Source organism: Streptomyces sp. NPDC048506 (genome assembly GCF_040651315.1).
Lineage (GTDB): Bacteria > Actinomycetota > Actinomycetes > Streptomycetales > Streptomycetaceae > Streptomyces.
On the sequence record NZ_JBEZIX010000028.1, the window covers coordinates 1 to 54,962 of the forward strand.

53 protein-coding genes, 2 tRNA genes and 1 riboswitch (1 of these 56 running past the window's edge) are annotated in these 54,962 nt (G+C 71.2%); of the genes, 19 read left to right on the plus strand and 36 right to left on the minus strand.

What is annotated here, in order from left to right; genetic code table 11:
- Positions 1–299: 299 nt before the first annotated feature.
- A complete protein-coding gene (locus AB0C96_RS22800; RefSeq protein ID WP_362919627.1) occupies positions 300–1,595 on the minus strand; it encodes a DUF445 domain-containing protein in 1,296 nt (431 codons plus the stop codon).
- 342 nt (positions 1,596–1,937) lie between these two features.
- Between AB0C96_RS22800 and AB0C96_RS22805 the strand changes: the two genes are divergently transcribed.
- Positions 1,938–3,248 (plus strand): SGNH/GDSL hydrolase family protein, encoded by a 1,311-nt coding sequence (locus AB0C96_RS22805; RefSeq protein WP_362919536.1) that lies wholly within the window; start codon positions 1,938–1,940, stop codon positions 3,246–3,248.
- 242 nt (positions 3,249–3,490) lie between these two features.
- Here the strand turns inward: AB0C96_RS22805 and AB0C96_RS22810 are convergent, their stop codons facing one another.
- The 4 genes from AB0C96_RS22810 to AB0C96_RS22825 form a co-directional block, all read right to left on the minus strand.
- Positions 3,491–4,180 carry a DUF1707 domain-containing protein gene (locus AB0C96_RS22810; RefSeq protein WP_362919537.1) on the minus strand — a complete coding sequence of 230 codons (690 nt, stop codon included), beginning with the start codon at positions 4,178–4,180 and terminating at the stop codon, positions 3,491–3,493.
- A gap of 20 nt (positions 4,181–4,200) precedes the next feature.
- A complete protein-coding gene (locus AB0C96_RS22815; RefSeq protein WP_362919538.1) occupies positions 4,201–5,229 on the minus strand; it encodes an ATP-binding cassette domain-containing protein in 1,029 nt (342 codons plus the stop codon).
- A 66-nt stretch (positions 5,230–5,295) separates the two neighbouring features.
- The gene (locus tag AB0C96_RS22820) at positions 5,296–6,060 is read right to left on the minus strand and encodes an ABC transporter permease (protein ID WP_362919628.1); all 765 of its coding nucleotides are present in this window, start codon (positions 6,058–6,060) and stop codon (positions 5,296–5,298) included.
- 61 nt (positions 6,061–6,121) lie between these two features.
- Complete coding sequence (locus tag AB0C96_RS22825) at positions 6,122–6,919, minus strand: ABC-2 family transporter protein (protein WP_362919539.1); 798 nt, start codon at positions 6,917–6,919, stop codon at positions 6,122–6,124.
- A 291-nt stretch (positions 6,920–7,210) separates the two neighbouring features.
- On the opposite strand from AB0C96_RS22825, the gene AB0C96_RS22830 reads away from it, so the two are divergent.
- Positions 7,211–9,421, plus strand: coding sequence for a transglycosylase domain-containing protein (locus AB0C96_RS22830; protein WP_362919540.1), 2,211 nt, complete (start codon positions 7,211–7,213; stop codon positions 9,419–9,421).
- Positions 9,422–9,460: 39 nt separating this feature from the next.
- On the opposite strand, the gene AB0C96_RS22835 is transcribed toward AB0C96_RS22830, so the two are convergent.
- The 3 genes from AB0C96_RS22835 to AB0C96_RS22845 all read right to left on the minus strand — a co-directional run bounded on the left by AB0C96_RS22835 (position 9,461) and on the right by AB0C96_RS22845 (position 10,701).
- Positions 9,461–9,781: an SMR family transporter gene (locus AB0C96_RS22835; RefSeq protein ID WP_362919541.1), complete on the minus strand. Its 321-nt coding sequence runs from the start codon at positions 9,779–9,781 to the stop codon at positions 9,461–9,463.
- A gap of 40 nt (positions 9,782–9,821) precedes the next feature.
- Positions 9,822–9,887: riboswitch (guanidine-III (ykkC-III) riboswitch) on the minus strand.
- 51 nt (positions 9,888–9,938) lie between these two features.
- Positions 9,939–10,241 (minus strand): co-chaperone GroES, encoded by a 303-nt coding sequence (locus AB0C96_RS22840; protein ID WP_052287519.1) that lies wholly within the window; start codon positions 10,239–10,241, stop codon positions 9,939–9,941.
- A gap of 142 nt (positions 10,242–10,383) precedes the next feature.
- Positions 10,384–10,701, minus strand: coding sequence for a DUF3618 domain-containing protein (locus AB0C96_RS22845; protein ID WP_362919542.1), 318 nt, complete (start codon positions 10,699–10,701; stop codon positions 10,384–10,386).
- 172 nt (positions 10,702–10,873) lie between these two features.
- On the opposite strand from AB0C96_RS22845, the gene bcp reads away from it, so the two are divergent.
- Positions 10,874–11,341, plus strand: a complete 468-nt coding sequence (gene bcp, locus AB0C96_RS22850; RefSeq protein ID WP_362919543.1) for a thioredoxin-dependent thiol peroxidase — start codon at positions 10,874–10,876, stop codon at positions 11,339–11,341.
- On the opposite strand, the gene AB0C96_RS22855 is transcribed toward bcp, so the two are convergent.
- The gene (locus tag AB0C96_RS22855) at positions 11,322–12,596 is read right to left on the minus strand and encodes a HAMP domain-containing sensor histidine kinase (protein ID WP_362919544.1); all 1,275 of its coding nucleotides are present in this window, start codon (positions 12,594–12,596) and stop codon (positions 11,322–11,324) included. The genes bcp and AB0C96_RS22855 overlap by 20 nt on opposite strands.
- Complete coding sequence (locus AB0C96_RS22860) at positions 12,596–13,102, minus strand: hypothetical protein (RefSeq protein WP_362919546.1); 507 nt, start codon at positions 13,100–13,102, stop codon at positions 12,596–12,598. Before AB0C96_RS22860 ends, AB0C96_RS22855 begins: the two co-directional genes overlap by 1 nt.
- Positions 13,103–13,573: 471 nt before the next feature.
- Between AB0C96_RS22860 and AB0C96_RS22865 the strand changes: the two genes are divergently transcribed.
- The 3 genes from AB0C96_RS22865 to AB0C96_RS22875 all read left to right on the plus strand — a co-directional run bounded on the left by AB0C96_RS22865 (position 13,574) and on the right by AB0C96_RS22875 (position 15,000).
- On the plus strand, positions 13,574–14,236 hold the full coding sequence (locus AB0C96_RS22865; RefSeq protein WP_362919547.1) for an HNH endonuclease signature motif containing protein: 663 nt from the start codon (positions 13,574–13,576) through the stop codon (positions 14,234–14,236).
- Positions 14,233–14,910, plus strand: coding sequence for an HNH endonuclease (locus AB0C96_RS22870; protein WP_362919548.1), 678 nt, complete (start codon positions 14,233–14,235; stop codon positions 14,908–14,910). The genes AB0C96_RS22865 and AB0C96_RS22870 overlap by 4 nt, the downstream gene beginning before the upstream one ends.
- Before the next feature lie 15 nt (positions 14,911–14,925).
- Positions 14,926–15,000, plus strand: a tRNA-Leu gene (locus tag AB0C96_RS22875).
- Between the two features lie 56 nt (positions 15,001–15,056).
- Here the strand turns inward: AB0C96_RS22875 and rdgB are convergent.
- The 5 genes from rdgB to AB0C96_RS22900 all read right to left on the minus strand — a co-directional run bounded on the left by rdgB (position 15,057) and on the right by AB0C96_RS22900 (position 17,789).
- A complete protein-coding gene (gene rdgB, locus AB0C96_RS22880; RefSeq protein WP_362919549.1) occupies positions 15,057–15,692 on the minus strand; it encodes an RdgB/HAM1 family non-canonical purine NTP pyrophosphatase in 636 nt (211 codons plus the stop codon).
- 122 nt (positions 15,693–15,814) lie between these two features.
- Complete coding sequence (locus tag AB0C96_RS22885) at positions 15,815–16,237, minus strand: hypothetical protein (RefSeq protein WP_362919550.1); 423 nt, start codon at positions 16,235–16,237, stop codon at positions 15,815–15,817.
- Positions 16,238–16,381: 144 nt separating this feature from the next.
- The gene (locus AB0C96_RS22890) at positions 16,382–16,525 is read right to left on the minus strand and encodes an SCO1431 family membrane protein (RefSeq protein WP_362919551.1); all 144 of its coding nucleotides are present in this window, start codon (positions 16,523–16,525) and stop codon (positions 16,382–16,384) included.
- Between the two features lie 183 nt (positions 16,526–16,708).
- Positions 16,709–17,440: a ribonuclease PH gene (rph, locus tag AB0C96_RS22895; RefSeq protein ID WP_362919552.1), complete on the minus strand. Its 732-nt coding sequence runs from the start codon at positions 17,438–17,440 to the stop codon at positions 16,709–16,711.
- Between the two features lie 115 nt (positions 17,441–17,555).
- The gene (locus AB0C96_RS22900) at positions 17,556–17,789 is read right to left on the minus strand and encodes a PTS glucose/sucrose transporter subunit IIB (protein WP_018542266.1); all 234 of its coding nucleotides are present in this window, start codon (positions 17,787–17,789) and stop codon (positions 17,556–17,558) included.
- A gap of 267 nt (positions 17,790–18,056) precedes the next feature.
- Between AB0C96_RS22900 and AB0C96_RS22905 the strand changes: the two genes are divergently transcribed.
- Together AB0C96_RS22905 and AB0C96_RS22910 are read left to right on the plus strand one after the other, a co-directional pair.
- On the plus strand, positions 18,057–19,367 hold the full coding sequence (locus AB0C96_RS22905) for a PTS transporter subunit EIIC (protein ID WP_362919553.1): 1,311 nt from the start codon (positions 18,057–18,059) through the stop codon (positions 19,365–19,367).
- Between the two features lie 261 nt (positions 19,368–19,628).
- A complete protein-coding gene (locus AB0C96_RS22910; protein ID WP_362919554.1) occupies positions 19,629–20,882 on the plus strand; it encodes a PTS transporter subunit EIIC in 1,254 nt (417 codons plus the stop codon).
- Positions 20,883–20,955: 73 nt separating this feature from the next.
- On the opposite strand, the gene AB0C96_RS22915 is transcribed toward AB0C96_RS22910, so the two are convergent.
- The 8 genes from AB0C96_RS22915 to clpS all read right to left on the minus strand — a co-directional run bounded on the left by AB0C96_RS22915 (position 20,956) and on the right by clpS (position 27,027).
- On the minus strand, positions 20,956–21,708 hold the full coding sequence (locus tag AB0C96_RS22915) for an MBL fold metallo-hydrolase (RefSeq protein ID WP_362919555.1): 753 nt from the start codon (positions 21,706–21,708) through the stop codon (positions 20,956–20,958).
- A 360-nt stretch (positions 21,709–22,068) separates the two neighbouring features.
- Positions 22,069–23,019, minus strand: a complete 951-nt coding sequence (locus AB0C96_RS22920; RefSeq protein WP_362919556.1) for a cysteine synthase — start codon at positions 23,017–23,019, stop codon at positions 22,069–22,071.
- Position 23,020: 1 nt separating this feature from the next.
- Positions 23,021–23,302 (minus strand): MoaD/ThiS family protein, encoded by a 282-nt coding sequence (locus AB0C96_RS22925; protein WP_362919557.1) that lies wholly within the window; start codon positions 23,300–23,302, stop codon positions 23,021–23,023.
- Between the two features lie 148 nt (positions 23,303–23,450).
- Positions 23,451–23,624 (minus strand): putative leader peptide, encoded by a 174-nt coding sequence (locus AB0C96_RS22930; RefSeq protein ID WP_362919558.1) that lies wholly within the window; start codon positions 23,622–23,624, stop codon positions 23,451–23,453.
- A 130-nt stretch (positions 23,625–23,754) separates the two neighbouring features.
- The gene (locus AB0C96_RS22935) at positions 23,755–24,180 is read right to left on the minus strand and encodes a M67 family metallopeptidase (protein WP_362919559.1); all 426 of its coding nucleotides are present in this window, start codon (positions 24,178–24,180) and stop codon (positions 23,755–23,757) included.
- 132 nt (positions 24,181–24,312) lie between these two features.
- Entirely contained in the window at positions 24,313–25,743 is a 1,431-nt protein-coding gene (locus tag AB0C96_RS22940; protein ID WP_362919560.1) for an amino acid permease, read from the minus strand.
- A gap of 352 nt (positions 25,744–26,095) precedes the next feature.
- On the minus strand, positions 26,096–26,701 hold the full coding sequence (locus AB0C96_RS22945) for a DUF2017 domain-containing protein (protein WP_362919561.1): 606 nt from the start codon (positions 26,699–26,701) through the stop codon (positions 26,096–26,098).
- Positions 26,698–27,027 (minus strand): ATP-dependent Clp protease adapter ClpS, encoded by a 330-nt coding sequence (gene clpS, locus AB0C96_RS22950; RefSeq protein ID WP_362919629.1) that lies wholly within the window; start codon positions 27,025–27,027, stop codon positions 26,698–26,700. Before clpS ends, AB0C96_RS22945 begins: the two co-directional genes overlap by 4 nt.
- 177 nt (positions 27,028–27,204) lie before the next feature.
- Between clpS and AB0C96_RS22955 the strand changes: the two genes are divergently transcribed.
- Together AB0C96_RS22955 and AB0C96_RS22960 are read left to right on the plus strand one after the other, a co-directional pair.
- The gene (locus tag AB0C96_RS22955) at positions 27,205–28,533 is read left to right on the plus strand and encodes a nicotinate phosphoribosyltransferase (protein ID WP_362919562.1); all 1,329 of its coding nucleotides are present in this window, start codon (positions 27,205–27,207) and stop codon (positions 28,531–28,533) included.
- A gap of 171 nt (positions 28,534–28,704) precedes the next feature.
- Positions 28,705–29,301: an isochorismatase family protein gene (locus AB0C96_RS22960; RefSeq protein WP_362919563.1), complete on the plus strand. Its 597-nt coding sequence runs from the start codon at positions 28,705–28,707 to the stop codon at positions 29,299–29,301.
- Between the two features lie 8 nt (positions 29,302–29,309).
- On the opposite strand, the gene AB0C96_RS22965 is transcribed toward AB0C96_RS22960, so the two are convergent.
- Both AB0C96_RS22965 and AB0C96_RS22970 read right to left on the minus strand, forming a co-directional pair.
- Complete coding sequence (locus tag AB0C96_RS22965) at positions 29,310–29,708, minus strand: hypothetical protein (RefSeq protein ID WP_362919564.1); 399 nt, start codon at positions 29,706–29,708, stop codon at positions 29,310–29,312.
- A 123-nt stretch (positions 29,709–29,831) separates the two neighbouring features.
- Positions 29,832–32,222 carry an immune inhibitor A domain-containing protein gene (locus tag AB0C96_RS22970; RefSeq protein ID WP_362919565.1) on the minus strand — a complete coding sequence of 797 codons (2,391 nt, stop codon included), beginning with the start codon at positions 32,220–32,222 and terminating at the stop codon, positions 29,832–29,834.
- A gap of 409 nt (positions 32,223–32,631) precedes the next feature.
- Between AB0C96_RS22970 and AB0C96_RS22975 the strand changes: the two genes are divergently transcribed.
- Positions 32,632–32,961 (plus strand): hypothetical protein, encoded by a 330-nt coding sequence (locus AB0C96_RS22975; protein ID WP_362919566.1) that lies wholly within the window; start codon positions 32,632–32,634, stop codon positions 32,959–32,961.
- A 17-nt stretch (positions 32,962–32,978) separates the two neighbouring features.
- Here the strand turns inward: AB0C96_RS22975 and AB0C96_RS22980 are convergent, their stop codons facing one another.
- Together AB0C96_RS22980 and AB0C96_RS22985 are read right to left on the minus strand one after the other, a co-directional pair.
- The gene (locus AB0C96_RS22980; protein WP_362919567.1) at positions 32,979–33,713 is read right to left on the minus strand and encodes an RDD family protein; all 735 of its coding nucleotides are present in this window, start codon (positions 33,711–33,713) and stop codon (positions 32,979–32,981) included.
- 76 nt (positions 33,714–33,789) lie between these two features.
- Complete coding sequence (locus tag AB0C96_RS22985; protein WP_362919568.1) at positions 33,790–35,313, minus strand: RDD family protein; 1,524 nt, start codon at positions 35,311–35,313, stop codon at positions 33,790–33,792.
- A gap of 237 nt (positions 35,314–35,550) precedes the next feature.
- On the opposite strand from AB0C96_RS22985, the gene AB0C96_RS22990 reads away from it, so the two are divergent.
- A complete protein-coding gene (locus AB0C96_RS22990) occupies positions 35,551–36,027 on the plus strand; it encodes an SsgA family sporulation/cell division regulator (RefSeq protein WP_362919569.1) in 477 nt (158 codons plus the stop codon).
- A gap of 130 nt (positions 36,028–36,157) precedes the next feature.
- Here the strand turns inward: AB0C96_RS22990 and AB0C96_RS22995 are convergent, their stop codons facing one another.
- The 4 genes from AB0C96_RS22995 to hppD all read right to left on the minus strand — a co-directional run bounded on the left by AB0C96_RS22995 (position 36,158) and on the right by hppD (position 40,712).
- Positions 36,158–37,603, minus strand: a complete 1,446-nt coding sequence (locus AB0C96_RS22995; RefSeq protein WP_362919570.1) for an NAD(P)/FAD-dependent oxidoreductase — start codon at positions 37,601–37,603, stop codon at positions 36,158–36,160.
- Positions 37,604–37,703: 100 nt separating this feature from the next.
- On the minus strand, positions 37,704–37,994 hold the full coding sequence (locus AB0C96_RS23000; RefSeq protein WP_362919571.1) for a ribosomal protein L7/L12: 291 nt from the start codon (positions 37,992–37,994) through the stop codon (positions 37,704–37,706).
- Between the two features lie 83 nt (positions 37,995–38,077).
- A complete protein-coding gene (locus AB0C96_RS23005) occupies positions 38,078–39,442 on the minus strand; it encodes an FAD-linked oxidase C-terminal domain-containing protein (RefSeq protein WP_362919572.1) in 1,365 nt (454 codons plus the stop codon).
- 112 nt (positions 39,443–39,554) lie between these two features.
- Positions 39,555–40,712: a 4-hydroxyphenylpyruvate dioxygenase gene (gene hppD / locus AB0C96_RS23010; RefSeq protein WP_362919573.1), complete on the minus strand. Its 1,158-nt coding sequence runs from the start codon at positions 40,710–40,712 to the stop codon at positions 39,555–39,557.
- A 129-nt stretch (positions 40,713–40,841) separates the two neighbouring features.
- On the opposite strand from hppD, the gene AB0C96_RS23015 reads away from it, so the two are divergent.
- The 5 genes from AB0C96_RS23015 to AB0C96_RS23035 all read left to right on the plus strand — a co-directional run bounded on the left by AB0C96_RS23015 (position 40,842) and on the right by AB0C96_RS23035 (position 45,178).
- Positions 40,842–41,309: an Lrp/AsnC family transcriptional regulator gene (locus AB0C96_RS23015; RefSeq protein ID WP_362919574.1), complete on the plus strand. Its 468-nt coding sequence runs from the start codon at positions 40,842–40,844 to the stop codon at positions 41,307–41,309.
- A gap of 19 nt (positions 41,310–41,328) precedes the next feature.
- Positions 41,329–41,976, plus strand: coding sequence for an ABC transporter permease (locus tag AB0C96_RS23020; protein WP_362919575.1), 648 nt, complete (start codon positions 41,329–41,331; stop codon positions 41,974–41,976).
- Positions 41,969–43,222, plus strand: a complete 1,254-nt coding sequence (locus AB0C96_RS23025; protein WP_362919576.1) for a betaine/proline/choline family ABC transporter ATP-binding protein — start codon at positions 41,969–41,971, stop codon at positions 43,220–43,222. Before AB0C96_RS23020 ends, AB0C96_RS23025 begins: the two co-directional genes overlap by 8 nt.
- A gap of 115 nt (positions 43,223–43,337) precedes the next feature.
- Positions 43,338–44,135: an ABC transporter permease gene (locus AB0C96_RS23030; protein ID WP_362919630.1), complete on the plus strand. Its 798-nt coding sequence runs from the start codon at positions 43,338–43,340 to the stop codon at positions 44,133–44,135.
- Between the two features lie 59 nt (positions 44,136–44,194).
- Positions 44,195–45,178: a glycine betaine ABC transporter substrate-binding protein gene (locus AB0C96_RS23035; RefSeq protein WP_362919631.1), complete on the plus strand. Its 984-nt coding sequence runs from the start codon at positions 44,195–44,197 to the stop codon at positions 45,176–45,178.
- A gap of 45 nt (positions 45,179–45,223) precedes the next feature.
- Here AB0C96_RS23035 and AB0C96_RS23040 read toward each other — a convergent pair whose 3' ends face one another.
- The 4 genes from AB0C96_RS23040 to AB0C96_RS23055 form a co-directional block, all read right to left on the minus strand.
- Positions 45,224–46,012, minus strand: a complete 789-nt coding sequence (locus AB0C96_RS23040) for a S16 family serine protease (protein WP_362919577.1) — start codon at positions 46,010–46,012, stop codon at positions 45,224–45,226.
- A gap of 108 nt (positions 46,013–46,120) precedes the next feature.
- Positions 46,121–46,762, minus strand: a complete 642-nt coding sequence (locus tag AB0C96_RS23045) for a helix-turn-helix domain-containing protein (protein ID WP_362919578.1) — start codon at positions 46,760–46,762, stop codon at positions 46,121–46,123.
- Between the two features lie 328 nt (positions 46,763–47,090).
- Positions 47,091–48,887, minus strand: a complete 1,797-nt coding sequence (locus tag AB0C96_RS23050; RefSeq protein WP_362919579.1) for a DEAD/DEAH box helicase — start codon at positions 48,885–48,887, stop codon at positions 47,091–47,093.
- A 441-nt stretch (positions 48,888–49,328) separates the two neighbouring features.
- The gene (locus tag AB0C96_RS23055) at positions 49,329–50,741 is read right to left on the minus strand and encodes an MFS transporter (RefSeq protein ID WP_362919580.1); all 1,413 of its coding nucleotides are present in this window, start codon (positions 50,739–50,741) and stop codon (positions 49,329–49,331) included.
- Between the two features lie 200 nt (positions 50,742–50,941).
- Here AB0C96_RS23055 and AB0C96_RS23060 point away from each other — a divergent pair, with 200 nt between their 5' ends.
- Positions 50,942–52,495 (plus strand): hypothetical protein, encoded by a 1,554-nt coding sequence (locus AB0C96_RS23060; RefSeq protein ID WP_362919581.1) that lies wholly within the window; start codon positions 50,942–50,944, stop codon positions 52,493–52,495.
- 108 nt (positions 52,496–52,603) lie between these two features.
- Positions 52,604–52,675: transfer RNA gene (locus AB0C96_RS23065), tRNA-Cys, on the plus strand.
- Positions 52,676–52,798: 123 nt separating this feature from the next.
- Here AB0C96_RS23065 and AB0C96_RS23070 read toward each other — a convergent pair.
- On the minus strand, positions 52,799–54,962 hold the 3' portion of the coding sequence (locus AB0C96_RS23070; RefSeq protein WP_362919582.1) for a xanthine dehydrogenase family protein molybdopterin-binding subunit. 170 nt of this gene lie beyond the right edge of the window; the window shows 2,164 of its 2,334 coding nt (coding positions 171–2,334); its start codon lies off the right edge, out of view — the gene reads right to left on this strand; the stop codon is at positions 52,799–52,801.

The window sequence follows — 54,962 nt, forward strand, 5'->3', positions numbered from 1 at the left end:
TGCCCCTCCGGCCCGTCCCCTCCCGTGAGTGGGAGGAAAGACGGTCGTGGGGGCGGGTGTGAGTGGGCTGGTGCGCGCAGATGACGGTCTACGGGGACCCCCACCGGTCTTCTTCCACCCATCCACGGGAGGGGGCGGACCGCAGGACGAAGTCCGGAGGGGCGCACCCGCAGCTGACAGCCCCGCGCAGCGGCAACAGCCCGCCGCAGGCGAAACGGAGAGAAAGCCAAACACGTGGGGAGAACGCCGGCCGCCAGGCCACGGCGGGAAAGCCAGCAACGTGGGGAGAACGCCGGCTGCTAAGTCACGGTCTGGGAGACGGCGTAGATCACCAAGCCCGCCAGTGCGCCGACGACCGTGCCGTTGATGCGGATGAACTGAAGGTCGCGGCCGATGTGGGCCTCGATCTTCTTCGAGGTGTGCTCGGCGTCCCAGCCGGCGACGGTGTCGGTGATCAGGGCGGTGATCTCGCCCTGATACGTCGTCACCACATAGACGGCCGCGCCCTCCAGCCAGCCGTCCACCTTGCCCTGAAGCCGCTGCTCGGCGGAGAGCCGACGGCCCAGGGACAGCAGCGCCGCCCGCACCCGCAGTCGCAGTTCGCTGCGCTCGTCCTCGGCGGCGGCCACGATCATCGCGCGGACCGAGCCCCAGGCCGAGGCGATCAGGTCCTGTACCTCGCCGCGGCCCAGCACCTCGGACTTCAGCCGCTCGACCCTGGCCCGGGTGTCCGGGTCGGTCTGTAGGTCGTCGGCGAAGTCCCGCAGGAAGCGGTCCACGGCACCGCGCGCCGGGTGCTCGGGCATGTCCCGCATCTCGGTGACGAAGCGCAGCAGCTCCTTGTAGACCCGGTCGCCCACCTTGCGGTCGACGAACCGGGGCGTCCATCCGGGGGCGCCGCCGGAGACCGCCGCCATCACGGAGTCGCCGTGCTCGACCAGCCAGTCGTGGGCACGGGCGACGACCAGGTCCACCACCCGCTTGTGGCCGCCCTCGGCGACGACCTTCTCCAGCATCGTGCCGATGCCCGGCGCGATCTCCTGGGCGTCCGCGCGGCGGGTGATCGCCTCACCGACCACGGCCTGGACGTCGGAGTCGCGCAGCACGGTCAGCGCGCCGCGCAGCGCGGTGGACAGTTCGGCGGTGACCCGGTCGGCGTTCTTCGGCTCGGCGAGCCAGCCGCCGAGCCGTCGGCCGATGCCCACCGAGCGCAGCCGGCTCCGTACCACCTCGCCGGACAGGAAGTTCTCCCCGACGAAGTCCCCCAGGCTCTGCCCCAGTTGATCCTTCTTTGTCGGAATGATGGCGGTGTGCGGGATCGGCAGCCCCATGGGGCGCTTGAACAGCGCGGTGACCGCGAACCAGTCGGCCAGCGCACCGACCATGCCGGCCTCCGCGGCCGCCGCGACGAACCCGGCCCAGCCGCCCGCCCCGGCGTGCCGGGCCCACGTCGCCAGCACGTAGACCAGCGCGACCGCCAGCAGCAGGCTGGTGGCCAGCGTCTTCATCCGACGCACCGCACGCCGGCGCTCCTCGTCGGCCGCGCCGTACGCGAAGCCGCCGGGCCCCGCCGGGCCCGTCCGGGTGACCGCCATCCGGGTCGTCTTCCCCTGCGGCCCCGTGTCCGCCTGTGTGCGTTCCATCCGCTCCACCGCTCCCACCGTGCCCCCCGTCATCCGCACGACCCGTCCTGCGCCGTACGCCCGGCCACCGGTCCGGCCGTATCTCCCAATGTCCCACTGTGACCTACTCCTGGAACGCACCACGAGTTCCCCGCGTCCCCTGCCGTGGCCGCACCCGAGTGGGGCGCCAGGCGGCCCCCGGGAGGTCCGTGGGATCATGAAGGACCGATCGGACCGCAATGGTGCCGCTGATCATCCGCTGCCCTTGCCCGCCCGGAGCGTGCCGCTCCGCTTTGCCCAGGAGACCTCTACGGCATGACGAAAAGTGTGGGTTACACCCTGCTCGCCGGTCTGGCGGCGGTGGTGCTGCTGATCTCGACCGCCATATTCGTCGGCTTCGGCGGCGATGACGGCGGCCTGGACAGCTCCCCGCACAAGCCGCGCGATCCTGCGGCGCCCGCGGTCTCCGGGCAGTGGGTCGGCACCTGGTCGGCGGCCGCGGCGGCGGCCGAGCCCGGCACCCTGGACGGCTACGCGGGCATGTCGATACGCAACGTCGTGCACACCAGCGTCGGCGGCTCCGCCGCCCGTATCCAGCTCTCCAACCTCTACGGCACCCGCCCGCTGGAGGTCAGCCACGCCTCGCTGGCCCTGGCCGCGGCGCCCAGCGACCCCACCGCCGCGACCGGCACCATGCGCCGGCTGAGCTTCGGCGGCAAGCCCGCGGTGACGATTCCCGCGGGCGGCGCGGTCACCAGCGACCCGACCCGGCTGAAGGTGCCCGGCGACGCGGACCTGCTCGTCACCACGTACTCCCCCTCCCCCTCGGGCCCCGCCACGTACCACCCCTACGCCCGGCAGACTTCCTACCTGGCGCGCGGCGACCGCGCCGAGGACGCCACCGGCGCCGCGTACACCGAGCAGAGCCCGTACTGGCGCTATCTGACCGGCGTGGACGTCTGGAGCGCCGAGGCGCACGGCACGGTCGTCGCGATCGGCGACTCGATCACCGACGGCATCACCTCCACCGCCGGCGCCAACCACCGCTGGACCGACTTCCTCGCCGCCCGACTGCGCAACGAGCCCGGCGCGCCGCACTACGGCGTCCTCAACCAGGGCATCAGCGGCAACCGCCTGCTGGTCAACGGCAGCCGTTTCTCGCCGAACAACGGCCCCAGCGTGCTCTCCCGCCTGGACCGCGACGCGCTCTCCCGCACCGGCGTGAAGGCCGTGATCGTCGAGATCGGCCTCAACGACCTCTTCAAGGCCCCCCGCCAGCTCGACCCGGAGAAGATCGTCGCGGGCATGCGGCAGGTCGTCCGCGAGGCGCACGCCCGCGGCCTGCGCGTGACCGGCTCCACCCTTACGCCGTTCGGTGGACACCGCGGCTACTCCACCCAGCTGAATTCGGTCCGCGAACGGGTCAACCGCACCATCCGCTCCGGCTCCGTCTACGACGAGGTCGTCGACTTCGACAAGACCCTCCGCGACCCGGCCTCCCCGGTCCGCCTCCGCCCCGTCTACGACTCCGGCGACCACCTCCACCCCAGCGACGAGGGCTACCTCGCCATGGCCAACACGGTCGATCTGGACCACTTGCGGCAGTCCGCGCCTGCGTCTTTGTAGCCCCCACGCTCTACGCGCACCCCCACCGGTCTTTTCCCACCCATCCACGGGAGGGGGCGGACCGCAGGACGAAGTCCGGAGGGGCGCACCCGCAGCCAACAGCCCCGCGCAGCGGCAACCAGCTCGCCGCAGGCGCAACGGAGAGAAAGCCGACAACGGCCGGGCCGCCAGGCCCAACGGCGAGCAACACCCACGGCGGGCCAGCCGACAACGTGGGAAGCCAAGCCAAGCGCAGCGGAACGTCAGTCCAGTTCCTTGCGCTGCTCCCGTTCCTCGGCCTTGAGGCGACGGCGTTCCTCCTTCAGGCGTCGCCTCTCCGCTTTGAGGAGTTTGCGTTCGACGCCGACGCCGCCCATCAACGCCAGGCCGTTGACGATCACCCTGGGGGCGCCCCGTTCGCCGGGGACGCCGTCCTCGTGGGCGTCGAAGCCGCCCATGATGCCCAGGCCGCGCACGTCGACCTCGACGCCCGGCGGGACCACGATGTTCACCCCGCCCATGACCGCCCAGCAGCTGATGGTGATCTCCGGGCCGGCGAAGTCCGCCTCGCGCAGGTCGATCTCGCCGCCGCCCATGATGCAGACGGCCGTGAAGCGGCGGCCGATCGTCCAGCGTCCCTTGCGCTGGAAGCCGCCCAGGATGCCGACGCCCGCCGAGGAGCCGGCCGCGCCGCTGACGATCCGTTCGGACCAGGCCGTCACCGCGCCGGTGTCCTTGCGCAGCGACAGCGGCGCGGGCGCGGCGGCGGCGGTCGGCAGATCGGCGGTGAGGGGCTCCAACTCCCCGTACGTACGCGCCGTGTAGGCGGCTTCGAGGCGCTCGTCGAACTCCGCCATCTCCAGCCGCCCCTCCGCCAGGGCGTCCCGCAGAATCTCCGCGACCCGCTCGCGGTCGGCGTCGGAGGCGCGCAACTCAGGGAGGTCTCCAGTCATACGAACAGAGTAGGGCCTGCCTACACCGCGCCGGCCCCGTTGCGGCCGCTCGGCTCCGGGCGCCGCGAGCCGGCCGCGTACAGCCGGGCGATGACGTCCTCGATGTCCGGCTCCCGTACCGAGAGGTCCACCAGCGGATAGCGTTCGGCGACGGCGGTGACCAGCGGTGCCGCGCTCTGCGCGGCCGGGAAGGCCAGCCACTGGCGGGGGCCTTCGACCCTGACCGTACGGGCGCCGGGGACGCCCTCGATGGGCGGCAGTTCGCGTTCCAGGTCCACCACCAGCGTCCGCTCGCCGTCACCGGCCGCCCGCAGGCCGTCCAGGCCGCCGTCGTAGACCAGGTGCCCGTGGTCGATCACCATCACCCGGCGGCACAGCTGCTCGATGTCGGTCAGGTCGTGGGTGGTCAGCAGGACCGTGGTGCCGTGCTCGGCGTTCACCTCGCGCAGGAACCCGCGGACCTTGGCCTTGCTGATGACGTCGAGCCCGATGGTCGGCTCGTCCAGGTAGAGCACCTCGGGGTCGTGCAGCAGCGCCGCCGCGATGTCACCGCGCATCCGCTGCCCGAGCGACAGTTGGCGCACGGGGACGGCCAGCAGCGGGGCCAGGTCCAGCAGGTCCACGCAGCGGTCCAGGTTGGCGCGGTAGGTGGAGTCGGGGATCCGGTACATCCGGCGCACCAGCTCGTAGGAGTCCTTCAGCGGCAGGTCCCACCACAGCGTGGTGCGCTGGCCGAAGACCACGCCGATCCGGCGGGCGAGCCGGGTGCGTTCGCGCGAGGGGTCGATGCCGGCGACCCGCAGCCGGCCGCCGCTGGGGGTGAGGATGCCGGTGAGCATCTTGATGGTGGTGGACTTCCCCGCGCCGTTCGGCCCGATGTAGCCGACCATCTCCCCGCGCGGCACCTGGAAGGTGATGCCGTCCACGGCCCGCACCTCCTGGCGGACCCGGCGCAGCCGACCCGCCTTGCGCCGCACCGAGAAGACCTTCTCGACGCCGTCCACCTCGATCAGCTGCTCCGCGGCGGCACCGCTGCTGCTCGCGCCCATCGTGCGTCTCCGTTCTCGTGCCGTACGCGGTCGTCGTGTCGGTATGCGGTGGATTTTGACGGGGTGTCAGTTGCCGGTGCTCCGGTACGCCCGCAGGCCGGCGCGCCAGGCCAGCGCGGCTCCCGCGCACATCAGGGTCGCCACCGCCGGTCCCAGGAAGTCCACCCACCCCGGCAGCCCCAACGGGTCGTCGCGGCCCAACAGGCGCAGCGCGGGAAGCCAGTTGACGAAGGCCAGCGGGACGAGGAAGGTGACGCCGCGCACCAGGTCCTTGGCGAACACCGTCGGCGGGTACTGCAACAGCGCATTGCCGCCGTAGGTGAAGGAGTTCTGCACCTCGGCGGCGTCCTGCGCCCAGAACTGGAACGCGGCGCCCGTGGTGAAAACCGCCCCGAAGATGGCCGTTCCGCACAGCACCATCAGCGGCACCAGCAACACCCGCCCCACCGTCCAGTCCACGTCGAGCCGCGTCACCGACCAGCCGAGGACCAGCAGCGCCTGGGTGATCCGGCCCAGCCGGCGCAGCGCGAAGCGGTCCGCTGCGACCTGGGCGAAGACCGGGACGGGACGCAGCAGCAGGGTGTCCAGGGTGCCGTCGCGGATCCGCCGGCCCAGCCGGTCCATGCTGCCCAGCAGCAGGTCCGCCAGGCCCAGCGCGGCGCCGGACGTGCCGTACAGGAAGGCCACCTCGGGCAGCGAGAAGCCGCCCAGCGCGTCGATCTGCGAGAACATCAGCATGATCGCGACGAAGTCCAGCCCGCAGGCCGCGAAGTTGCCGATCGTCATCATCACGAACGACGCCCGGTAGGCGAGCGTGGAACGCACCCACATCCGCACGATCAGCCCGTACGCGGTGAGCCCTGGGGCGAGCCGGCCGCCGCCGGGACGGGCCTCAGCCACCGTGCACCACCACCTTCCGGGTCGCCGCCGACTGCACCAGCCGGCCCACCGCCAGCAGCAGCGCGCCCCACCCGGCCTGGAACAGCAGCCCCCGCACCAGCCCGCCCCCGGTGCGCGCGCCCAGCAGCACATCGGCCGGCACCTGGAGGACCGCCGCCCACGGCAGCAGCTGGGCGACCTCGCCGAAACCGCCGGGGAAGACCCGCAGCGGCAGCACCATCCCCGAGAAGAAGATGCAGGCCAGCCCGGCGATCAGGGCCAGACCCGAGCCGTCCAGCAGCCAGAACGAGGCCAGCGCGACCAGATAGCGCAGCGCGAAGCTCACCACCACGCCGAGCAGCACCGACACCAGGAACCAGCCCCAGGTCGCCGCGTCCCCGGGCAGCGCCAGCGGGAAGCACAGCGCACCCACCGCCAACGGCACCACCCCGCGCCCGATCAGCTGCAACCCGGCCCGCCCCAGGTCCGCCGCGAGCCACCACACCTGGAGGTCCGCGGGCCGGTAGAGGTCCACCGCGACGTCGCCGCTGCGGATCCGCTCCTGGAGTTCGTCCAGGCCCCCGCCGGACATCAGCGCGGCGGTCGCCAGCAGCGCCTGCGCGACCCAGACGAACGTCAGCGCCTGTGCCTGGTCGTAGCCGCCCAGGTGCGGTCGCGCGTCCCACAGGGCGAGGTAGGTGTAGGCGACGATGAAGCCGAAGACGGTGTTGGTGAACACCCCCGCCACCGTGGCGACCCGATAGGTGGCGTACCTCCGGAAGCTGCCGGCCGCCACCGCCACGTACCACACGACGCGTTCCCCCAGCCCCGATTCTCGTCCGACGGCGAAGCTCCGGAGCCTAAGTCGTGGGCGCGGCGGGCACCATCGATTTATCACCGCTTCGAGTGAGTCATGGGCGCCATTCGGCCGGTCAGGTGGCGGTCCCAGGTGCGTGCCACCCCCGCTGACCGGGACGCATGATGCGAAGGTTTCCCAACGGGCGAGAGTTGCTTTCCCGGCGTACGGCGCGAAAACCCCGAACCGACACCAATCCTCCGCCGCAGTACAACCTTCGGCGGCGGCCGAGGAGTCCATACCGACATGAGCGGACAACGCACAGGCTGGCGCCGCGTCCTCCCCACCTGGCGCACGATGCTCGGCACCGTGCTGCTGTTCCTGCTGCTCCTCATCGGCGCCCTGATCGCCGGCTACCTCCTCGTCGACATCCCCCCGGCCAACAGCGCCGCCAAGGCCCAGACCAACGTCTACTTCTACGCCGACGGCTCGGAACTGGCCCGCGACGGCGAGGTCAACCGGCAGAACGTGCGGCTCGCCCAGGTCCCCAAACACGTCCAGCAGGCCGTACTCGCCGCCGAGGACCGCGACTTCTACGCCGAGTCCGCGGTCGACCCCGTCGCCATGCTGCGCGCCGCCTGGAACACCGCCACCGGCAAGGGCAAACAGTCCGGCTCCACCATCACCCAGCAGTACGTGAAGAACTACTACCTCGGCCAGGAACAGACGCTCACCCGCAAGGCCAAGGAGTTCTTCATCGCCATCAAGCTCGACCACGAGGTGAGCAAGGACAACATCCTGCTCGGCTACCTCAACTCCAGCTACTACGGCCGCAACGCCTACGGCATCCAGGCCGCCGCCCAGGCCTACTACGGCCGGGACTCCGAGCGGCTGACCGTCGCCCAGGGCGCCTACCTCGCCACCCTCCTCAACGCCCCCAGCGCCTACGACCTCGCCGCCCACCCCGACAACAGGCCGCGCGTGCTGGCGCGGTGGAACTACGTCCTGGACGGCATGGTCGAGCAGCAGTGGCTCAGCCCCGCCGACCGGGCCGCGATGCGGTTCCCCATGCCCAAGCCCGCGAAGACCTCCCCCGGGCTCAGCGGCCAGCGCGGCTACCTCGTCGAGGCCGTCAAGGACTACCTGCGGGACCAGAAGATCCTCGACGAGGACACCCTGCGGACCGGCGGCTACCGCATCACGACGACGATCAGCAAGCGACGCCAGAACGCCTTCGTCAAGGCCGTCGGCACCCGCCTGATGGACCGGCTCGACGACTCCCGCCCGGTGGACCGCAACGTCCGGGCCGGCGGCGCCTCCATCGACCCCAAGAACGGCCGGGTCGTCGCGCTCTACGGCGGCATCGACTTCGCCCAGCAGTACGTCAACGGCGCCACCCGCAGCGACTACCAGGTCGGCTCCACCTTCAAGCCGCTCGTCTTCGCCTCCGCGGTGCAGAACCACTCCACCACGCAGGACGGCACCGCCATCACCCCCGAGACCGTCTACGACGGCACCAACAAGCGGATGACGGTCAGTCACGGCCACGCCACCGGCTTCGCCCCCGCCAACGAGGACGACCGGTCCTACGGCCCGATCACGGTCACCGAGGCCACCGACAAGTCCGTCAACGCCGTCTACGCCCAGATGGGCATCGACGTCGGCCCGGACAAGGTCAAGGCCACCGCCGTCGACCTCGGCATCCCCGCCGACGCCCCCGGCCTCGCCGCCTCCCGGGGCGCGATCGCCCTGGGCACCGCCACCCCCAGCGTCCTGGACATGACGCAGGCCTACGCCACCCTCGCCCACCACGGCACCCACCGGCCGTACACCCTGGTCGACAAGGTCACCAAGAACGACGAGGACATCGAGCTGCCCGACCGCGAGGAGACCACCGCCATCGCGCGCGAGGCCGCCGACACCACCACCGCGATCCTGCGCAGCGTCGTCGAGGACGGCACCGGCAGCGCCGCCCAGGACGCCGGACGGCCCGCGGCCGGCAAGACCGGCACCGCGGAACAGGACAAGGCCGCCTGGTTCGCCGGCTACACCCCCGAACTCGCCACCGTCGTCGCCGTACTGGGCCAGAACCCGGACAGCGCCGCACAGGAGCCGCTGTACGGCGCCGGAGGCCTGCCCCGGGTCAACGGCGGCGACTTCCCCGCCCAGATCTGGGCGGACTACACCGCGGCCGCCCTCAACGGCCGCCCGGTGCACGACTTCGACCTGGAACTTCAGGACGGCGCCGAACCCTCGCCGTCCACGGAACCGTCCGACAGCGAGTCGGCGTCGCCCGGCGACTCGGACTCCCCGCCCTCCGGCCCCTCCGACCCCGACGGCACCCCGACCGTCACCGCGCCGCCCACCACCGCCCCCACCCCGCCGACCACCGAGCCGCCGTCCCCCACCGTCCCGCCGGAGACCCCGCCCGCCACCGAGCCCACGAACGACTTCCCGACCGGGGGCCCCGGGGGCGAGGACGAGCTGGTGCGGCGGCTGAGAGCGCGGTGGGGATAGTCACCCCGGCGGGGTCGGTGGGCCCGTCCCGCCGCGGGGTCAGTGCCCGGACGTCGCCTTCAGACCCACCACCGCCACCAGCAGCAGACAGATGAAGAAGATCCGGGCCGCGGTCGCCGGCTCGCCGAGCACCACCATCCCGACCACCGCCGCACCGGCCGCCCCGATCCCGACCCACACCCCGTAGGCCGTACCGATCGGCAGGGTACGGGCCGCGTACGAGAGCAGCAGCATGCTGACGACGATGCCCGCGCCGGTGAACACACTGGGCCACAGCCGGGTGAATCCCTCGGTGAACTTCATCCCGATCGACCAGCCGACCTCCAGCAGACCGGCGACCACGAGCAGGATCCACGCCATGACGGCACCTCCACGACAGAGCTTCGACAGCTGCAACAGGGGTGCGTCGTCTTGTCGTGACCCGGTACGGCGCGTCTCGTCGGGATGCTCCCGAGGCTAGCAAAAGGCAGCAGAACGGGCGGTGACCCCGGTCACCGCCCGCCCGATACCGCAGGAGCTACAGGTACAGCCCCGTCGAGTCCTCCGCGCCCTCCAGCCGCTCCGCGGCCACCGCATGCAGATCGCGCTCGCGCATCAGCACGTACGCCACACCGCGCACCTCGACCTCGGCCCGGTCCTCCGGGTCGTACAGCACCCGGTCCCCTACCTCGACCGTCCGCACGTTCTGTCCGACCGCGACCACCTCGGCCCAGGCCAGGCGGCGGCCCACGGCCGCGGTCGCGGGGATGACGATGCCGCCGGACGAGCGCCGCTCGCCCTCGGGGATGTCCGTCCGGACCAGCACGCGGTCGTGCAGCATCCGGATCGGCAGCTTGTCGTGGGTGTCCTTGGTGTTATTCGGGCTCACGGCATGACCGTACCTGCCCGACGGGGCCCACCACGCACCGCGGGCCGGGTCGGGAGGGTCCCCGGCCGGCCGACCGGCACCCCGCGCGCACCCGTCAACGGCGCCGCTTGGCACGCAGCGACAGCAGCCCCAGCACGGCCACGCCGATCAGCGCCACCGGAACGATGCGCTCCAGCCGCGGCGCCCCGTCCTCCGACACCAGCTGCGCCCGCACGTCCGAGACCGCGCGGTTGACGACCACATACGCCCGCCCCGCCGTCCGGTCCACCGCGGCCGCCGCCTTGGCCTTCGCCTCGCCGATGATCGTCTGCGGATGCAGTCGCACCCCGATCTCGTCGAGCGTGACGGCGAGCTCCTGCCGCCTGCGGGCGATGTCCGCCTCGATCTGCGCCGGGGTCCTGGCCTCCGCCACCGCGCTGCCTCCGTCATCTCGCGCCATTCGTGATGGACAGTCTGTCAGCTCACACCCGCGCGCGCCCCACAGCACCCCCGTTTCGCGCACCCGGGGCGCCCCGAGACCCATCGCGCGCCCCGGCTGGCTAGTGTCGGGGGCGTACCGATCCACGCAGAGGAGAGCCTTCGGCATGAGCGAGCGACTTCAGCCCGGCGACACCGCCCCCGCCTTCACCCTGCCCGACGCGGACGGCAAGCAGATCTCGCTCGCCGACCACAAGGGCCGCAAGGTCATCGTCTACTTCTACCCGGCCGCCCTGACCCCCGGCTGCACCAAGCAGGCCTGCGACTTCACCGACAACCTCGACTTCCTGGCCGGGCACGGCTACGACGTCATCGGCGTCTCCCCCGACAAGCCCGAGAAGCTCGCCAAGTTCCGGGAGAAGGAGGACCTCAAGGTCACCCTGCTCGGCGACCAGGACAAGGCGGTCCTTACGGCCTACGGCGCCTTCGGCGAGAAGAAGCTCTACGGCAAGACCGTCACCGGCGTCATCCGCTCCACCGTCATCGTCGACGAGGACGGCAAGGTCGAGCGCGCCCTCTACAACGTCAAGGCCACCGGCCACGTCGCCAAGATCATCAAGGACCTGGGGCTGTAACCGCCGACTCCGTCCCCGCCTGGTCCGGCAGCTCCAACACCGCCTCGGCGCCGCCCTCAGCGGCGGCGCCGAAGTCCAGCCGCGCACCCAGCACCTCCGCCTGACCGGCCGCGATCGTCAGCCCCAGACCGTGCCCGGTGCCGCGCTCCGGCGCCGCCGTACGGAACCGCCGCGGGCCCTCCGCACACAGCTCCGCCGGATAGCCCGGACCGTGGTCCCGGACCACGATCCGCGACCCGGCCACCACCACCTCGATCGGCGGCTTGCCGTGCTTGGCCGCGTTGGCCAGCAGGTTCACCAGCACCCGCTCCACCCGGCGCCGGTCGGTCTCCACGATCCGCGGCTCGCCCTCGACGCTCACGGACACCTCGTCCACGCCGCGCTGCCGCGCCGCCCGCTTCACGATCCCGCGCACCAGCGACGGCAGCTCACAGGCGTCCAGATCCGCCCGCTCCACGCCCGCGTCCAGCCGCGACACCTCCAGCAGGTCCTCCACCAGCCGCCGCATCGCCTGCGCCCGGTCCCGCACCAGCTCCACCGCCCGCGGCTGCGGCAACAGCTCCGCCGCCGCCACCAGACCGGCCACCGGCGTCCGCAGCTCATGCGCCACGTCCGCGGTGAACTCGCGCTCCGCCTCCACCCGCGCCGCCAACGACGTCGCCATGTGGTGCACGCTACGACCCAGCTCGGCCACCTCGTCCCGGCCGTGGCTGGCCAGCGCATCCGCGTCCGGCGGCTCACCGGCCGCGATCCGCCGCGCCGCGGCCGCACTCAACCGCAGCCGCCGCGAAAGCCGTTGCGCGACGAACCACGACACCACCGCCATCAGCGCGACCGTGCCGCACCCTGCGATCAACAGCGCCCGGTCCAGCGCCACCTGCGCCGGATCGTCGTCCGGATACGAGGCCGACACCGACAGCGACCGCGCCGGCACACCATCAGGGCCGTCACCGACCCCGGTGGCCGCCCACACCCGCGGGTCCTCACCCCCGCTGACGTACGTCCCCGACCGGTTCTTGAACACCGCATCGCGCAGCGGCGACGGCAGCGTCGCATCGTCCAGCTGCGCACCCAGCGCCAGCGTGCCGTCCCGCTCGTAGATCTGTAGCGCCGAACTCAGCCGGTCGTCCTGGTACGCCCGCGCCGAGCGCTCCCGCTCCGCATCGGCTATGTGGTGCACGGCAAGGCCGAGCACCACCACGGCAAGCGCCGTCACACATGAAATGGCCAGGGCGATCCGGCCTCGAATGCCCATCACGCGAGGTTGTACATCTCCGTCGTGTCACCCAGCGGCGTCGAGCCCTCATAGGTCACTTCCAACCCGGTGAACTCCAGCCCGCCGTGCACCGACTTCGGACCGTAGAGCCGGAACGTCGCCGGGAAACCCGAATCGGTCCCCACCCCGGCCGCGGTCTTCTCCACCTGCACCACACCCACACCCAGCGCGTCCCGCGCACCGTACTTCTTCCACGTGATCGCGGTCGCCACCATCCCGGCATCCGCACAGGTCAACCTGATCACCTGGGGCTTGACCTCCGGATCACCGATCCCGCAGTCCCGCACCCCCGGCAGGCCCGCCGACTCCTTGGCGTCCTCCTTGACGTCCTGCACCGCCGAGGTCTTCGGCGCCGCGTCCACCGCCGACGCGCGGTCCGACGCCTGGCTGAACCACACCCCGCCGGCCGCCAGCGCCGTCACCACGACGAAGGCCACCAGCGCGGTACGGCCCCGGACCCAGCGGGACCCCTCGCGGTCGGTCATCACCATCTCCTCCCGGGGACCACACCCCGTACCCCCACCAGCAAACACGAATGCCGCGCCCGGCGGTGACACTCTCCCGTCCCCGCCACACAGGCGGGTTGCCCGAATACTGCGGTGACCGCGCGGCTACGTACCAGTCCTGTAACAAGCCCTGCGCCCCCACTGGCATACCTCAGCCACCGCGCCCCGTGAAGCGCTCCTGCGAGTGACGTACCTCGCGCCGGCACGCCGGAGGGGTTTGCCCCGCGCACCACCGCGCAGGCGCACCTGTCGTACCCCACCGCGGCCCACCCACCCCGCCATCGAACTGATCACGTCCCGGAGCCCGGAGCCGCGCTTCTGACCGCTGCCCCTTCCCCTTCCCTCCGACTCCGCGTAACGGGGCTCACGTTCGATCGTTGCTCTGTTCGAGAGCCGAGAGGGCGCACAGGCCGGACCTGGTGCGCCGGTACAGCTGGTCCAGGGGGGAACATGCCGGTCAGTCCGTACACGAGGGAACGACTCAAGGCCGCGGCGTCGTCGTCACGGACGCTGTCGGAGGCGTTGGGGCGACTGGGGGTGGATCCGCGGAGTTCGCAGCGGGACTACCTCAGGGAGCGGATGAGGAGGCTGGGGGTGGATACGTCGCACTTCGAGCGGGAGGGGGTCAAGTGGACCAGGGACGTCCTCCAGGCGGCGGTGTCGGCGTCGACGAACATGCACGAGGTGCTGCGCCATCTCGGGATCGATCTCGTCGGCGGACACCACACGCACATCAGCCGCCGGATCAAGGCGTACGGGATCGACACCTCGCACTTCTCACCAGTGGTCCGCACGGAGAACATGCGGTACAACCAGCGTCGCCGGACCGCCGACGAGATCCTCGTCGAGACCACGTCAGCGCACGCGACGCGCATGCCGAACGCCCGGCTCAAGAGGGCGATGCGCGAGCTGGGTGTGGAGGAACGCTGTGCCTTGTGCGGCATCGAACCAGTCTGGTTGGGAGTACCCCTCCCCCTGGAGGTCGACCACATCGACGGCAACTGGCGAGACAACCGGATCGGAAACCTTCGGTTCCTCTGCCCCAACTGCCACTCGACGACGGACAGTTACCGGGGTCGCGGCAAGGGGCGTACCAGGGGTGGCGCCGTATGAGCAGTGGTGTGCAGTACACCCGCGAGCGGCTGGCCGAAGCCGCTGCACAGTGCTCCGACATCGACGAGGCCATCGCCTTCTTCGGCACTCGTCCGTACGGCAACCTCCGGCGCTACCTCCACAGACGCTTTGAGCACTTCGGTATCGACGTCTCACACTTCCGCCACTGCGGCAGGCTTACCAAGCGTTGCACGAGGCCCGCGAGCGAGGAACTGCGAACAGCGGTCGCGCACTCCGCCTCCATCGCCGAGGCGCTGCGCCTCCTGGGCCGCCCCGACAACGGCAACCAACGTGTGATGCTCCGCGAGTGGATCGCCGAAGAGCGCATCTCGACGGCGCACTTCCTGGGACAGGCACATCGGCGCGGGAAGCCCAGCATGAACGCCAAGCGGCCGAAGGACGTTCTGGTGCGGCACAGCGGCAACAACCGGGTCGCAACCACGCGGCTGCGTCGCGCACTCCGCGAAATCGGCCGACCCGAGCAGTGCGCCCGCTGTGGCGTCGCCCCTGAGTGGCTGGGCAAACCCATGACGCTGGAGGTCGATCACCTCAACGGTGACTGGCACGACAACCGGCGGGAGAACCTACAGTTGCTGTGCCCCAACTGCCATTCGATCACCAGCTCCTGGTGCCGAGGGGGACGTCGGCCGCCGGCTGCCCGCGGCGCCCAGTAGAGTAAGCATGGCTGCGGGCCCGTACCCCAGCTGGCAAGAGGGCGCCGGTTTAGGTCCGGTGTGTCGTGGGTTCGAGTCCCACCGGGCCCACAGGAAAACCAGGCCCCGTACCTTCGGTTCGAAGGTACGGGGCCTGATGCGTCACGTCAGCCCAACACCTCCCGCACCACCGGGGCCAACGCCCGGAAGGCCTTCCCCCGGTGGCTGATGGCGTTCTTCTCGGCGGGGGTCAGTTCGGCGCAGGTGCGGGTTTCGCCGAGGGGCTGGAGGATCGGGTCGTAGCCGAAGCCGCCGGTGCCGCTGGGGGTGTGGCGGAGGGTGCCTTCGAGGGTGCCCTCGACCACGTGCTCGGTGCCGTCGGGGAGGGCGAGGGCCGCGGCGCAGGCGAAGTGCGCGGAGCGGTGGGCGTCGGAGATGTCGGCGAGCTGGGCCAGCAGGAGTTCGAGGTTGGCCCGGTCGTCGCCGTGGGTGCCGGCCCAGCGGGCGGAGAAGATGCCGGGCGCGCCGCCGAGGACGTCGACGCAGAGGCCGGAGTCGTCGGCGACGGCGGGGTGGCCGGTGGCCCGGGCGAGGGCGTGGGCCTTGAGGAGCGCGTTCTCCGCGAAGGTGACGCCGGTTTCCTTGACGTCGGGGACGTCGGGGTAGGCGTCGGTGCCGACGAGTTCGACGGGGAGGCCGGCCGCGTCGAGGATGGCGCGGAGCTCGGTGACCTTGCCGGCGTTGCGGGTGGCGAGGACGAGGCGGCGCGGGGTTGCGGGCTGTCCGCCGGTGTGTGGCTGCATGGGACCCGATTATCCCGGCCCGGGTGACCCGACCGACCGGCTCGGCTCGGGAGCCCCGACCGGCAGGCCCGGCGGTTCCCCCGTTGGCCGCCGTCCCGGCTGACTCGTCCTGGTTGCCGCGGCTACCCGGGGGTGCAGATCTTGGTCATCTCGCTCGCGCCGTCGACGATCGGCTGGATGTCGGGCGCCTTGTTGTTGTCGAGATCCTTGCGGGCGGCCTTGATGCCGTTGTTCGTCTTGTCGATGGCCTTGGACAGCTCGGGGTCGTTGGCCTCCTTGCTGAGCTTCCGCAGGTTCTCGTCGATGTTGTCCAGGGCCTGCTCGGTCTTCTTCGGGTCGACCAGGGCGTTGTCGGCGGCTTGTTGGAGCTTGTCGACGGCGTTCACGACGGAGGTGGCGGTCTTGGCGCAGTCGACGGCCTTCTGGACCGCTCCGCAGGCGGAGAGCAGGGGTATGGCGAGGGTGGCGGCGGCCAATGCGGCGAGGGCGGGGGTGAGCGGGCGGCGCTGGCGCGTACCGGGAGTGCGGGGCATGCGGGGGGCCATCGAGCGGTTCCTTCCGTAGGTCATGCTTCGGCAAAGGAAGAAACGCGGGGTGGCGGTGTTTGGTTGCCCGGGGCCCCGGGCGTGGGCGGGGTTCGGCCAGGTGGCCGGATGTCACCGGACGGCGGTGCGCTCGCCCGGCGGTGGTCAGACGAGGCCGGTCTGGGTGAGCAGCATGGCGAGGACGATGACGAGGGTCCAGCCGGCGAGGTGTTCGAGGAGCGTGGAGTCGCCCTTGGGACCGCCGGTGCGGGTGTGGGCGCGGGGTGCGGTGGCAGAGGTGCTGGGCATGGGTCCACAGTGCGCGCGTGGGGGCGATGTGCCTAGAGGTGGACGTCCGCTGAGAAAAGGGTCACAGAGGGGGACTTAGGGGACGGCCTCGGAGTGCGGGCCGGGGGTGACGGGCTCGGGGAGGGGCGGGTGGGTGACCCCTCCCCGGGCCTGCGCGGGTGGCTTCCCGGTGGCTTCCCGGTGTCAGAGGGTCTTGGCGAGTGCCGCTCGCTGGGCGCCGTCGAGTTCGGCGCAGCCGGCGACGGCGAGGTCGAGGAGGCAGTTCAGTTCGTCGCGGGCGAAGGGCTCGGCCTCGGCGGTGCCCTGGACCTCGACGAAGCGGCCGTCGCCGGTGCAGACGACGTTCATGTCCGTCTCGGCGCGGACGTCTTCCTCGTAGCAGAGGTCGAGGAGGGGGGTGCCGTCGACGATGCCGACGCTGACGGCGGAGACGGTGCCGGTGAGGGGCTGGCGGCCGTGGCGGATGAGCTTCTTGTCCTTGGCCCAGGTGATGGCGTCGGCGAGGGCGACGTAGGCGCCGGTGATGGCGGCGGTGCGGGTGCCGCCGTCGGCCTGGAGGACGTCGCAGTCCAGGACGATGGTGTTCTCACCGAGCGCCTTGTAGTCGATGACGGCGCGCAGGGAGCGGCCGATGAGGCGGCTGATTTCGTGGGTGCGGCCGCCGATCTTGCCGCGGACGGACTCCCGGTCGCCGCGGGTGTTGGTGGAGCGGGGCAGCATCGAGTATTCGGCGGTGACCCAGCCTTCGCCGGTGCCCTTGCGCCAGCGCGGTACGCCTTCGGTGACGGATGCGGTGCAGAAGACTTTGGTGTCGCCGAAGGAGATGAGGACGGAGCCTTCGGCGTGCTTGCTCCAGCCGCGTTCGATGGTGACGGGGCGGAGCTGTTCGGGGGTGCGGCCGTCGATGCGAGACATGGCTCCGACCCTATCGGGGAATGGCGAAGGCCCCGCTCCGGGTCGTGCAGGGGGGCCGGGGCGGGGCCTTCGGGTGAGCGGGGAGCGGCCGGGGCCGGCTCGTGGGCTCAGGTCGTCACATCATGTCTTCGATCTCGGCGGCGATCGGGTCGGCGTCGGTGCCGATGACGACCTGGATCGCGGTGCCCATCTTGACGACGCCGTGGGCGCCGGCGGCCTTCAGGGCGGCTTCGTCGACCAGGGAGGCGTCGTTGACTTCGGTGCGGAGGCGGGTGATGCAGCCCTCGACCTCTTCGATGTTGTCGAGTCCGCCGAGCCCGGCGACGATCTTCTCAGCCTTGCTGGCCATGTCCACTCCTGCTTGTCTCGGCCCCGCTGGCGTTGTGCCCGCGCGGTTTTCACACGGTAACGCACGTTCAGCCCAACTATTTGGGCGTTTGTCCGTTATCTGGCGAAGGATGGCGATCACCAGGACGGCGATCACCGCAGTGCGCGCCGGACGGGCCCGTAGGGCACCCGATGCGCACCAAGTGGTCTACACCACCAGTATGCGGCACGCACCGGGCCGGTTGTCGACGGGTCGAGTGCCGACGGGCCGACTGCCGGGAGGACGCGGATGAGTTCTAACGCAGCGGCGGCGCCGCGGAAGAGCTGGGGGGCGAGCCTCTTCCAGGGCCTGCAGAAGATGGGGCGCAGTCTTCAGTTGCCCATCGCCGTACTGCCCGCCGCGGGGATCCTCAACCGCCTTGGCCAGCCGGACGTGTTCGGCGCGCACGGGCTGGGCTGGGTCGCGGTGAGCAAGGTGTTCGGGGCGGCGGGCGGTGCGCTGCTGGATTCGGCACTGGGGCTGCCGCTGCTGTTCTGCGTGGGTGTGGCGATCGGGATGGCGAAGAAGGCGGACGGGTCGACGGCGCTGGCCGCGGTCGCCGGGTTCCTGGTCTTCTTCGCGGTGCTGCACGCCTTTCCGGCGGCCTGCACCCCGGGGCAGACGTATACCCAGGCGGGTGTGTGGAACGGGGTGTGCGTCGACACGTCCGCGAAGGTGACGCAGGCGGCGTTCCAGAACCCGGGGGTCTTCGGCGGCATCGTGATGGGTCTGCTGTCCGCCTGGCTCTGGCAGCGTTTCCACCGGGTGAGGCTGGTGGACTGGCTGGGCTTCTTCAACGGCCGCCGGCTGGTCCCGATCATCATGGCCTTCGTCGGGCTGGTCTTCGCGGTGGTGTGCCTGTTCATCTGGCCGCCGATCGGTCACGGGCTGACCCGCTTCAGCGAATGGCTGACGGCGCTGGGGGCGTGGGGTTCGGGGATCTTCGGGGTGGCGAACCGGGCGCTGCTGGTGGTGGGGCTGCACCAGTTCCTGAACATCCCCCTGTGGTTCCAGTTCGGCAGTTTCACCAAGCCGGACGGGACGGTCGTGCACGGCGACATCAACCGGTTCCTGGCGGGCGATCCGCAGGCCGGGCAGTTCACCACCGGCTTCTTCCCGATCATGATGTTCGCGCTGCCGGCCGCGGCGCTGGCGATCGCGCACTGCGCCAGGCCGCATCGCCGCAAGGAGATCGCGGGGATGATGCTGTCGGTCGGCCTGACGTCGTTCGTGACGGGCATCACCGAGCCGATCGAGTACGCGTTCATGTTCGTCGCGCCGCTGCTGTTCGCCCTGCATGCGGTCCTGACGGGTGTGTCGATGGCGGTGAGCTGGGCGTTGGGGGTGCACGACAGCTTCACCTTCTCGGCCGGCCTGATCGACTACGTCATCAACTGGGGGTTGGCGACCAAGCCCTGGCTGATCATCCCGATCGGGCTGTGTGCCGCGGCGGTCTACTACGCCGTCTTCCGCTTCGCGATCACGCGGTTCGACCTCCAGACCCCCGGCCGGGAGCCGGACGAGGTGGGGGACGAGATGGAGCGGGAGAACGTCAAGTAGCGCGGGCGGGCATCTGGCGCGGGCGGGCATCACGTAGCACGAGCGCTGCCGCACGGCGGGTGACGGCCGGTTCCGGCCCCTGGATCGGGTGATCCAGGGGCCGGTCGCCATGTGGTCCACACCACTTGGAAGAATGGATTCCTTTATGCCCGCACTACATGCTAAGAATGGTCTAAACCACCAGTGGTGTAGACCAAGGTGTAGACCAAGCAGCGGGCCGTCCCCCCTTCCCCGAGTGCCCGCCTCACCAGGAGGAATCCGATGAGTTCGGCCACTGCCGCGAAGGCGGCCCCCGCAAAGAAGCGGGGCTCCGGCCTGTTCCAGGGCCTACAGAAGATCGGCCGCAGCCTCCAGCTGCCGATCGCCGTGCTGCCCGCCGCGGGCATCCTCAACCGCCTGGGCCAGCCGGACGTCTTCGGCGAGAAGGGCCTGGGCTGGGTCGACGTCAGCAAGGTCTTCGCCGCGGCCGGTGGCGCGGTCTTCGACAACCTCCCGCTGCTGTTCTGCATCGGTGTGGCCATCGGCTTCGCGAAGAAGGCCGACGGCTCGACGGCGCTCGCCGCCCTGGTCGGCTTCCTGGTCTACAGCAACGTCCTCAAGGCCTTCCCGGTCACCGAGGGGCACATCGCGGACGGCAAGTGGGTCGAGCCGGTGGTCAACAACCCCGGCGTCCTCGGCGGCATCGTTCTGGGTCTGCTCTCCGCGACCCTGTGGCAGCGCTACCACCGCAAGAAGCTGGTGGACTGGCTGGGCTTCTTCAACGGGCGCCGGCTGGTCCCGATCATCATGGCGTTCGTGGGCACCGCCGTCGCCGTGCTCTTCCTGCTGGTCTGGGAGCCGGTCGGCAACGCCATCACCGGCTTCGGCGAGTGGATGACCGGTCTGGGCGCCGCCGGTTCGGGTCTGTTCGGCCTGATCAACCGGGCGCTGCTGCCGATCGGCATGCACCAGTTCGTGAACGTCGTCTCGTGGTTCCAGCTCGGTGACTTCACCGACGCCGCGGGCAAGGTCACGCACGGCGACATCGGCCGCTTCTTCGCCGGCGACCCGTCCGCCGGACAGTTCATGTCCGGCTTCTTCCCGATCATGATGTTCGGCCTGCCGGCCGCCGCGCTGGCCATCGCGCACGCCGCCCGCCCCGAGCGCCGCAAGGCCGTCCTGGGCATGATGATCTCGCTCGCGCTGACCTCCTTCGTCTGCGGCATCACCGAGCCGATCGAGTTCTCGTTCATGTTCATCGCGCCGGTGCTGTACGCGATCCACGCGCTGCTGACCGCGCTCTCGATGGCCGTGACCTGGGCACTCGGCGTGCACGACGGCTTCACCTTCTCGGCCGGCGCGATCGACTACCTGCTGAACTGGAACCTGGCCACCAAGCCCTGGATGATCATCCCGATCGGCCTGGTCTTCGCGGCGATCTACTACGTGCTCTTCCGCTTCGCGATCGCCAAGTTCAACCTCACCACCCCGGGCCGGGAGCCCGAGGAGGAGATCGAGGACCTGACGAAGGCGTAACCGCGCCCCGACCCGCGAAGGGGCCCCGGAACCAGCTGGTTCCGGGGCCCCTTCGGCGTTCCTGGCGGCCGGCTCAGATCTCGTAGACCGCGCCCGCCTTGGCGACCTCGACCGGTCCGTCGTAGACCTTCTGCGCATCGCGGATGTTGATGTCCGGGTCGGTCCACGGCGGGATGTGGGTCAGTACCAGGCGGCCGACGCCGGCCCGCTGGGCGTGCTCGCCGGCCTCCCGGCCGTTGAGGTGCAGATCCGGGATGTCTTCCTTGCCGTAGGTGAACGACGCCTCGCACAGGAAGACGTCGGTGCCGGCCGCGAGGGTGTCCAGTGCCTCGCAGGGGCCGGTGTCGCCGGAGTACGTCAGCGAGCTGCCGTCGTGCTCGATACGGAAGCCGAAGGACTCCACGGGGTGGCTGACCCGCTCCGTGCGGACGGTGAACGGCCCGATGGTGAAGGTGCCGGGCTCCAGCGTGCGGAAGTCGAAGACCTCGCTCATCGCGCCGTCGTGCGGCAGATCGGCGTGCGCGACGGTCAGTCGCTGCTCGGTACCGGCCGGACCGTAGATCGGCATGGGCGCGCACCGCCCGCCGTCGGGACGGTAGTAGCGCACGACGAAGTAGCCGCAGAGGTCGATGCAGTGGTCGGCGTGCAGATGCGACAGCAGTACGGCATCGAGGTCATAGAGGCCGGAGTGGCGCTGCAACTCGCCGAGGGCGCCGTTGCCCATGTCGAGCAGCAGCCTGAAGCCGTCGGCCTCCAGGAGGTAGCTCGAACAGGCCGATTCCATGGAAGGGAACGACCCCGAGCATCCGACGACGGTGAGCTTCATACGGGCGTGAACCTCCGTGGGCGGGGGCGGCGGTCGGCGTCCATGCGGGTCTTCCCGGCGGTTCCTTGCCGGGTCGTGCCGGGTCCTGAGCGGTCGGTGCGGTGCCCACGAGCGTAAGGCGCAAAGGGGCGCGTGGCTCCTCCGGCGGGGCGAGCTGTGGGCGGAATCACCAGTCTGGGCTGTCGCCCCGCACGCCCGTACGCAGTGGCCGCCGTCCCGTCCTCCGCCGGCCTCTCGCCATTGTGGCCGATCGCCGTGGTGAGGGGCACGCCGTGGCGCCGGAAGGCCCCCGCCGCCGCGGCGGTCAGCCGGGACGGCGGGGGTTTCGGCGGAGGGGGGTCGGCGAGGAGTCCCGCGGACCTACGCCCACAGCTGGCCGTGCAGCGTTTCGATCGCGGCCTCGGTCGACTCGGCCGTGTAGACGCCGGTGGACAGGTACTTCCAGCCGCCGTCGGCGACGACGAAGACGATGTCGGCGGTCCGGCCGGCCTTGACCGCCTTGCGGCCGACGCCGATCGCGGCGTGCAGTGCCGCGCCGGTGGAGATGCCGGCGAAGATCCCTTCCTCGGCGAGGAGTTCACGGGTGCGGCGGACCGCGTCCTCGGAGCCGACCGAGAAGCGGGTGGTGAGCACGGACTCGTCGTAGAGCTCGGGGATGAAGCCCTCGTCGAGGTTGCGCAGGCCGTAGACCACGTCGTCGTAGCGCGGCTCGGCGGCGACGATCTGCACGCCGGGGACCTGCTCGCGCAGATAGCGGCCGACGCCCATCAGCGTGCCGGTGGTGCCCAGACCGGCCACGAAGTGGGTGATGGAGGGGAGGTCGGCGAGGATCTCGGGGCCGGTGGTGGCGTAGTGCGCACCGGCGTTGTCGGGGTTCCCGTACTGGTAGAGCATCACCCAGTCGGGGTGCTCGGCGGCGAGCTCCTTGGCGACCCGGACGGCGGTGTTGGAGCCGCCGGCCGCGGGCGAGGAGATGATCTCGGCGCCCCACATGGCGAGCAGCTCGCGGCGCTCGGCGGAGGTGTTCTCCGGCATGACGCACACCATGTGGTAGCCCTTGAGCTTGGCCGCCATGGCGAGCGAGATGCCGGTGTTGCCGCTGGTCGGTTCCAGGATCGTGCAGCCGGGGGTGAGCCGGCCGTCCTTCTCGGCCTGTTCGATCATGTGCAGCGCGGGCCGGTCCTTGACGGAGCCCGTGGGGTTGCGGTCCTCCAGCTTCGCCCAGATGCGGACGTCGTCGGAGGGTGAGAGGCGCGGGAGGCGGACGAGGGGGGTGTTCCCGACCGCCGCCAGCGGGGAGTCGTACCGCACGTCAGTCCATTCCCCCGGCCACGGCCGGGAGGATCGTGACGCTGTCGCCGTCGGCCAGCTTGGTGGAGATGCCCTCCAGGAAGCGGACGTCCTCGTCGTTGAGGTAGACGTTCACGAAGCGGCGCAGCTGCTGCTCGTCGTCGACCAGGCGCGCGCGGATGCCGACGTGCCGGGTCTCGAGGTCGGTGAAGAGGTCGGCGAGGGTCTCGCCGCTGCCCTCGACGGCCTTCTTGCCCTCGGTGTAGGTGCGCAGGATGGTCGGGATTCGGACCTCGATGGCCATGGGGAGTGCTCCTGTAGGAGTGAGTGCGGTGGCGGGGGCTGTGCGTCCCGTTGCACGGCGATACGGCGTGCCGGGGGGCGTCGGGTGACGCGGAGGGTGCGGGTGCGCGGGTGCCGGTGAGGGCGCCGCGTGCCCGGCGCGGTCCAGGTCAGACGGCAGCGCAGCGCGGACACATGGCGCTGGACAGGCGGCACAGATCCACGTGCAGCCGTGCGGCTCCGCAGCCGAACGCGCCCAGCAGGGCAGATGCGGAGCGGCGCGTGGCGAGCGGAGCGAGCAGCTGCACGCTCGGCCTCTTCTCGCTCACGTCGTGGTCAACCATGCGGTCATCGTATCGATTCCCGGTCCGGGTATTGGAACCTCGTCCCATGATGCGGACGTTCGGTGTACGCCAGTTGGGACGCGATCTTGTCGTGCGCACTCGGGCCGGTGGTCCCCCACCGCCGGGCGGGTCAGGAGTACTCCGCCACGACCTCGACCTCTTCCTCGGTGACGACGCCGTCGACGATCCGGAAGGAGCGGAACTGGAACGGCCCCGCGTCGTCGGTGTCGGCAGTGGAGACCAGCACGTAGTGGGCGCCGGGCTCGTTCGCGTAGGTGATGTCCGTGCGCGAGGGGTAGGCCTCGGTGGCGGTGTGCGAGTGGTAGACGATCACCGGCTCCTCGTCCCGGTCGTCCATCTCGCGGTAGAGCTTGAGCAGGTCCGAGGAGTCGAACTCGTAGAAGGTGGGCGAGCGGGCGGCGTTCAGCATCGGGATGAACCGCTCGGGACGACCGCTGCCGGCCGGGCCGGCGACCACGCCGCAGGCCTCGTCGGGGTGGTCCTGGCGGGCGTGCTCGACGATCTTCTCGTAGAGGGCCTTGGTGAGGGTCAGCATGCGGCCAAGCATAAGAGGGGCTGGCGAAGCCCTCCGTTGTGGGCGGTGGAGGGGGACGGGCGGGCATGCAGAGGGCCCGTACGTACCGAAGAGTGGTACGCACGGGCCCGCATGCTGGACAGACCGGGTGGCTCAGTCCTTCTTCGCCAGGGCGTTCGCCGCATCCCGGCGCTTGATGCACAGGTAGCCGACGCCGAGGATCAGCGCCCAGAGGGGAGCCGCGTAGAGCGAGATCCGGGCGTCCGGGTCGACGCCCATCATCACGATCACCATGCCGATGAAGGCCAGCGCGAAGATCGAGGTGAAGGGGCTGCCGGGGGCCTTGAACTCGGACTGCGGCAGCTCGCCGCGGTTGGCCTTGGCGCGGTAGCGCAGCTGCGAGAGCAGGATGACGATCCAGGCCCACATACCGGAGATGGTGGCGAAGGAGACGACGTAGTTGAAGGCGTCGCCGGGCCACTGGTAGTTGATGTAGACGCCGAACAGCATCATCGCGACCGAGACGCCGGTGCCCCAGGTGGGCAGGCCGTTCTTGCTGAGCTTGGTGAAGAACTTCGGTCCCTGGCCGTTGAGCGCGAGGTCGCGCAGCATCCGGCCGGTGGAGTACATGCCGGAGTTGGCCGAGGAGAGCGCGGCCGTCAGCACGACGAAGTTGACGATGCCCGCGCCGGCCGGCAGGCCGATCTGCTGGAAGGCGGCGACGAAGGGGCTGACGCCCGGCTTGAAGACCGTCCAGCTGACGACGGACAGGATGATGATCAGCGCACCGATGTAGAAGAGGCCGATCCGCCACGGCACGGTGTTGATCGCCTGGGGCAGCACCTTCTTGGGGTTGGTGGCCTCGCCCGCGGTGACGCCGACGAGCTCGACGGCGAGGAAGGCGAACATCACGATCTGGAGCGTCATCAGCGTGCCGCCGATGCCCTTGGGGAAGAAGCCGCCGTGGGACCACAGGTTGGTGAAGGACGCGGTGTCACCGGCGTTGGAGAAGCCGAGGGTGATCACGCCGAGGCCGATCAGGATCATGCCGATGATCGCGGTGACCTTGACCATCGAGAACCAGAATTCCAGCTCACCGAAGATCTTCACGGAGATCAAGTTGATACCGAAGAGCGCGCACGTGAAGACGAGCGCCGAGGCCCATTGCGGTATGCCCTCGTTCCAGTACTGCACATACGTGGCCGCCGCGGTCACTTCGGTGATGCCGGTGACGACCCAGAAGAGCCAGTACGTCCAGCCGGTCACGAAGCCGACGAACGGTCCGAGGAATTCCCGGGCGTACTCCGAGAACGACCCGGAGACGGGCCGGTACATGAGCAGTTCGCCCAGGGCCCGCATGATGAAGAAAATGACCAGACCGACGATGGCGTAGGCGAGGATGATGCTCGGCCCGGCCTTCGAGATCGCCTTTCCGGCCCCGAGGAAGAGGCCGGTACCGATGGCGCCACCAATGGCGATCATCTGGATCTGACGGTTTCCCAGACCCCGCTGGTAGCCCTCTTCGGGGGCCTTTCCAGGTGCCTCATTGCCGTCGTGCTGCGTGTCGACCTGCATAGAGGTCATTTGTGGTGCGCCTTTCTCCATACCGACCCGGTCTGTCCGGATCGGGTCCCGATCCCCCCGGATGGAGTTCCTGCACGCCGACGGTCGGCCGGCTCAGCGCTCCCGTGGCGACAGGGGTGGCGTCACCCACGGCAGGTCGTGAACATTTATCACGCAACTTCGTTGATCGCCTAGGGATGATCTGGGTCACAGTGCGGGCAAACTAGGACAAAGGGCACATAAAACAGCAAGACAGCCGGGTTCGTGTGACGCGATCGTTATTCGGATTTGAGCCTCCGCTGAGCGAACACCAGGGAAACACTCCGCACCGATCCAGGCCGGTGCGTCCGAATTTGCCCCCGAATACCCCGTCTCAGCCCATCAGTGACTCGACGAGGGTCTCCTGCAACCCCCCGAGCCAGAGGTAGGCCATCACCATCGGCTTGCGCGGATCACTGTCCGGGAGCCGCAGCAGTTCGCCGCCGTCGTCCTCGTCGGTGACCTCGAGGCGCGTGCCGATGGCCAGCCGGAGGTCATTGAGGGCGCCCAGCCACTGCCGGCACTCGTCCGGCTTCAGTCGCAGCACCGCCTCCTCGCCGGCGGGCGCCAGGGCGTCCAGCGCACGGATCAGCGCCAGCGCGTCCGCACGCTTGCGGGAGCGCAGGTCGTTCTCGGTGTAGCGGCGGAACTCGGCGGAGGCGGCACGGACGTCGTCGTCGGGGACGAGATCGGGGCCGCCGTAGGCGTCGGGGAAGAAGCGGGCCAGGACCGGGTCGGCGGGCGGCTCGCTGGGGCCGTCGTTGAAGACCGACGCCAGCAGGTCCTCGTCCGCCCCCGCCCCCTCCTCCGCGGCGGCGTCCTCACCCGGGCCGATCAGCTCCATCAGCTGCACGGCGAGGCTGCGCAGGATGGAGATCTCGACCTCGTCGAGGGGGACGGCGGCGCCGCCGTCCGGCAGCGGCTCGAAGTGCCCGGTCATCGGCGGTCCTGCTGGAGGGTCGCCCACAGGCCGTAGCCGTGCATGGCCTGGACGTCCCGCTCCATTTCCTCGCGGCTGCCGCTGGAGACCACGGCGCGGCCCTTGTGGTGGACGTCGAGCATCAGTTGGTGCGCCTTGTCCTTGGAGTAGCCGAAGTACGACTGGAAGACATAGGAGACGTAGCTCATCAGGTTGATGGGGTCGTTGTGGACGATCGTGACCCACGGGACGTCGGGTTCGGGGACCTCGAAGGGAGCCTCGCTCGACTCGGGACGCTCGATCTCGACCGGGACACTGAGCGTGCAGCGGTACGGCCGTAGCGTGATCGTGGGTGACGGGTGGGCGCTCACAGGCCCCATGCTGCCACCCAGGGGCGTGCGGTGCACAAATGCCCCTCGCACAGGCCGCGTCGGCGTGCCGCGCGCACCTGCGGCGCGGAGCGTCGAGAGTCCCCCTCTCCCACTATCGTCAAAGTGACGATAGTGGGGTGTAGCATCTCCCCCATGAACACAGCAGACCTGGGGCTGCCGGTGGCCGTGCCGTCGACTGCGCTCTTCACCGACCAGTACGAACTCACCATGTTGCAGGCCGCGTTGCGGTCCGGCACCGCGGACCGGCGCTCCGTCTTCGAGGTCTTCACCCGCCGGCTTCCCGAGGGTCGTCGCTACGGCGTGGTGGCCGGCATCGGCCGGGTGCTGGACGCGGTGGAGAACTTCCGCTTCGACGAGACGATCCTCGGCTTCCTGCGCGAGCGCGGCATCCTCGACGAGCCGACGCTCGCCTGGCTGGCCGACTACCGCTTCCGCGGTGACATCTGGGGCTACCCGGAGGGCGAGGTCTACTTCCCCGGCTCCCCGATCATGCGCGTCGAGGGCACCTTCGCCGAGGCGGTCCTGCTGGAGACGGCGATCCTGTCGATCCTCAACCACGACTCCGCGGTGGCCGCGGCCGCCTCCCGGATGGCGGTGGCGGCCGGTGGGCGTCCGCTGATGGAGATGGGCGCCCGCCGCACCCACGAGCTCTCCGCGGTGGCCGCGGCCCGCGCCGCGTACGTGGGCGGCTTCCACTGCACCTCCGACCTCGCGGCCGGCTTCCGCTACAACATCCCCACGGTCGGCACCAGCGCGCACGCCTTCACCCTGTTGCACGACACCGAGCGGGACGCCTTCACCGCCCAGGTCGACACCCTCGGCAGCGGCACCACGCTGCTGGTGGACACCTTCGACGTCGCCGAGGCGGTGCGCACCGCGGTGGAGGTGGCCGGCCCCGGCCTCGGCGCGGTACGGATCGACTCCGGCGATCTGCTGCTGATCGCCCACCGGGTGCGGCAGCAGCTGGACGAGCTGGGCGCCACCAAGACCAGGATCGTGGTGACCAGCGATCTGGACGAGTACGCGATCGCCTCGCTGGCCGCGGCGCCGGTGGACTCATACGGGGTCGGCACCCAGCTGGTGACCGGCAGCGGGCACCCGACCTGCTCGATGGTCTACAAGCTGGTCGCCCGCGCGGACAGCGACGAGCCGGGCGCCCCGCTGCGGCCGGTGGCCAAGCGGTCGATGGGCGCCAAGAGCTCGATCGGCGGCCGCAAGTGGGCCGCCCGCCGGCTCGACGAACACGGCGTCGCGGAGGCCGAGGTCGTCGGCACCGGCCCGGTCCCGGCGGAGCTGGACGATCTGCAACTCCAGGTGCCGCTGGTGAGCGGGGGCACGGTGGTGGCCCGCGAACCGCTGGACGCCGCCCGCGACCGGCACATCGCCGCCCGGGGCCGGCTGCCGCTGTCGGCGACCCAGCTCTCGCGCGGGGAGCCGGTCCTGCCCACGGAGTTCGTCTGAGTTCGTCTGAGTGCGGCACGCGTCACGCGGCGGTCCCGGGGCGCGCTCCAGGGCCGCCGCGTACCCGCGGGGGCACTGCGTCCATCCCACTCCCGCAATCCCCCGCCAGTGGCTACCCTCGGTCACACCACCACTCCGCGCCCCTCGATTCCCAGCCGGAAGGCACGCACCATGCACCGGGCACTGATCGTCGTCGACGTACAGAACGACTTCTGCGAGGGCGGCAGCCTCGCGGTGGCGGGAGGTGCGGACGTCGCAGCGGCCATCACCGACCTGATCGGGCAGGCGGCCGGCGGCGGCTACCGCCACGTCGTGGCCACCCGGGACCACCACGTCGACCCGGGCGCGCACTTCTCCCCCCACCCGGACTACGAGCACTCCTGGCCGGTGCACTGCGTGGCCGGCACGGAGGGCAGCGGCTTCCACCCGAACTTCGCCCCGGCGATCGCCTCCGGCGCGATCGACGCGGTGTTCTCCAAGGGGGCCTACGAGGCCGCGTACAGCGGCTTCGAGGGCACGGACGAGAACGGCACCGGGCTCGCGGACTGGCTGCACGCACACGGCGTCACCGAGGTCGACGTGGTCGGCATCGCCACCGATCACTGTGTGCGCGCCACCGCGCTGGACGCGGTCCGCGCCGGGCTGCGGACGCACGTCCTGCTGGACCTGACGGCCGGGGTGGCCGCCCACACCACCGAGCGGGCGCTCGACGAGCTGCGGGCGGCCGGCGTCGAGCTGACCGGCAAGCCGGTGCTCGCGGGCGCCTGACGGGCCCGTCAGGCGGCGCGCTCCCGGGCTGCGGGCTCACCGTCCAGCGACGGGGTCGCCGGACCGGCCGACGGCACGGCCCGCGGCCGCCAGAGCGCGCGTATCGGGTGCCATGACTCGGTGTCGTCGTCGGGCGTCTCCCGCCAGACCAGGCCGTCCGGGTGGTGCAGCACCGCCGTGACCTCGTCCGGGGTGGGCGGCTCGGTGTTGCCGCGCAGGTAGACGGACCGCAGACCGAGGTTGCGCAGCCTGGTCAGGGCGCGCTGGCGGTTCACGGAGTGGACCAGGACCCGGACCCGGCAGCCGCACTCGTACGGGCCGGACCGCGGGCCGTGGGGCGGCCTGGGCAGCGAGAGGGCGACCACCACGCTTCCGTCGGGAAGCCTGATGAAGCCACCACCGGACATCGACATATCTCCCCCGTGAGACTCGGCGTCAACAAGGATCGGTCAGGACGCATCTAAACCGAATCGGCCGCCGCCCGCTAGGGGGCGACGGCCGATCCGGTTTTGACCTGCGATTTTTATCTTTTACTTACCCGCGGGGCTGATCTTGACCACCACCGTGGAGCCGTCCCCGGCCTCCTTGGTGATCTTGATCCGGGTGTTGGTGTCAGGAACGATCACACCGCCGGTCGGGTTCGCCTTGTCGTAGTAGACGCCGTGCCGGTCGTCGAAGAGCGTGACGCCCTTCTTGGACGCGATCGTGACCGGCGCGCCGTTGATGTGCAGGGTGAGGGCGTCGGTCGGGAAGCGGGTGAAGGTCGAGTCGTAGGACTGGAAGCGGTTGCGCATCAGCTTCCCGTCGGCCCAGCGCTCGGCCTTGGGGTGCGCGTCGACCGGGAGGATCTGCCCGTAGCCGGGGTGCTGGCCGACGTTGTTGTCCGGCTGCGAGGTGTCCCACAGCCAGATCAGCACGCCGTTCTGGTACGGGAAGTGCTCCACCCAGGTCGGCTTGTCCGTCCGCCAGCCGTAGTTGTACGGACCGACCTTGAGGGTCTTGTCGTACGACACGTACTGGCGGTTCTCGGCGATGTAGTACTGCGGGTAGTCCTTGGTGAACGAGCCGCCGATGCGCGAGAAGCCCTTGCTGGTCCAGCCGTTGTCGCCGCCCTCGGCGTTGTCGCTGAACAGCGGCGTGCCGTCGGCGACGACGCCGATGCTGTCGGCCGCGAAGCCCTTCTGGGCGGCGCCGCCGTCGGTCTGGTAGCGGAAGCGCAGGTCGATCTTCTTGCCCGCGTAGGCGTCCAGCGGGTAGACCAGGTCCTGGTAGGCGGTGACGGTGCCGGTCAGGGCGGGCTTGTCACTGCCGTCGCGCGAGATGGCCTTGCCGCCCGCGGTGCCGTCCAGGGCCGTCCAGTTGGCGCCGCCGTCCGTGGAGACCTCGGCGTAGAGGAAGTCGTAGTCCTTCTCGATGTCCCACCAGCCCTTGAGCGTCAGCGCCGCCTTGGCCTTTCCGGTGAGGTCCACCGGCCGGGACAGGGTGTTCTTCAGGTCGTTGCCCATACCGCTCCACCACTGCTTGGAGCCTTCCGCGGGCTGGACGATGTCGGTCCTGACCGACTTGGCGGGCAGGGTGACGACCACCGCCTGCTTGTCCTTGGTGTTGTACTCGGCGACGCCCAGCTTGTGGGTCGACGCGGTCGCGGCCTTCGCCTTGCCGTAGTTGAGCCAGCCGAGCTGGAGCTTGTCCCAGGCGCTCATGTCGCCGGGCAGGTCGCCGATGGCGTCCTTGCCCCGGCCCAGCCAGGAGCCGCCCGACATCAGCGACCAGAAGTCCACCGAGGACTCGCCGGTGCCGGTGGTGTCGTACTCGTCCGGCAGGCCCAGGTCGTGACCGTACTCGTGGGCGAAGACGCCGAGGCCGCCGTTCTCCGGCTGCATGGTGTAGTCGCCGACCCAGATGCCGGTGTCGCCGATCTGGGTGCCGCCGGCCTTGTTGCCCGTCGGGCCGGTCTTGCCGGCGTCGGAGCCGTAGGCGTACCAGCGGTGCGCCCAGAGGGCGCTGGTCTTCTGGACGCCGCCGCCCGCGGACTCGTCCTCGCCGGCGTGCACGATCTGGAAGTGGTCGATGTAGCCGTCGGGCTCGTTGAAGTTGCCGTCGCCGTCGTAGTCGTTGCGGTCCCACTGGTCGTACTTGGCGAGGTCGGCCTTGATCTGGGCGTCGGTGCGGCCCTTGGCCTTCTGGTCCTTGGCCCACTGGTTGACGCCGTCGCGGATCAGGTCCCAGACGTTGGTGCAGTTGGTCTGGCCGCAGTAGTTGGAGCCGTAACGGGCCTCGTTCCAGTCGACCTTGACCCAGTCGGAGACCTCGCCGTCGACCGAGTAGCGGCCCGAGGACTGCTTCTCGTAGTACTTGGCGAGCGACTGCTTCTTCTTGTCGTGCGAGAAGTAGAGGTCCTGGAAGTGCTGCTGGTTGTAGTCCTTCTGCCAGGCCGTGCTGTTGTCCTTGGCACGGTCCGGCTGGGCTATCTGGTTGTGCGCCGGGCCCGGGTCACCGCCGTACTTCTTCACCGGGGGCTTGGGGCCGTCGCCGTCCGGGTCGTACATCGTGGTGTCGTCGACCTTGTCGCCGAAGTCCACGAGGATGGTGAAGATCTTGTCGGTCTTCTGCCGGGCCAGCTCGACGTACTTGCCCCTGCCGAGCTTGACGACCTTGGAGCCGCCTCGTTCGGTCGCCTGGGCGTCACCGGAGATGACCCGCTGCACGGCCTCCTTGCGCTCGGCCGCCTCCCGGTCGGTGAACGGGCCCTTGAGGTCGTGCTTCACGGCCCGCTCGGGCGCCGGGTCCTGGCGCTTGGCGACGGGTGCCGGGGCCTGGGGGTCGGCGGTGGCCACCCCCGAAGACAAAGCGGCCGCCCCGATCGCGGCGATTGCCGTGGCCAGGGCGGCCGGTCTGAACAGTCTTCTCTGGTCTCTCACTTGGCGCGGTCCTCCCCTTGCGAACGCGGTCACTGTTCGAGGGCATTCGACCGGAAGTGCGACAGAAAAGACAGGTCTTGATTTGGGCACGTCAGAGAAGTACGTTACCCGGTCCACTTGTTGCGTCTATCGGACGTCCACGACGGGGTCACACCCGTCGTCACGCCGGACCTCCCGACCGGGCGGACCGCGCCCGGCGTATATGCCGGCCGGGCATGCGCCCCCGCCCGAACAGGCATGACACCCCCAAGTGTGCGAATACGCAACGGTGTTGTGCGCCCCCCGTGCTTCCGCCCCGTGGGTTAGGTCACGCTTACTTGGCGTTCCCGACGGGCAGGAAGAACCGTAGGCTCGTGTGATGGCGCGCCCTTGACCGACACCCTGCCGACCTCCGAGGACGGATTTCGCCATGCCTCGTCCGACTGCCACCCAGCTCGTCTACGGTTCGGCCACCGTCTTTCTCTCCACCCTCGCGATGCTGCTGCTCTCGCAGACGCAGACCGGGATCGGGGTCGCGGTCATCGCCATCGCCGGGCTCGGACTCGGACTCCTGGTCGCCATGACGGCCCCGATCCCCGGGGTGTCACGGGTGGTCCGCCGGCATGTCGTACGGGCCAAGTCGCCTGCCGCCCCGGCCCCGTTGGACCCCGTGGCGACGTCGTACGAGCCGGTGCCGCAGCCGCGCCTCGTCGAGCGGGCCGGCGCCGCCGAGGCCCGGATCGGCGAGCCCTCGCACTGAGCGGCGCCGGGTGACGGCTATCCGGTCTCCGTGGACACCACCACGGTCTTCGCCGCCTTGTCGTGCAGACACTGCTGGTACGGCTTGTCCCAGGTGCACCACAGGACGTTGACCAGCCAGAAGATGAAGCCGCAGCAGGGCACGATCTCCGGCAGCGTATAGACCGCGGCCCGGATCCAGGCCGCCTGGGCGGTCGGGATCGTGCCGTTCGCGAGCATCGCCACCCGGATCTTCATCGCCATCTTGCCGACGGTCTGGCCGCGGTTGGCGAGCATCAACCCCTCGTAGACGAGGTACGCCAGCATCGTGACACCCGAGACCGTGGACTGCTTACCGGCCTCCACGTTGCTGGTGCTGAAGTAGTCCACCCCGCCGACGATCACCGACATGATCAGGGAAACCGGCACCCCGATGAGGATCGCGTCGATGATGCGGGCCACCAGCCGGCGGCCCCGGTTCGCCAACGGCGGCATCCCGGCCAGCGGATCGGCCGCCCCGTACTGCCCGCCGTAGGGATCGCCGGCATACGGCGCGCCGCCGTACGGTGCCCCGCCCGGGGGCGGCGGGGGCGGGGGCGGCGTCCCGCCCGGAGGCGGGGTCTCGCCCGGGGGCGGCGTCTCGCCCGGAGGCGGCGTCTCGCCCGGCGGGGGTGGCGGGCCTCCCGGCGGCGGCGCGCCTTCGCCACCGCCCGGGCCGCCGCCCTGCGGTGAGTGGTTGCGCGGGGAGCCATCGCCGGGCTGCTCGGTGCTCATGGCCCGAGTCGACCCCCTGCCCGGCACGGACGCATCCGGCGAAGTCCGTTCGGAGTACGGAACGCCGCCCGGCGGGTCAGTCGGAGGCGACGAACGTGCGCGCCAGCTTGTCATGCCAGCACTGCCGCCACGGCTGGTCGAAGACGCACCACACCACGTTCACCACGCCGACCACCAGCACCCCGAGCACGCTGTAGAGGAACCAGCGCTTGAGCGCGGCGGCGAGCGTCGGGGTGTCGTGGCTCTCGATGTCGAGGACCCGCACACCGCAGAGCTTCTTGCCCAGGGTGCGGCCCCACTTGAGGATCGGCAGCGCTTCGTACAGGGCACCGCCGATCAGCAGCACGGCCAGGATCGTGGCGAAGACCGGGGCGGTGGTGCCGTCGACGAAGTAGACCGTCACCTGGCGGCCGGACTGCTTGGCCGCCTCGACCTTGGCGTCGATGTGGTCCGTGACGGTGCCCCACATCGGCACCGCAACCGCCGCGGTGACCGCGCCCAGCACCACGGTGTCGATCAGCCGGGCGGCCAGCCGGCGGCCGAGCCCGGCCGGGTGGCCCTGTGCGGCCTGCGCGGCCGCGAAGAACGGGTCGGCGGCGCTCGGCGGCTTCCAGGGGATCACGCCGTCGGCACCGGCGCCCTGCTGGGCGGGGGCGGCGCCGCCCTGTGCCGGGAAGCCGGACGAGGGCGCGGACGCCTGCTGAGCGGGTGCCTGCTGGGCGGGTGCCTGCTGAGCGGGTGTCTGGTGCTGCTGTGCCGGGGCCTGGTGCTGCCCGGCCGGGCGGCCCTGCTGCTGCGCGCCGCCGGACGGCAGCGACTGCGGAGTGCCGCCGGGCGGGGCGGACGGCGACCGACCGCCGCCCGCGACGCGGAACGTCATCGTCTCGTTGCCCTTGGCGGGCGTGGCAGCGTCGGCGGGCTGCCCCGCGTTCGGCCGGACCGCGCGGATGGCGGTGGTCCCCTGGTCGCCGGAGTTCGGGCGGCGCGCGGGGTTGACGGCGCGGATGGTGACCGTCCCGTCGGCCGGGACCCCGGGGGTGCCCGGCGCGGGCGTGGCCGACGAGGACGTACCGGGGACCTCGGCCGCCCCGGAGCCGTCGTCGCCCCGCTCCTCGCGCTGCGGCGGCACCGTGCCCCAGGAAGCGGCGCCCGACGGCGTGCCCGGGGGCGTCTGGTCCGTCGCACCCCAGGAGATCCGGTCGGCGTCGCCGTAACCGGCCTGCCGGGAGGCGTCGGCCTGCCAGGCGGAGGCCGGTTCGGGGCTGTTGCCGTGCAGCCGGGCCGGGTCGTCCCAGGCGGCCGCGGCGGGCCGGGACTCGGCCGCACCGCCGTGGCGGGCCGCGGGAAGGCTGCCGCCGTCCGCCTCCTCGTCGAGGAAGACCGGGCCGGTCTCCTCGACGGCGGGCGTCGCGGGCGCGGGCTGGGGGGCCGCGCCGGGCGGCGGGCCGGGCATCGCCTCCCCCTCGCCGGGGGCGGGCCGGCTGGTGCCCGGCACCCATGCGGCACCGTTCCAGTACCGGATGTAGCCGGGGATGGACGGGTCCGGGTAGAAGCCTGGCGTGGGGCTGCCGCCGGCGGATCCTGAGGTAGGGGCGCTCATGTCCGAAGTCCCGTATCTGTACTCGGCCTGGTGGGTGTGGGCAGCAGTCTGCCGCAACGCGGCGTCCACATCTATCAGACCGCGGGACGCATCGTGCTCCTGCCCGTCCATGACCACCTGGAAGAGACCCGGGAAAAAAGTTGTACGAAGTCGTGTAAGAGTTCGGCGTCCGGTGCCTCTCTAGTCCGTGCGGGCCGGGTCCCAGGTCCGCACGGTCGAACGAGAGAGGCGTACCTCATGCACACCGTGGTGGAACGAGAACTGGAGCTGGACCTCGTCCTGTCGCCGGAACGAAGCATTCCGGTGCCGGCCCGGCTGACGTACCGGACGGACGACCCCTACGCGGTCCACGTCACCTTCCACGTGGGTTCGGACTCGCCGGTCAACTGGACGTTCGCCCGTGAACTGCTCGTCGAGGGCGTGTTCCGGCCGTGCGGCCAGGGCGACGTCCGGGTGTGGCCGACGAAGGTGGACGGCCGCAGCCTGGTCTGCATGGCGCTGAACTCGCCGGACGGCGAAGCGCTGTTGCTGGCGCCGGCCGCCGCGGTCTCGGCCTGGCTGGAGCGCACCCTGCGGGTGGTTCCGCCGGGGTCGGAGCAGGCGCATCTGGGCCTCGACAAAGGGCTGAGCGAACTGCTGGCGATGGCGTGGCGGGACGACCCGTGGCCAGGTGACGGCTGGCCCGCTGACGAGTCGCCGGAGCCCGGGGCGTAACGGGGTGCCCGAGGGGCCCTGCGAGGGGGCGGCCGCAGGGGAACCAGCAGGCCGGTGCGGCCCGGAGCCGCGCCGGCCACACGGGAGGGCATGTTCCACCGTTCCGGGGAGTCGGGTCACAGCCGGGCGCTCAGCCGCGGTAGGCCTCCAGCAGCCGCAGCCACACCTCGCTGATCGTCGGATAGGCCGGCACCGCGTGCCAGAGCCGCTCGATGGGGACCTCGCCGGCCACCGCGACCGTCGCGGAGTACAGCAGCTCTCCGACGCCGGGACCGACGAAGGTGGCGCCGAGCAGCACCTCCCGGTCCAGGTCGACGACCATCCGGGCGCGGCCGCGGTAGCCGTCCGCGTACAGCGACGCGCCGGCCACCGCCCCCAGGTCCTGGTCGACCACCCGGATCCGGTGCCCGGCCCGCTCCGCCGCGGCGGCGGTCAGGCCCACCGAGGCGGCCTCGGGGTCGGTGAAGACGACCTGCGGAACGGCGCGGACGTCCGCGGTGGCGGCGTGCGCTCCCCAGGGGTCGGACTCCAGGATCGGCACGCCCCGGGCGCGCGCGGCGATCGCTGCGCCGGCGATCCGGGCCTGGTACTTGCCCTGGTGCGTCAGCAGGGCGCGGCGGTTGACGTCGCCGACGCCGTACAGCCAGCCGCCGGTCACCCCCGCGACCCGGCAGCTGTCGTCGACCTCCAGCCAGGAACCGGGTTCCAGGCCGACGGTCTCCAGGCCGATGTCCTCGGTGCGCGGGGCCCGACCGGTGGCGACCAGCAGTTCGTCGGCGACGATCTCGTCGCCGGTGTCCAGCACGACGGTCACCGCCCCGCCGGGGGCCTCCCGGCGCACCTCGCGCACCTCGACTCCGGTGCGCAGGAAGGCGCCCGCCTCGGCGAGCGACTCGGCGACGAGGTGGCCGGCGAACGGCTCCATCCGGGGCAGCAGCCCGTCACCGCGCACCAGCAGCGTCACCGAGGCGCCCAGGGCCCGCCAGGCGGTGGCCATCTCGACGCCCACCACGCCGCCGCCGATCACCACCAGCCGGCCCGGCACGTCCTTGGCGCTGGTCGCGTCGCGGCTGGTCCAGGGCCTGGCCTGGGCGAGGCCGGGGATGGGCGGCAGCAACGCGCGGCTGCCGGTGCACACCGCGACCGCGTGGCGCGCGCCGAGGACCCGGCCGCCGTCGACGACGACCCGGCGGGGCCCGGCCAGCCGGCCCTGCCCGCGGACCAGGTCGATACCGACCGTGTCCAGCCAGCGGACCTGCCCGTCGTCCTTCCAGTACGAGGCGAAGGCGTCGCGGTGGGCCAGGACGGCGGGCGCGTCCAGCGGGCCGTCCACGGCGTCCTTCAGACCGGCCACCCGGCGCGCCTCGGAGCGGGCGGTGACCGGACGCAGCAGCGCCTTGCTGGGCATGCACGCCCAGTAGGAGCACTCGCCGCCGACCAGCTCGCTCTCCACGATCACCGTGCTCAGCCCGGCCGCGTGCGCCCGGTCGGCGACGTTCTCGCCGGTCGGGCCCGCCCCCAGCACGATGACGTCGTAGGCCTCAGCCTCGGCTCCGGTCGCTTCGGTCGCTGCCATCGGCTCTCGCTCCCTGGGTGCGGAGGTGGTCAAGGGGAAGGGCCCCGCGGGGCCCACGGGGCCCACCGGTCCTTCTGGCCATCCTCTGCCCAGGACGCCGTCAGCGCATCCGGCGCTCGACCGCTTCCTTCGCCTCGGCCAGCCCGTCCCCGGTCACCTCGCGGTGCACCTTGATCGCCTGGATCTTCTTGCCCTGCGCCAGCAGGGCATCGATCTCGGCCATACGAGGGTCCTCCGGCTCCTGGACGCCCGCCTCGGCCAGCAGCAGGTCGACCTTCCGCTCCAGCCGCTGGAGCCGGCGGTCGATGGCCTTGGAGCGGCGGTCGGTGGTGGAGACCACCATGCTGATGGAGAGCACGACGAAGACGATTCCGGGGAGCCAGGTTTCCATGGCGGGAACTCTACGAGGTGGTCCGAGCGGGGCGGGCGCCGGGCCGGCGACCGGCGGGGAGCCGGAGGAGAACTCGCGGGGAATCAGAACATCTTGCCCGGGTTGAGGATGCCCCGGGGGTCGAAGACCCGCTTGATGTCGCGGTGCAACTCCAGGCCGACCGGCCCCAGTTCGCGGGCCAGCCACTCCTTCTTCAGCACGCCGACGCCGTGTTCGCCGGTGATGGTGCCGCCGAGCGCGAGGCCGAGCGCCATGATCTCGTCGAAGGACTCGCGGGCGCGCCGCTCCTCGTCCGCGTCGGCCGGGTCGAAACAGACCAGCGGGTGGGTGTTGCCGTCCCCGGCGTGCGCGCAGACGCCGATGGTCAGGCCGTACTTCTCGGCGATCGCGGTGGTGCCTTCGAGCATGGCGGCGAGCTGGGAGCGGGGCACGCACACGTCGTCGATCAGCATCGCGGGCTTGATCCGCTCCAGGGCCGTGAAGGTCAACCGGCGGGCCTGGAGGAGCAGGTCGGACTCGGCGGCGTCCTCGGCGGGCACGACCTGGGTGGCCCCGGCCTCCTCGCACAGCGCGCCGACCGCGGCCAGGTCGGCGGCGGGGTCGGGGGTGTCGAAGGCGGCCAGCAGCAGCACCTCGGTGGACTCCGGCAGGCCCATCTGCGCCAGCTCGTTGACCGCGCGGATGCTCGTGCGGTCCATCAGTTCCAGCAGCGAGGGGGCGTGGCCGCGGGCCATGATCTCGCAGACCGCCCGGCCCGCCGCGGCCACGGAGGCGAACTCCGCGACGAGGGCGAGCTGTTGCGGCGGGTTGGGGCGGAGCGCCAGGGTGGCGCGGACGACCACGCCGAGGCTGCCCTCGGAGCCCACGAAGAGGCGGGTGAGGTCGTAGCCCGCCACGCCCTTGGCGGTGCGGCGGCCGGTCGTCAGGAGACGGCCGTCGGCGAGCACGACGTCCAGGCCGAGGACGTACTCGGCGGTGACGCCGTACTTGACGCAGCACAGGCCACCGGCCGCGGTGCCGATGTTCCCGCCGATGGTGCACGTCTCCCAACTGGAGGGGTCCGGCGGGTAGTAGAGGCCGTGTTCGTTGACCGCGCGGGAGAGCACCGCGTTGATGACGCCGGGCTCGACGACCGCGATCCGGTCGACGGGGTTGATCTCCAGGATGCGGTCCATCTTCACCAGCGACAGCACGATGCACCCGTCGGTGGCGTTGGCGGCGCCCGACACCCCCGTCCGCGCGCCCTGCGGGACCACCGGGACGCCCCACTCCGTCGCCGTGCGCATCACGTGCTGGACCTGTTCGACGGTGCGCGGCAGCACCACGACGGCGGGTGCGCCCGCCGCGCAGAAGTTGGCCATGTCGCGGGCGTAGGAGCCGGTGACGTCGGGGTCGGTGAGGAGGGCTTCTGCGGGGAGCCCGGCGCGCAGGTGTGCGATGAGGTCCATGCCCTCAGCCTCGCATCCGTGGGCCGTACACGGAAGCTCGCGTACGGCCCGGGACGGGGCGCCTCCCCCGCCCGTTCGGGGCGGTGGGGAGGCCGGCGGCAGCTCTCGCCGGTCAGAGGTTGCCGCGCTTCTCCTGCTCCCGCTCGATCGCCTCGAAGAGGGCCTTGAAGTTGCCCTTGCCGAAGCCGAGGGAGCCGTGCCGCTCGATCATCTCGAAGAAGACGGTCGGGCGGTCCTGGACCGGCTTGGTGAAGATCTGAAGCAGGTAGCCGTCCTCGTCGCGGTCGGCGAGGATCTTCAGCTCGCGCAGTTCGTCGAGGGGGACACGGGTGTCGCCGACCCACTCGCCGAGGGTGTCGTAGTACGTGTCGGGAACGTCGAGGAACTCGACGCCCGCGGCGCGCATCCGGCGGACGGTGGCGACGATGTCGTTGGTGGCGAGGGCGATGTGCTGGACGCCCGGGCCGCCGTAGAACTCCAGGTACTCGTCGATCTGCGACTTCTTCTTGGCGATCGCCGGCTCGTTGATCGGGAACTTGACCTTCTTGGTGCCGTCGGCGACGACCTTGGACATCAGGGCGGAGTACTCGGTGGCGATGTCGTCGCCGACGAACTCCTTCATGTTGGTGAAGCCCATGACCTTGTTGTAGAAGGCCACCCACTCGTTCATGCGGCCGAGTTCGACGTTGCCGACGCAGTGGTCGACGGCCTGGAAGAAACGCTTCTGCGGGGGCTCGACCATGGGGCCGGCGGCGACGAATCCGGGCAGGTAGGGGCCGTCGTACCCGGTGCGCTCGACGAGGGTGTGCCGGGTCTGGCCGTAGGTGGCGACGGCGGCCAGGACGACGCTGCCGTGGTCGTCCTTGAGCTCGTAGGGCTCCTCCAGGCCGGTGGCACCGTGGGCGACGGCGTACGCATAGGCGGCACGGGCGTCGGGGACCTCGATGGCCAGGTCGACGACCCCGTCGCCGTGCGCCGCGACATGGTCGGCGAGGAAGCGGCCCCGGTCGGTGGTGGGCTTGACGACGGAGGTGAACACGAACCGGGCGCCGCCGGATTCGAGGACGTAGCTCGCGGTCTCCCGCTCGCCGTTCTCCGGACCGGAGTAGGCGACGCGCTTCATACCGAAGGCGGTGGAGTAGTAGTGCGCGGCCTGCTTGGCGTTGCCGACGGCGAAGACGACCGCGTCCATCCCCTTGACCGGGAAGGGGTCCGCCTGCCGCGCCGTGTCGGGGGTGAGGGGCTGGGTGTGCATCGTGGTGTCTGCCATGCTCGCAGAGTCCCTCCGATCCACAAGGTGCGCAATAGTTCGTGAATCGACTGGGCATTATGCATAGCAGCGGTGCGGTTTTATCGGGCTATCTGTACATGATGACCATCGGAATCAAGGGAGCCGGCGATGGCGATCGATCATTTGGACGGGGCGCTGCTGGAGCTGCTCGCCGAGGAGCCGCGGATCGGCGTCCTGGAGGCGTCGCGGCGGCTCGGGGTGGCGCGCGGGACGGTGCAGGCCCGGCTCGACCGGCTTCAGTCGAATGGCGTCATCAGGGGTTTCGGGCCGGACGTGGACCCGGCGGCGCTGGGCTATCCGGTGACCGCGTTCGCCACGCTGGAGATCAAACAGGGGCAGGGCAATGACGTGCGCGCCCATTTGACCACCGTGCCGGAAGTGCTGGAGCTGCATACAACGACGGGACACGGGGACATGCTCTGCAGGCTCGTCGCCCGGTCGAACGCCGATCTACAGCGAGTGATCGACCGGGTTGTGGGCTTTGATGGCATTGTGCGGGCGTCAACGACGATTGTCATGGAAAATGCGGTTCCGTTGCGGATCATCCCGCTGGTGAAGCAGGCAGCGGGGGACTGACCGACCGAGGAGAGCGACGGTGAGTTTCTGGGAGTACGTCAGCACCCGGCACACCCAGCTGCTGACGGATACGTATCAGCACGCCAGCGCGGTCTTCCAGTGCATGGTGATCGCCACCCTGCTGGGGGTCTTCATCGGCGTCGTCACCTACCGCAGCGTCTGGGCGGGCAACCTCGCCACGACCTCCACCGCCACCATCCTGACGATCCCCTCGCTGGCGCTGATCGGTCTGCTGATCCCGGTCGTCGGCCTCGGCGTCGCCCCGACGGTCGTCGCGCTGACCCTGTACGGGCTGCTGCCGGTGGTCCGCAACGCGATCGTCGGGCTGCGCGGGGTGGACCCGGCGCTGGTCGACGCCGCCAAGGGGATCGGGATGTCGCGCGCCGCCCGGCTCTTCCGGGTCGAACTGCCGCTGGCCTGGCCGCCGATCCTGACCGGCATCCGGGTCGCCACCCAGATGCTGATGGGCATCGCCGCCATCGCCGCGTTCGCCTCCGGCCCCGGTCTCGGCAACGAGATCTTCCGCGGGATCGCCTCGCTGGGCAGCGCCAACTCGCTCAACCAGGTGCTCGCCGGCACCGCCGGCATCGCCGTCCTCGCCCTGCTCTTCGACGCCGCATACGTCCTGATCGGACGCCTGACCATCTCCAGGGGGATCCGTGCCTGAGCCGACCGAGCAGCCCGCGAAGCCCCGCACCACCGCCTCCGGCGCGAGCATCGAGCTGGAGAACCTGACGAAGACCTACCCGGGGAACCCCCAGCCCGCGGTGGACGACGTCAGCATGGAGATCAAGGCCGGCGAGACCGTGATCTTCGTGGGGCCCTCGGGGTGCGGCAAGTCCACCACCCTGAAGATGATCAACCGGTTGATCGAACCGACCTCCGGGCGGATCCGGATCGGCGACGAGGACGTCACCGACATCGACCCGGTCAAACTGCGCCGTACGGTCGGCTACGCCATCCAGGCCTCCGGCCTCTTCCCGCACATGACGGTCGCCCAGAACATCGCCCTGGTCCCCAAGATGCTCGGCTGGCCCAGGACGAAGGTCAGGAACCGGGTCGAGGAGATGCTCGACCTGGTCGGCCTGGACCCGGCCGAGTTCCACGGCCGCTACCCCCGCCAGCTCTCCGGCGGCCAGCAGCAACGCGTCGGCGTGGCCCGGGCGCTCGCCGCCGACCCGCCCGTCCTGCTCATGGACGAGCCGTTCGGCGCCGTCGACCCGATCACCCGCGACCACCTCCAGGACGAGCTGATCCGGCTCCAGCACGAGCTCCACAAGACCATCTGCTTCGTCACCCACGACTTCGACGAGGCGATCAAGCTCGGCGACCGCATCGCGGTGCTCCGCGAGCGCTCGCACATCGCCCAGTTCGACACCCCCGAGGCCATCCTCACCAACCCCACCGACGACTTCGTCTCCGGCTTCGTGGGCGCCGGCGCGGCGCTGAAGCGGCTGAATCTGACCCGGGTACGGGACGTGGGCGTGGTCGACTTCCCCACCGCCACCCTCGACGACCCGCTGGAGACCATCTTCGACCGGCTGCGCTCCGGCGCCCACACCGAACTGCTGCTGCTGGACCGCAACCGCCGCCCGTACAAGTGGCTGCGGCGCGGCGACCTCGCCCGCGCCAAGGGCTCGCTGGCGCGGGCCGGGACGCTGGTGCAGCACACGGTGACCCGGGACGCGACCCTGCGGGACGCGCTGGAGGCGGTGCTCACCGACAGCGCGGGCCGGGTCGCGGTGACCGGGCGGCGCGGTGAGTACACCGGCGTGGTCGATATGGAGACGCTGATGAACAACGTCCACGAGCTGCTGGAGGCCGACCGGCTGGACGCGGTCGAGCACCAACACCAGCTCCAGGAGCAGCGGTTGCGCCAGACCCAGCTGGCACAGGAAGGCCTGGAGGCATGAGCGCGCACAGCGAGGTCCGGGCATGAGCCGCCGCGACGGGCGCGGGGCGGACCGGGCGGACCGGGAGCGCGGTGCCGGGCACGGCACCGACCTCGCCTTCCGCGACGGCGCCGAGATGGCGGAGCGGGAGCTGGCGTCCGGTGCGGCGCCCGTCCCGTCCGCCCCGCCCGGCGCGCGCCGGATCAGCTGGCAGAAGTGGACCTTCATGCCGGCGTTCCTGGTCGCCGTGGTGCTGGCGACCTGGCTGTGGTTCCGCGGGGCCGAGCTGGACTCCATCGCCCACCAGGCGGTGGACGGCGGCAAGGTGTGGCTGGCGCTGCGGCAGCACATCCAGCTCACCGCGGTCTCCACCTTCTTCGTGCTGATCATCGCGATCCCGCTGGGCATCGCGCTGACCCGGCCCGCGCTGCGCCGGGCCACGCCCGTCGCGATGGCGTTCGCCAACCTCGGCCAGGCCGTGCCCGCCCTGGGTCTGCTGGTCCTGCTGGTCATCTGGCTGGGCATCGGCGCCCGCTCGGCGATCGTCGGCATGGTCGTCTACGCGATGCTGCCGGTCCTCGCCAACACCATCGCCGGGCTGCGCGGGATCGACCCGACGCTGACCGAGGCCGCCCGCGGTATCGGCATGTCCCCCACCGGCGTACTGGCCAGGGTCGAACTCCCGTTGGCCGTACCGCTGATGATGGCGGGCGTGCGCACCGCGCTGGTGCTGAACGTCGGCACCGCGACGCTGGCCACCTTCGGCGGGGGCGGCGGCCTCGGCGATCTGATCTCGGCGGGCATCGTCACCCAGCGGATGCCCGTACTGATCCTCGGCTCGGTGCTGACCGTGGTGCTGGCCCTGCTGGTCGAGTGGCTGGCCTCGCTCGCCGAGCTGCTGCTGCGGCCGCGCGGCCTGGAGGTGGCCTCATGAGCCGCATGAGCCGCGTGCGCCGTATGGGCCGTACGAGCCGCGCGGGCCGTATGAGCCGCATGAGCCGTGTGGGTGTCCGACGGCGCTCGGCCGTCCTGGTGGCCGTCCTCGTCCTGGCCCTCGGCGGCTGCGGGCTGGTCAGCGGCAGCCCGATGACCGACGACGTCAAGCCCGGCACGGTCGGACGGGGCCTGCCCCTCAAGGGCGCCCAACTCACCGTCACTTCAAAGGAGTTCACCGAGAACATCATCCTCGGCCAGATCATGGGCCTGGTCTTCAAGGCGGCCGGCGCGACGGTCGTCGACAAGACCAACATCCAGGGCACGATCGGCGCCCGCGAGGCGGTGCGAACGGGTGCCGCCGACGGGATGTACGAGTACACCGGCACCGGCTGGATCACCCACCTCGGCCACGAGAAGCCGATCGCCGACGAACACAAGCAGTGGGAGGCGGTGCGCGACGAGGACCGGGCGAACGGCCTCGTATGGCTGCCGCAGTCCGCCCTGAACAACACCTACGCGCTGGCGCTGAACGCCGCCAACGAGAAGAAGTACCCGGTCAGGAGCCTCTCCGGGCTCGCCGCACTGCTCAAGAAGGACCCCGGCGCGGTCACCCTGTGCTTGGAGAACGAGTTCGTCACCCGCAACGACGGCCTGCCCGGTATGGCCAAGGCGTACGGCATGGACATCCCCGCGGGCAATATCCGCAAGATGTCCGCCGGTGTCATCTACACCCAGGCCGCCCGGGGCGACGCCTGCACCTTCGGCGAGGTCTACACCACTGACGGCCGCATCAAAGCCATGGGGCTGACCGTCCTGGCCGACGACAGGCACTTCTTCCCGAACTACAACGCCGCGCCCGAGATGAACGCCGCGGCGATGAGGAAGCACCCCCAGATCGCCGCGCTGCTCGCCCCCGTCACCAAGGCCCTCGACAACACCGTCGCCCAGGAACTGAACCGCAAGGTGGACGTGGACGGCGAGGACCCGCACGAGGTCGCCAAGCAGTGGCTGCTGCGGGAGGGCTTCATCAAGGAGGGGTGAGGGCGGGGTCCGGTGCCAGGGTCTGTCCGATGGATCGCGCCCTGGCTAGGGGATGTCGCAGCTGGGGACCGCGCCCCCGGACCGCAGCGCCTTCAGCGCGTCCACCGCGTCGTCCAGCGTGGTGACGGGGATCAGCCGCATCCCCTTCGGCAGCTCGGCCTGCGCGTCCGCGCACTCCTTGCGGGGCACCAGGAACACCGAGGCGCCGTCGCGGTGCGCGGCCTGGGTCTTCAGCGGAACCCCGCCGACCGCCCCGACCTCCCCCTTCTCGGTGATCGTGCCCGTCCCGGCGATCGTCCGCCCACCGGTCAGATCGTGGCCGGCACCGTCGCCGTCCAGCTTGTCGACGATGCCGAGGGCGAACATCAGCCCGGCGCTCGGCCCGCCGACGTCCGCCAGGCTCAGCTTGACCTTGACGTCCTTGGGGGACTTCGCCAGCTGGCCGAGCGCGGCGGCGGTGGCGGTGTCCTGGGACTCCTTCATCTGCTGGGCGTTGTGCTCGGCGATCTCCTCGGTGTTGTTGCCCACCGGGTAGACCGCCTCCTTGGGCATCACGGCCTCGTCCGTACGGAACCAGCCCTTGACGATGTCCGACAGGTGCACCGAGGCGTCCGGGCCGGTCGCGACGATCGAGGTCATCCGCAGCTGGCCGGTCGTCCTGCGGGTGTCGGCGCCGGTGATGGTGATCACCGGCTTGCCCTTGTCGTCGCCGAGGACGTTCGCGGTCATGCCCGGATACGCCACCGAGTACGGCAGCGGGGCGAGGGCCGCGGTGACGAGGAGGGCGAGGACCAGGGCGGTGCAGAGCGCCAGGGCGCGAGCGCGGGAAGACACCACGCCAGCCTAATTGACCCCCGCCCCACCCGGCCCTCGCGGCGCTACCAGCTCACCGCACGGCCACCGGGCCTTCACACTCCGCAGGCCTCTCCCGCACCGGCCGCCTCACCGCAGCGCCTCGGACACCTCCCGGGCCGCGTCGACCACCCGCGGCCCGATCCGTTCCGAGACGGCGTCGGCCAGCATGACGACGCCGACGCTGCCCTCGATGCCGCTCACCCCGAGCAGCGGCGCCGCCGCCCCGCTCGCACCGGCCTCCAACTCCCCGTGCGTCAGGGCGAGTCCGGCGTCGTGGAGGCGGCCCTGGCGGGCCTTGAGGATCGCCCGCCCGGCGGCCCCGCGGTCCAGCGGATGGCGGAACCCGGCCCGGTAGGCCACGTGGTAGTCGGTCCAGGTCGGCTCCACCACGGCCACGGCGAGCGCCTCGGTGCCGTCGACCAGGGTGAGGTGCGCGGTGGCCCCGATGTCCTCGGCGAGCGACCGCAGCGCGGGCAGCGCGGCCTCTCTGACCAGCGGGTGCACCTGGCGGCCCAGGCGCAGCACGCCCAGGCCCACCCGGGCCCGGCCGCCTATGTCACGGCGCACCAGGGCGTGCTGCTCCAGGGTGGCCAGCAGTCGGTAGACCACGGTGCGGTTGACGCCGAGCTTGTTGGACAGCTCGGTGACGGTCAGCCCGTGGTCGGTGTCGGCGAGAAGTTTGAGGACGCGCAGTCCCCGGTCGAGCGTCTGAGAGGTCTCTGCGGTCACGACGCCCCTCCTGGTGTGAGTGGCGGCGCTCCGACACGACGCGCTGCGGATCCCGGAGCAGCGCGCGCTAGAGGCCGCCGGCCGCGTGGCACCGGCTGCGCTCCGCGGCGGCGCTGCCACGGGGCGTGTGCGTGACCGGGACAGTAGCGAGCCAGTCCGGTCAGCGGAAGAGTCCGTCCAGAATCCGGGCTCTCCCGCCCGGAACATCCCGATTGGTCCGCCCAGCGGGGCGTCCGGTGTTTCAGCGAGGGCTACGACGTCACGCGCCGTTACGGCAACGAAGGGGCGGCGGCCCACCTACGAGCCCCCGCCCGGCAGCGGCCCACCGTCACCGCATCCGGGTGGCCCACTCCCGCACCTTCTTGATCCGCTCGTTCAGCTGCCCGGCGGTGGCCTCCGCGCTCGGCGGCCCGCCGCACACCCGCCGCAGCTCGGTGTGGATCACCCCGTGCGGCTTACCGCTCTGGTGGACATACGCGCCCACCAGCGTGTTCAGCTGCTTCCGCAGCTCCAGCAGCTCCTTGTGCGTGACCACCGGCCGCCGCTCGGCCGGGATCTCCAGCAGGTCGGCCTCCGCGTCCGGCTTCTTCCGGCTGTGCGCTATCTGCCGGGCCTGCCGCTTCTGGAGCAGCATCTGCACCTGATCGGGCTCCAACAGCCCGGGGATGCCCAGGTAGTCCTGCTCCTCCTCGCTGCCGGCGTGCGCCTGCATGCCGAACTCGGCGCCGTCGTAGAGCACCCGGTCGAAGACCGCCTCCGACTCCAGCGCCTCGAACGAGAACTGCTCCTGCTCCCCGGTGTCCTCGTCCTGCTGCTTGTTCGCCTCGTCCATCTCCTGCTCGGACTCGGCGTAGGGGTCCTCCTCCCCCTCCTTCTTCGGCTTGTCGAGCACGTGGTCGCGCTCGACCTCCATCTCGTTGGCGAAGCCGAGCAGCGACGGGACGGTCGGCAGGAAGACCGAGGCGGTCTCGCCGCGCTTCCGGGAGCGCACGAACCGCCCCACGGCCTGGGCGAAGAACAGCGGCGTGGAGATCGTCGTGGCGTACACCCCCACCGCCAGCCGCGGCACGTCGACGCCCTCGGACACCATCCGCACCGCCACCATCCAGCGGTCCTGGGAATGCGAGAAGTCGTCGATGCGCTGCGAGGCCCCGGAGTCGTCGGACAGCACCAGCGTGGCGCCGTCCCCGGTGATCTCCCGGATCAGCTTGGCGTACGCCCGCGCCTGCTCCTGGTCCGAGGCGATCACCAGCGCTCCGGCGTCCGGGATGGACTTCCGAACCTCCGTCAGCCGCTGGTCGGCGGCCCGCAGCACGTTCGGCATCCAGTCGCCGCGCGGGTCCAGCGCCGTCCGCCAGGCCTGCGACACCGCGTCCTTGGTCATCGGCTCGCCGAGCCGGGCCGCGATCTCGTCGCCCGCCTTGGTGCGCCAGCGCATGTTGCCGCTGTAGGAGAGGAAGATCACCGGCCGGACCACGCCGTCGCCCAGCGCGTTCCCGTATCCGTACGTGTAGTCGGCGGAACTGCGCCGGATCCCGTCGTTCCCCTCCTCGTACGTGACGAAGGGGATCGGGTTGGTGTCGGACCGGAAGGGCGTACCGGTCAGCGCCAGCCTCCGGGTGGCCGGCTCGAACGCCTCCAGACAGGCCTCGCCCCACGACTTGGAGTCGCCCGCGTGGTGGATCTCGTCGAGGATCACCAACGTCTTCCGCTGCTCGACGCGGTTGCGGTGCAGCATGGGCCGCACGCCCACACCCGCATACGTCACCGCCACCCCGTGGTACTCGCGGCCCAGCGGCCCCGCGCTGTACTCCGGGTCCAGCTTGATCCCGACCCGGGCCGCCGCCTCCGCCCACTGCTTCTTCAGGTGCTCGGTCGGTGCGACGACCGTCACCTGCTGCACGACGTGGTGGTGCAACAGCCATGAGGCGAGCGTGAGCGCGAACGTGGTCTTGCCGGCCCCCGGGGTCGCCACGGCGAGGAAGTCTCTCGGCTGGGTCTGGATGTACCGGTCCATGGCCGCCTGCTGCCAGGCACGCAGCTTGTTCGCGGTACCCCAGGGGGCCCGCCCCGGAAAAGCCGGGGACAGGTGGTGGTTGTTGGTGGCGCTGGCGGTGGTAGTCACGGTCTCCGTCGGATGAGGTCGGCGATCGGCAACCGCGCAAGCCTATCCGCTGCGCTTGGCCGGCTTCCCACGTGTTCGGCTGGCCCTCCGTGGGGGGTGTTCGCCGTGGCGCCTGCGGCGGGCGGGGTGTTGTCGGGTGCGGTGACGGGCCGGAGGGGGAGGGTTTCCGGACTGCTTCGCTTTACGTCCGGAAACCCTCCCCCTCCGGCCCGTCACCTCCCGTGAGTGGGAGAGAAGAAGGCCGGTGGGGGTGGCCCCACTGGTCCCCTGCCGGTAGGGGACAGACGGCGCCAGCCCCCACAAGTCCATCCCCCACTCACGGGAGGGGGCGCGCCGCAGGACGAAGTCCGGAGGAGCGGCACCGCACCCGACACACAACGCCCGCCGCAGGCGAAATGGCGAGCAACCAGCACGGCGCCGCAGACAAAAACGTGGGGAGGTTCACAGCCGCGCAGCGGCCACCGCACCGGCCGCCGCGACCGCCGCCATCGTTGCGAAGACCGCCACGAACGCCGCCGGATGGCTCGTACCGGCGGACGCGCCGCCGAAGGCGACGAACAGCACTCCGCTCACCCCGACGAAGGTGACGTTGCCCAGTGCGTCCGACATCTGGAGGGAGGCGGAGTTGCTGCCGGCCTCCTCGGGGCGGGACAGCTTCAGCAGGAGGACGCCGCCGCTGGAGATGTTCAGGCCCATGCCGAAGCCGCCGATCGTCCAGGCCGCCGCGACGATCCAGGGCGGTACCCCGTCGAGCAGGGCCAGCGGCACCATGACGATGGCCGCCGCGAGGAGCCCCATGCCCAGGCCCATCAGCCGTTCCCGGTACGGGTCCAGCCGCGGCCGGCTCTGCACATACGAGGCGAGTGCCCAGGTCAGACCGCCGCCGGTGAGGGAGAGGCCGGCGAGGGTGGCGGACAGTCCGCGCTGGGTGACCAGCATCAGCGGGATGAAGCTCTCGGCCGCCACCAGCGCCCCGGCCGCCAGCCCGCGCATCAGCACCACGGTCGGCAGGCCGCGCGCCGCCCGGAACGTGCCGCGGGGCAGCAGGCGTACGACGCCCGGCCCCAGCAGGGCCAGCCCGACCGTCGCCGGCAGCAGCGCGAGCCACGTCGGGTGCTGGCCCGCGTACTGCAACAGGCATGCGCCCGCCGCGACGGCCAGCGCGAGCAGACAGCGTCGGTTGCCCAGCACCTGGCGGAGCCCGGCACCCGCTGCCGGCCGGGTGCGCGGCAGCTTCCGCAGCGCCGGGAGCATCACCGCGAGCGGCAGCAGGATCAGCACCGGGATGGAGAGGAAGACCCAGCGCCAGCCGAGCTGTTCGGTAACCGTCCCGGCGACCAGCGGGCCGACGATCACCGGCACCACCCAGGCCGCCGAGAACGCCGCCATGACCGACGGGCGCAACCGTTCGGGGTAGGCGCGGCCGACCACGACGTACAGCGACACCACCACCAGCCCGCCGCCGAAGCCCTGCACACCGCGGCCGGCGACGAACATCCCCATGCTCTGCGCGCCGCCCGCGATCAGCAGCCCCACCCCGAACGCGGCGATCCCGCTGAACAGCGGCGCGAGCGGGCCGCGCCGGTCGCTCCACTCGCCCGACAGCGCCATCGCGAACAGGCTGGCCGTGAAGAAGGCGGAGAAGGCGAAGGCGTACAGGCCGACGCCGTCCAGGGCCCGGGCGGCGACCGGCATCGCGGTGTTCACGGCGCTGGCCTCGAACGCGACGAGGGAGACGACGGAGATGATGCCCAAGGTCAGTGCGCGGTGGCGCGGGGACAGCACCCCCTCGGTGGCGGGCTCCCGGTCGTCGTCCAGGTCCCGGGGGTCGGCGGATATCGGGTCAGCGGTCATCGGGCCAGCGTAAGGGCCGTACGGTCGGTGCGCCCCTGTCGTAAGGCGGGGATCCGGTCGGTCGTCGGTCCTACGCCGTGGGGCGGGAGGCGGGCTTCGGAAGGGGCCCGTGACGGCCGTATGAATGCCGTGTGCCGGCACGCCGCACACCATGGACTCCCTTGCTCCCCCGTCCTACTCTCGTCCGCCGTTGCCGACGGATGGATGAGGAACTCCCATGCGCACAAGGCTCTTTGGGCTCCACGGCGGGCGGTGCGGGTCCCGCACCGCCGCCGCCCGCGCCGGGCCACCGGCTGGTCCCGCAGTACCAGGGCGCCCCGGCCACCGCCGCCCCGCTGCCGGCGGACCAGGCCCCGCCCCGACATCCGTACCTCGCGCCCAACGGGCGGGCCGGGATGCACGGGGACGGAGCCAGCAGCGACACCCACCCCTTCCCGGGTCCGCTCGGTGTCCGGCCGACGGTCAGCAGTGCGCGGATGGCGGCGCTCGGCGGGGAGTGCGCGACGGTCACCTTCGACTCCGGGGGACGGCTCCTGACCGTCTGCGGCACCTTCCGGGGGTTCCGGCTCAAGCTCCTGGACCCCGGGAGCCTGGAGACGCTCGCCGAGTACGCGCTGCCGCAGCGCCCCTCCACCGTCGAAGCCCTCACCCGGCTGGACTTCTCCAAGATCTTCAAGGACACCTCGGGCGGCGCGTACTTCTACCTCGACAACACGGACCGCGTCGTCCTCGCCGACTCCCGGCAGCACGTCCTGCGGCTCTCGCACGCCCGGTCCGCCGACGGCCGCTGGCACTTCACCGTCGACCGCGACTGGGACCTGACCCCGTACGTCCCGCACGACTGCGTCGGCTGGACCAACCTCCATCCGCGCGGGGAGTGCGATCCGGTGACCTCCGTCCAGCCCGACTGGGACGGCCGGATCTGGTGGGTGACCCGTAAGGGCCGGATCGGCACCATCGCCCCGCGGACCGGAGCCGTGCGCACCGCCCGGCTGCCGGGCGAGGAGATCCAGAACAGCTTCTCGGCGGCCGCGGACGGTGTCTCCCTCGTCTCCGACCACGCCCTCTACAGCCTGCGCGCGGACGCCGGCGGCACCCCGCGCATCCAGTGGCGGCGGACCTACGACCGCGGTACGGGCGGCAAACCGGGCTCCGTCAACCAGGGCTCCGGCACCACCCCGACCCTCCTCGGCGACGCCGCGCACCCCTATGTGGCCATCACCGACAACGCCGACGACCGGATGCACGTCCTGGTCTACCGCCGCACCGGCCCCGGCGCCGGCCGCGAGGTCTGCTCCGTCCCGGTCTTCGGCTCCGGCGCCTCCACCACCGACAACTCCCTCATCGGCTACGGCAACAGCCTCGCCGTCGAGAACAACTACGGCTACGAGAACGTCACCTCGCTGCTGCTGGGCAGGTCGGTGGTGGGAGGCATCACCCGGATCGACATCCGGCCGGACGGCAGCGGCTGCGACACCGTCTGGGAGAGCACCGAACGCTCCCCCTCCACCGTCGCCAAACTGTCCACCGTCAACGGCCTGCTCTACTCCTACACGAAGGACCCGCACCGCCTGGGCATCGACGCCTGGTACCTGACCGCCGTCGACTTCCGCACCGGCCGGACCCGCCTCAAGCGCCTCACCGGCACCGGCCCGCTCTACGACAACAACTGGGCCCCGATCACCCTCGGCCCGGACGGCACGGCCTACGTCGGCGTCTTCAACGGCCTGGTCGCCGTACGGGACGCCCGGTAGACGAACGTTGCCCCGTGTTGCGCCGCATTGCAGCTTCATGGCGGCCCGCCCGGCACCCTTGTCCGGCCCCCCTCCCCGCGGCCTAGAGTCGGAACCGCACCACAACCCGGCCGTGTGCCCGAGTGGTTGAGGGGCTCGCCTGCAAAGCGAGTTACGTGGGTTCGAATCCCGCCACGGCCTCGATACGCGCGATGCGTGACCAGGTGACCGGTTGGGGTGTGCAGGTGTCCGGAGGCGGTTCCCGCGGTTGTGGGGGCCGCCTCCGGGCGTGTTCGGAGGCGGCCTGGTGCCTCGGCCGGTCCCCTACTGCTGCACCACCTGGGCCACCGCCGCCTGGGGGCGGATGGGGAGGCGGCCGATGGGGCGGCCGGTGGCGGCGCGGACGGCGGAGGCCACCGCGGCCGGGGAGGTGACCACCGGGACCGCGCTGGCCGGCTTGGCGCCGAACGGGGCGATCACGTCGCGCTCCTCGACGAGCTTGACGATGCGGATGTCGGGGGCGTCGAGGGCGGTCGGCAGCGCGTAGCCGGTCAGATCGGGGTGGCGGACCTGGCCGCGGGTGGTGCGCAGGTTCTCCATCAGGGCGGCGCCCAGGCCCTGGGTGACGCCGGCCTCGATGCGGGCCCGCAGCTGGCGCGGGTTGAGGACCCGTCCGACGTCCTGCGCGACCGTCATCTCGACGACCCGGACGGTGCCCAGCTCGATGTCGACGTCGGCGACGCAGCGGATGGCGCAGAAGGCGAGGCCGACGAAGGCGTCGCCCTGGCCCTCGTCGTCCAGCGGCTCGGTGGGGTGCGGGCGGCACTGGGCGGTGGCCCACAGTTCCTTGCCGTCCAGGGCCTCGGCGACGGTGGTGCTGAGCACGCCGTCGTACGAGGTGATCTTGCCGTCGCTGATCTGGAGGAGTTCGGTGGACATGCCGAACTTGTGGGCCAGCGGCTGGAGGAGCTGGGTGCGGACCATCTTCGCGGCCCGCTCGACGGCGCCGCCGGACACCCAGGTGTGCCGGCCGTGGCAGGCCGCGCCGGCCGGCGGCTGGTCGGTGTCGACGCCGGCGACGTGCACCTCCTCGACCCCGAGGGTCTCCTGGACGATCTGCCGCGCCAGGGTGGTGAAGCCCGAACCCGTCTCCACGGCCGCGCAGATGACGGTGGCGACCGAGCCGCTGACCTTGACGGTGGCGGTGGAGACCTCGTCGGTGCCCTCGGCGCCGAGCATGTGCACCATGCCCAGCGCGTAGCCGACACCGCGGCGCACCGCGCCCGGCTCCCCCGCGCCCCCGGGGCCGCCCGGCAGCAGCCACTCCGCCTCGGGGGCGTCCTTGGGCAGCTCCGGCAGCGGCGCCTCCCGCACGGCGTCGAGGAGTTCGGCGACGGGGGCGGGGCAGGTCACCGTCTGCCCCGTGGGGAGCAGGTCGCCGGTGGCCATGACGTTGCGCATCCGGATCTCGGCCGGCTCCAGGCCCAGACGGGCGGCCAGTTTGTCCATCTGGCCCTCGTAGGCCGCGCAGACCTGCATCGCGCCCTCGCCCCGGACGTGTCCGGACGGCGGGTTGTTGGTGCGCACCGCCCAGCCGTCGACGACGGCGTGCGGGACGACGTAGGGGCCGCAGGAGAAGGAGACCGCGGCGGCGAGCGCATCGGCGGAGGTGTCGGCGTAGGCGCCGGCGTCCATGAGGATCTGCGCCTCCACCTTGACCAGCTTGCCGTTGGCGTCCGCGTGGTGGCGGTAGCGCAGCAGCGTGGGGTGGCGGTGGGCGTGCGCGAGGAAGGACTCCTCGCGGGTGGCGGCGAGCTTGACGGGGCAGCCGGTGCGCAGCGCCAGCAGGCCCAGCGACAGCTGGATGCCGGGGTCCTCGCGGTCGGCGGTGGCGCCGGGCACACCGGTCACCACGACCTTGACCTTCTCCGGCTCCAGGCCGAAGGAGGCGGCGGCCAGATCGCGGTCGGTGTGCGGGTCGGTGGAGGCGGTGTAGATCTCCACCCCGCCGTCGGGGCGCGGCACCGCGAGCCCGGCCTCGGCCCCGATGGGCGCCGGGTCCTGGCGGCCGATCCGGTAGAGCCCCTCGACCATCACCTCGCCCACGGCGTCGGCGTCGCCGAAGCGGAGCGGGATGTGCCGGATGAGGTTGCCGTCCGGGTGCAACGGCTCAGCCTCGAAGGCCAGTTGGGGATCGGTGACGGCGTCCAGGACCTCGTACTCGACGGCGATGGCGGCGGCGGCCAGCCGTGCCGTGTCGGGGTGGTCGGCGGCCACCGCGGCGATCGGCTCGCCGTGGTGGCGGACCTCGTCCTTGGCGAAGACCGGGCGGTCGGCGACGCCCCGGCCGTGCCCGGCGTCCCCGGGGACGTCCTCGTGCGTGACGACGACACGGACGCCCGGCAGCTCCAGGGCGTGCTTGGTGTCGACCGACAGGATCCGGGCGCGCGGGTGCGGCGAGCGCAGCACCGCCGCCCACAGCAGCCCC

Bases quoted from the DNA above. Each gene is read 5' to 3' on its own strand.
- AB0C96_RS22800 (WP_362919627.1), bottom strand. From the start codon at position 1,595: ATGGCGGTCACCCGGACGGGCCCGGCGGGGCCCGGCGGCTTCGCGTAC.
- AB0C96_RS22805 (WP_362919536.1), top strand. From the start codon at position 1,938: ATGACGAAAAGTGTGGGTTACACCCTGCTCGCCGGTCTGGCGGCGGTG.
- AB0C96_RS22810 (WP_362919537.1), bottom strand. From the start codon at position 4,180: ATGACTGGAGACCTCCCTGAGTTGCGCGCCTCCGACGCCGACCGCGAG.
- AB0C96_RS22815 (WP_362919538.1), bottom strand. From the start codon at position 5,229: ATGGGCGCGAGCAGCAGCGGTGCCGCCGCGGAGCAGCTGATCGAGGTG.
- AB0C96_RS22820 (WP_362919628.1), bottom strand. From the start codon at position 6,060: ATGTGGGTGCGTTCCACGCTCGCCTACCGGGCGTCGTTCGTGATGATG.
- AB0C96_RS22830 (WP_362919540.1), top strand. From the start codon at position 7,211: ATGAGCGGACAACGCACAGGCTGGCGCCGCGTCCTCCCCACCTGGCGC.
- AB0C96_RS22835 (WP_362919541.1), bottom strand. From the start codon at position 9,781: ATGGCGTGGATCCTGCTCGTGGTCGCCGGTCTGCTGGAGGTCGGCTGG.
- AB0C96_RS22840 (WP_052287519.1), bottom strand. From the start codon at position 10,241: ATGCTGCACGACCGCGTGCTGGTCCGGACGGACATCCCCGAGGGCGAG.
- bcp (WP_362919543.1), top strand. From the start codon at position 10,874: ATGAGCGAGCGACTTCAGCCCGGCGACACCGCCCCCGCCTTCACCCTG.
- AB0C96_RS22855 (WP_362919544.1), bottom strand. From the start codon at position 12,596: ATGGGCATTCGAGGCCGGATCGCCCTGGCCATTTCATGTGTGACGGCG.
- AB0C96_RS22860 (WP_362919546.1), bottom strand. From the start codon at position 13,102: ATGACCGACCGCGAGGGGTCCCGCTGGGTCCGGGGCCGTACCGCGCTG.
- AB0C96_RS22865 (WP_362919547.1), top strand. From the start codon at position 13,574: ATGCCGGTCAGTCCGTACACGAGGGAACGACTCAAGGCCGCGGCGTCG.
- AB0C96_RS22870 (WP_362919548.1), top strand. From the start codon at position 14,233: ATGAGCAGTGGTGTGCAGTACACCCGCGAGCGGCTGGCCGAAGCCGCT.
- rdgB (WP_362919549.1), bottom strand. From the start codon at position 15,692: ATGCAGCCACACACCGGCGGACAGCCCGCAACCCCGCGCCGCCTCGTC.
- AB0C96_RS22885 (WP_362919550.1), bottom strand. From the start codon at position 16,237: ATGGCCCCCCGCATGCCCCGCACTCCCGGTACGCGCCAGCGCCGCCCG.
- AB0C96_RS22890 (WP_362919551.1), bottom strand. From the start codon at position 16,525: ATGCCCAGCACCTCTGCCACCGCACCCCGCGCCCACACCCGCACCGGC.
- rph (WP_362919552.1), bottom strand. From the start codon at position 17,440: ATGTCTCGCATCGACGGCCGCACCCCCGAACAGCTCCGCCCCGTCACC.
- AB0C96_RS22900 (WP_018542266.1), bottom strand. From the start codon at position 17,789: ATGGCCAGCAAGGCTGAGAAGATCGTCGCCGGGCTCGGCGGACTCGAC.
- AB0C96_RS22905 (WP_362919553.1), top strand. From the start codon at position 18,057: ATGAGTTCTAACGCAGCGGCGGCGCCGCGGAAGAGCTGGGGGGCGAGC.
- AB0C96_RS22910 (WP_362919554.1), top strand. From the start codon at position 19,629: ATGAGTTCGGCCACTGCCGCGAAGGCGGCCCCCGCAAAGAAGCGGGGC.
- AB0C96_RS22915 (WP_362919555.1), bottom strand. From the start codon at position 21,708: ATGAAGCTCACCGTCGTCGGATGCTCGGGGTCGTTCCCTTCCATGGAA.
- AB0C96_RS22925 (WP_362919557.1), bottom strand. From the start codon at position 23,302: ATGGCCATCGAGGTCCGAATCCCGACCATCCTGCGCACCTACACCGAG.
- AB0C96_RS22930 (WP_362919558.1), bottom strand. From the start codon at position 23,624: ATGGTTGACCACGACGTGAGCGAGAAGAGGCCGAGCGTGCAGCTGCTC.
- AB0C96_RS22935 (WP_362919559.1), bottom strand. From the start codon at position 24,180: ATGCTGACCCTCACCAAGGCCCTCTACGAGAAGATCGTCGAGCACGCC.
- AB0C96_RS22940 (WP_362919560.1), bottom strand. From the start codon at position 25,743: ATGACCTCTATGCAGGTCGACACGCAGCACGACGGCAATGAGGCACCT.
- AB0C96_RS22945 (WP_362919561.1), bottom strand. From the start codon at position 26,701: ATGACCGGGCACTTCGAGCCGCTGCCGGACGGCGGCGCCGCCGTCCCC.
- AB0C96_RS22955 (WP_362919562.1), top strand. From the start codon at position 27,205: ATGAACACAGCAGACCTGGGGCTGCCGGTGGCCGTGCCGTCGACTGCG.
- AB0C96_RS22960 (WP_362919563.1), top strand. From the start codon at position 28,705: ATGCACCGGGCACTGATCGTCGTCGACGTACAGAACGACTTCTGCGAG.
- AB0C96_RS22965 (WP_362919564.1), bottom strand. From the start codon at position 29,708: ATGTCCGGTGGTGGCTTCATCAGGCTTCCCGACGGAAGCGTGGTGGTC.
- AB0C96_RS22975 (WP_362919566.1), top strand. From the start codon at position 32,632: ATGCCTCGTCCGACTGCCACCCAGCTCGTCTACGGTTCGGCCACCGTC.
- AB0C96_RS22980 (WP_362919567.1), bottom strand. From the start codon at position 33,713: ATGAGCACCGAGCAGCCCGGCGATGGCTCCCCGCGCAACCACTCACCG.
- AB0C96_RS22985 (WP_362919568.1), bottom strand. From the start codon at position 35,313: ATGAGCGCCCCTACCTCAGGATCCGCCGGCGGCAGCCCCACGCCAGGC.
- AB0C96_RS22990 (WP_362919569.1), top strand. From the start codon at position 35,551: ATGCACACCGTGGTGGAACGAGAACTGGAGCTGGACCTCGTCCTGTCG.
- AB0C96_RS22995 (WP_362919570.1), bottom strand. From the start codon at position 37,603: ATGGCAGCGACCGAAGCGACCGGAGCCGAGGCTGAGGCCTACGACGTC.
- AB0C96_RS23000 (WP_362919571.1), bottom strand. From the start codon at position 37,994: ATGGAAACCTGGCTCCCCGGAATCGTCTTCGTCGTGCTCTCCATCAGC.
- AB0C96_RS23005 (WP_362919572.1), bottom strand. From the start codon at position 39,442: ATGGACCTCATCGCACACCTGCGCGCCGGGCTCCCCGCAGAAGCCCTC.
- hppD (WP_362919573.1), bottom strand. From the start codon at position 40,712: ATGGCAGACACCACGATGCACACCCAGCCCCTCACCCCCGACACGGCG.
- AB0C96_RS23015 (WP_362919574.1), top strand. From the start codon at position 40,842: ATGGCGATCGATCATTTGGACGGGGCGCTGCTGGAGCTGCTCGCCGAG.
- AB0C96_RS23030 (WP_362919630.1), top strand. From the start codon at position 43,338: ATGGCGGAGCGGGAGCTGGCGTCCGGTGCGGCGCCCGTCCCGTCCGCC.
- AB0C96_RS23035 (WP_362919631.1), top strand. From the start codon at position 44,195: ATGAGCCGTGTGGGTGTCCGACGGCGCTCGGCCGTCCTGGTGGCCGTC.
- AB0C96_RS23055 (WP_362919580.1), bottom strand. From the start codon at position 50,741: ATGACCGCTGACCCGATATCCGCCGACCCCCGGGACCTGGACGACGAC.
- AB0C96_RS23060 (WP_362919581.1), top strand. From the start codon at position 50,942: ATGGATGAGGAACTCCCATGCGCACAAGGCTCTTTGGGCTCCACGGCG.